The organism is Pseudomonas frederiksbergensis (assembly GCF_001952935.1).
GTDB lineage: Bacteria > Pseudomonadota > Gammaproteobacteria > Pseudomonadales > Pseudomonadaceae > Aquipseudomonas > Aquipseudomonas frederiksbergensis.
Window position 1 is genome coordinate 547,501 of sequence record NZ_CP018319.1, and the last position, 54,518, is coordinate 602,018.

General features: G+C 59.4%; 61 protein-coding genes (1 of these 61 running past the window's edge). 39 read left to right on the forward strand and 22 right to left on the reverse strand.

Translation table 11 applies throughout. The features are described 5' to 3' along the window. The first annotated feature begins 256 nt into the window (after positions 1–256). The gene (gene rhtA, locus PFAS1_RS02740) at positions 257–1,144 is read left to right on the forward strand and encodes a threonine/homoserine exporter RhtA (RefSeq protein WP_076028113.1); all 888 of its coding nucleotides are present in this window, start codon (positions 257–259) and stop codon (positions 1,142–1,144) included. A gap of 168 nt (positions 1,145–1,312) precedes the next feature. Then, entirely contained in the window at positions 1,313–1,594 is a 282-nt protein-coding gene (locus PFAS1_RS02745; protein WP_076028114.1) for a hypothetical protein, read from the forward strand. A gap of 15 nt (positions 1,595–1,609) precedes the next feature. Here PFAS1_RS02745 and PFAS1_RS02750 read toward each other — a convergent pair whose 3' ends face one another. Continuing rightward, entirely contained in the window at positions 1,610–2,170 is a 561-nt protein-coding gene (locus tag PFAS1_RS02750) for a TetR/AcrR family transcriptional regulator (RefSeq protein ID WP_076028115.1), read from the reverse strand. Positions 2,171–2,262: 92 nt separating this feature from the next. Here PFAS1_RS02750 and PFAS1_RS02755 point away from each other — a divergent pair, with 92 nt between their 5' ends. Beyond that, a complete protein-coding gene (locus PFAS1_RS02755; protein WP_076028116.1) occupies positions 2,263–2,991 on the forward strand; it encodes an SDR family oxidoreductase in 729 nt (242 codons plus the stop codon). A 36-nt stretch (positions 2,992–3,027) separates the two neighbouring features. Beyond that, the gene (locus PFAS1_RS02760) at positions 3,028–3,618 is read left to right on the forward strand and encodes a 2-hydroxychromene-2-carboxylate isomerase (RefSeq protein ID WP_076028117.1); all 591 of its coding nucleotides are present in this window, start codon (positions 3,028–3,030) and stop codon (positions 3,616–3,618) included. Here the strand turns inward: PFAS1_RS02760 and PFAS1_RS02765 are convergent. Continuing rightward, positions 3,615–4,613: a zinc-dependent alcohol dehydrogenase family protein gene (locus PFAS1_RS02765; RefSeq protein ID WP_076028118.1), complete on the reverse strand. Its 999-nt coding sequence runs from the start codon at positions 4,611–4,613 to the stop codon at positions 3,615–3,617. The two genes, PFAS1_RS02760 and PFAS1_RS02765, sit on opposite strands and share 4 nt — an antisense overlap. 104 nt (positions 4,614–4,717) lie before the next feature. Here PFAS1_RS02765 and PFAS1_RS02770 point away from each other — a divergent pair, with 104 nt between their 5' ends. Next, the gene (locus PFAS1_RS02770) at positions 4,718–5,638 is read left to right on the forward strand and encodes a LysR family transcriptional regulator (RefSeq protein WP_198044945.1); all 921 of its coding nucleotides are present in this window, start codon (positions 4,718–4,720) and stop codon (positions 5,636–5,638) included. Here PFAS1_RS02770 and PFAS1_RS02775 read toward each other — a convergent pair. The 4 genes from PFAS1_RS02775 to PFAS1_RS02790 form a co-directional block, all read right to left on the reverse strand. Further along, complete coding sequence (locus PFAS1_RS02775; protein WP_076028120.1) at positions 5,631–7,439, reverse strand: aminopeptidase P family protein; 1,809 nt, start codon at positions 7,437–7,439, stop codon at positions 5,631–5,633. The two genes, PFAS1_RS02770 and PFAS1_RS02775, sit on opposite strands and share 8 nt — an antisense overlap. 65 nt (positions 7,440–7,504) lie before the next feature. Further along, on the reverse strand, positions 7,505–8,662 hold the full coding sequence (locus PFAS1_RS02780) for a cysteine desulfurase family protein (protein WP_076028121.1): 1,158 nt from the start codon (positions 8,660–8,662) through the stop codon (positions 7,505–7,507). A gap of 203 nt (positions 8,663–8,865) precedes the next feature. After that, a complete protein-coding gene (locus PFAS1_RS02785) occupies positions 8,866–9,480 on the reverse strand; it encodes a LysE family translocator (RefSeq protein WP_074878704.1) in 615 nt (204 codons plus the stop codon). A gap of 99 nt (positions 9,481–9,579) precedes the next feature. Continuing rightward, positions 9,580–9,849, reverse strand: a complete 270-nt coding sequence (locus PFAS1_RS02790; RefSeq protein ID WP_074878705.1) for a hypothetical protein — start codon at positions 9,847–9,849, stop codon at positions 9,580–9,582. A gap of 280 nt (positions 9,850–10,129) precedes the next feature. Between PFAS1_RS02790 and PFAS1_RS02795 the strand changes: the two genes are divergently transcribed. Next, complete coding sequence (locus PFAS1_RS02795) at positions 10,130–11,233, forward strand: sigma-54 interaction domain-containing protein (RefSeq protein ID WP_076028122.1); 1,104 nt, start codon at positions 10,130–10,132, stop codon at positions 11,231–11,233. Here the strand turns inward: PFAS1_RS02795 and PFAS1_RS02800 are convergent. Beyond that, entirely contained in the window at positions 11,230–11,595 is a 366-nt protein-coding gene (locus PFAS1_RS02800; RefSeq protein WP_074878709.1) for an antibiotic biosynthesis monooxygenase, read from the reverse strand. The genes PFAS1_RS02795 and PFAS1_RS02800 overlap by 4 nt on opposite strands. Before the next feature lie 95 nt (positions 11,596–11,690). Between PFAS1_RS02800 and soxR the strand changes: the two genes are divergently transcribed. The 10 genes from soxR to PFAS1_RS02855 all read left to right on the forward strand — a co-directional run bounded on the left by soxR (position 11,691) and on the right by PFAS1_RS02855 (position 19,353). After that, positions 11,691–12,140, forward strand: coding sequence for a redox-sensitive transcriptional activator SoxR (gene soxR / locus PFAS1_RS02805; RefSeq protein ID WP_076028123.1), 450 nt, complete (start codon positions 11,691–11,693; stop codon positions 12,138–12,140). 172 nt (positions 12,141–12,312) lie between these two features. After that, the gene (locus PFAS1_RS02810) at positions 12,313–12,771 is read left to right on the forward strand and encodes a VOC family protein (RefSeq protein ID WP_056742364.1); all 459 of its coding nucleotides are present in this window, start codon (positions 12,313–12,315) and stop codon (positions 12,769–12,771) included. Positions 12,772–13,080: 309 nt separating this feature from the next. After that, the gene (locus PFAS1_RS02820; RefSeq protein WP_076031486.1) at positions 13,081–14,280 is read left to right on the forward strand and encodes a PepSY-associated TM helix domain-containing protein; all 1,200 of its coding nucleotides are present in this window, start codon (positions 13,081–13,083) and stop codon (positions 14,278–14,280) included. After that, the gene (locus PFAS1_RS02825; RefSeq protein ID WP_076028125.1) at positions 14,277–14,819 is read left to right on the forward strand and encodes a thiamine pyrophosphate-binding protein; all 543 of its coding nucleotides are present in this window, start codon (positions 14,277–14,279) and stop codon (positions 14,817–14,819) included. Before PFAS1_RS02820 ends, PFAS1_RS02825 begins: the two co-directional genes overlap by 4 nt. Continuing rightward, entirely contained in the window at positions 14,816–15,145 is a 330-nt protein-coding gene (locus tag PFAS1_RS02830) for a hypothetical protein (RefSeq protein ID WP_076028126.1), read from the forward strand. The genes PFAS1_RS02825 and PFAS1_RS02830 overlap by 4 nt, the downstream gene beginning before the upstream one ends. Beyond that, positions 15,142–15,714, forward strand: a complete 573-nt coding sequence (locus PFAS1_RS02835) for a DUF6162 family protein (protein WP_076028127.1) — start codon at positions 15,142–15,144, stop codon at positions 15,712–15,714. Before PFAS1_RS02830 ends, PFAS1_RS02835 begins: the two co-directional genes overlap by 4 nt. A 35-nt stretch (positions 15,715–15,749) precedes the next feature. Beyond that, positions 15,750–16,676, forward strand: coding sequence for a metal ABC transporter substrate-binding protein (locus PFAS1_RS02840; RefSeq protein ID WP_076028128.1), 927 nt, complete (start codon positions 15,750–15,752; stop codon positions 16,674–16,676). Next, positions 16,673–17,551, forward strand: a complete 879-nt coding sequence (locus PFAS1_RS02845) for a metal ABC transporter ATP-binding protein (RefSeq protein WP_076028129.1) — start codon at positions 16,673–16,675, stop codon at positions 17,549–17,551. Before PFAS1_RS02840 ends, PFAS1_RS02845 begins: the two co-directional genes overlap by 4 nt. Then, on the forward strand, positions 17,551–18,450 hold the full coding sequence (locus tag PFAS1_RS02850) for a metal ABC transporter permease (RefSeq protein ID WP_003226663.1): 900 nt from the start codon (positions 17,551–17,553) through the stop codon (positions 18,448–18,450). Before PFAS1_RS02845 ends, PFAS1_RS02850 begins: the two co-directional genes overlap by 1 nt. Next, the gene (locus PFAS1_RS02855; RefSeq protein ID WP_076028130.1) at positions 18,451–19,353 is read left to right on the forward strand and encodes a metal ABC transporter substrate-binding protein; all 903 of its coding nucleotides are present in this window, start codon (positions 18,451–18,453) and stop codon (positions 19,351–19,353) included. Positions 19,354–19,412: 59 nt separating this feature from the next. On the opposite strand, the gene PFAS1_RS02860 is transcribed toward PFAS1_RS02855, so the two are convergent. The 3 genes from PFAS1_RS02860 to PFAS1_RS02870 all read right to left on the reverse strand — a co-directional run bounded on the left by PFAS1_RS02860 (position 19,413) and on the right by PFAS1_RS02870 (position 22,159). Then, positions 19,413–19,934 carry a GNAT family N-acetyltransferase gene (locus PFAS1_RS02860; RefSeq protein WP_076028131.1) on the reverse strand — a complete coding sequence of 174 codons (522 nt, stop codon included), beginning with the start codon at positions 19,932–19,934 and terminating at the stop codon, positions 19,413–19,415. A 219-nt stretch (positions 19,935–20,153) separates the two neighbouring features. Beyond that, positions 20,154–21,479, reverse strand: coding sequence for an ATP-binding protein (locus tag PFAS1_RS02865; RefSeq protein WP_076028132.1), 1,326 nt, complete (start codon positions 21,477–21,479; stop codon positions 20,154–20,156). Beyond that, complete coding sequence (locus PFAS1_RS02870; protein WP_074878741.1) at positions 21,476–22,159, reverse strand: response regulator; 684 nt, start codon at positions 22,157–22,159, stop codon at positions 21,476–21,478. The genes PFAS1_RS02865 and PFAS1_RS02870 overlap by 4 nt, the downstream gene beginning before the upstream one ends. 154 nt (positions 22,160–22,313) lie before the next feature. Here PFAS1_RS02870 and dsbD point away from each other — a divergent pair, with 154 nt between their 5' ends. From dsbD to dsbG, 3 genes are read left to right on the forward strand one after another with little or no spacing between them, the layout of a single operon-like run. Next, a complete protein-coding gene (gene dsbD, locus PFAS1_RS02875) occupies positions 22,314–24,050 on the forward strand; it encodes a protein-disulfide reductase DsbD (RefSeq protein ID WP_076028133.1) in 1,737 nt (578 codons plus the stop codon). Continuing rightward, a complete protein-coding gene (locus PFAS1_RS02880) occupies positions 24,050–24,916 on the forward strand; it encodes a TlpA disulfide reductase family protein (RefSeq protein ID WP_076028134.1) in 867 nt (288 codons plus the stop codon). The genes dsbD and PFAS1_RS02880 overlap by 1 nt, the downstream gene beginning before the upstream one ends. Next, complete coding sequence (gene dsbG, locus PFAS1_RS02885; protein ID WP_076028135.1) at positions 24,892–25,662, forward strand: thiol:disulfide interchange protein DsbG; 771 nt, start codon at positions 24,892–24,894, stop codon at positions 25,660–25,662. The genes PFAS1_RS02880 and dsbG overlap by 25 nt, the downstream gene beginning before the upstream one ends. Positions 25,663–25,784: 122 nt before the next feature. On the opposite strand, the gene PFAS1_RS02890 is transcribed toward dsbG, so the two are convergent. Next, positions 25,785–26,597 (reverse strand): alpha/beta fold hydrolase, encoded by an 813-nt coding sequence (locus tag PFAS1_RS02890; protein ID WP_076028136.1) that lies wholly within the window; start codon positions 26,595–26,597, stop codon positions 25,785–25,787. A 383-nt stretch (positions 26,598–26,980) separates the two neighbouring features. On the opposite strand from PFAS1_RS02890, the gene PFAS1_RS02895 reads away from it, so the two are divergent. After that, positions 26,981–27,529 carry an RNA polymerase factor sigma-70 gene (locus PFAS1_RS02895; protein ID WP_076028137.1) on the forward strand — a complete coding sequence of 183 codons (549 nt, stop codon included), beginning with the start codon at positions 26,981–26,983 and terminating at the stop codon, positions 27,527–27,529. Between the two features lie 96 nt (positions 27,530–27,625). Here the strand turns inward: PFAS1_RS02895 and PFAS1_RS02900 are convergent, their stop codons facing one another. Beyond that, complete coding sequence (locus PFAS1_RS02900) at positions 27,626–28,432, reverse strand: substrate-binding periplasmic protein (RefSeq protein ID WP_076028138.1); 807 nt, start codon at positions 28,430–28,432, stop codon at positions 27,626–27,628. A gap of 94 nt (positions 28,433–28,526) precedes the next feature. After that, positions 28,527–29,153: a TetR/AcrR family transcriptional regulator gene (locus PFAS1_RS02905; RefSeq protein WP_074878758.1), complete on the reverse strand. Its 627-nt coding sequence runs from the start codon at positions 29,151–29,153 to the stop codon at positions 28,527–28,529. A gap of 191 nt (positions 29,154–29,344) precedes the next feature. On the opposite strand from PFAS1_RS02905, the gene PFAS1_RS02910 reads away from it, so the two are divergent. The 8 genes from PFAS1_RS02910 to ppnP all read left to right on the forward strand — a co-directional run bounded on the left by PFAS1_RS02910 (position 29,345) and on the right by ppnP (position 38,756). Further along, on the forward strand, positions 29,345–31,135 hold the full coding sequence (locus tag PFAS1_RS02910) for an acyclic terpene utilization AtuA family protein (protein ID WP_198044946.1): 1,791 nt from the start codon (positions 29,345–29,347) through the stop codon (positions 31,133–31,135). Between the two features lie 12 nt (positions 31,136–31,147). Further along, positions 31,148–32,017, forward strand: a complete 870-nt coding sequence (locus PFAS1_RS02915) for an SDR family oxidoreductase (protein ID WP_076028140.1) — start codon at positions 31,148–31,150, stop codon at positions 32,015–32,017. 3 nt (positions 32,018–32,020) lie between these two features. Then, entirely contained in the window at positions 32,021–33,637 is a 1,617-nt protein-coding gene (gene atuC, locus PFAS1_RS02920; RefSeq protein WP_076028141.1) for a geranyl-CoA carboxylase subunit beta, read from the forward strand. A gap of 129 nt (positions 33,638–33,766) precedes the next feature. Then, complete coding sequence (atuD, locus tag PFAS1_RS02930; protein ID WP_074878766.1) at positions 33,767–34,924, forward strand: citronellyl-CoA dehydrogenase; 1,158 nt, start codon at positions 33,767–33,769, stop codon at positions 34,922–34,924. Next, the gene (locus PFAS1_RS02935; protein ID WP_076028143.1) at positions 34,921–35,718 is read left to right on the forward strand and encodes an enoyl-CoA hydratase/isomerase family protein; all 798 of its coding nucleotides are present in this window, start codon (positions 34,921–34,923) and stop codon (positions 35,716–35,718) included. The genes atuD and PFAS1_RS02935 overlap by 4 nt, the downstream gene beginning before the upstream one ends. Before the next feature lie 108 nt (positions 35,719–35,826). Beyond that, on the forward strand, positions 35,827–37,788 hold the full coding sequence (locus PFAS1_RS02940) for an acetyl/propionyl/methylcrotonyl-CoA carboxylase subunit alpha (protein ID WP_076028144.1): 1,962 nt from the start codon (positions 35,827–35,829) through the stop codon (positions 37,786–37,788). Positions 37,789–37,859: 71 nt separating this feature from the next. Continuing rightward, positions 37,860–38,402 carry a 3'-5' exonuclease gene (locus tag PFAS1_RS02945; RefSeq protein WP_076028145.1) on the forward strand — a complete coding sequence of 181 codons (543 nt, stop codon included), beginning with the start codon at positions 37,860–37,862 and terminating at the stop codon, positions 38,400–38,402. Positions 38,403–38,471: 69 nt separating this feature from the next. Next, positions 38,472–38,756, forward strand: coding sequence for a pyrimidine/purine nucleoside phosphorylase (gene ppnP, locus PFAS1_RS02950; protein WP_007940055.1), 285 nt, complete (start codon positions 38,472–38,474; stop codon positions 38,754–38,756). Between the two features lie 84 nt (positions 38,757–38,840). Here ppnP and PFAS1_RS02955 read toward each other — a convergent pair whose 3' ends face one another. Next, positions 38,841–39,647 carry an MOSC domain-containing protein gene (locus PFAS1_RS02955; RefSeq protein WP_076028146.1) on the reverse strand — a complete coding sequence of 269 codons (807 nt, stop codon included), beginning with the start codon at positions 39,645–39,647 and terminating at the stop codon, positions 38,841–38,843. A gap of 85 nt (positions 39,648–39,732) precedes the next feature. Continuing rightward, entirely contained in the window at positions 39,733–40,668 is a 936-nt protein-coding gene (locus tag PFAS1_RS02960; RefSeq protein ID WP_076028147.1) for a chemotaxis protein CheV, read from the reverse strand. A gap of 458 nt (positions 40,669–41,126) precedes the next feature. On the opposite strand from PFAS1_RS02960, the gene PFAS1_RS02965 reads away from it, so the two are divergent. The 3 genes from PFAS1_RS02965 (at position 41,127) to PFAS1_RS02975 (ending at position 43,466) form a co-directional block, all read left to right on the forward strand. Further along, complete coding sequence (locus PFAS1_RS02965) at positions 41,127–41,597, forward strand: hypothetical protein (protein WP_076028148.1); 471 nt, start codon at positions 41,127–41,129, stop codon at positions 41,595–41,597. Positions 41,598–41,919: 322 nt separating this feature from the next. After that, positions 41,920–42,813: a sensor histidine kinase gene (locus PFAS1_RS02970; protein ID WP_076028149.1), complete on the forward strand. Its 894-nt coding sequence runs from the start codon at positions 41,920–41,922 to the stop codon at positions 42,811–42,813. Next, positions 42,810–43,466, forward strand: a complete 657-nt coding sequence (locus tag PFAS1_RS02975; RefSeq protein ID WP_074878783.1) for a response regulator — start codon at positions 42,810–42,812, stop codon at positions 43,464–43,466. Before PFAS1_RS02970 ends, PFAS1_RS02975 begins: the two co-directional genes overlap by 4 nt. Here the strand turns inward: PFAS1_RS02975 and yegS are convergent. Continuing rightward, the gene (gene yegS / locus PFAS1_RS02980) at positions 43,450–44,367 is read right to left on the reverse strand and encodes a lipid kinase YegS (protein ID WP_076028150.1); all 918 of its coding nucleotides are present in this window, start codon (positions 44,365–44,367) and stop codon (positions 43,450–43,452) included. The two genes, PFAS1_RS02975 and yegS, sit on opposite strands and share 17 nt — an antisense overlap. A gap of 229 nt (positions 44,368–44,596) precedes the next feature. On the opposite strand from yegS, the gene PFAS1_RS02985 reads away from it, so the two are divergent. Next, a complete protein-coding gene (locus PFAS1_RS02985) occupies positions 44,597–44,911 on the forward strand; it encodes a hypothetical protein (protein ID WP_076028151.1) in 315 nt (104 codons plus the stop codon). Between the two features lie 61 nt (positions 44,912–44,972). On the opposite strand, the gene PFAS1_RS02990 is transcribed toward PFAS1_RS02985, so the two are convergent. Together PFAS1_RS02990 and moaB are read right to left on the reverse strand one after the other, a co-directional pair. Next, complete coding sequence (locus tag PFAS1_RS02990) at positions 44,973–46,199, reverse strand: molybdopterin molybdotransferase MoeA (RefSeq protein ID WP_076028152.1); 1,227 nt, start codon at positions 46,197–46,199, stop codon at positions 44,973–44,975. Then, the gene (gene moaB, locus PFAS1_RS02995; RefSeq protein ID WP_076028153.1) at positions 46,183–46,722 is read right to left on the reverse strand and encodes a molybdenum cofactor biosynthesis protein B; all 540 of its coding nucleotides are present in this window, start codon (positions 46,720–46,722) and stop codon (positions 46,183–46,185) included. The genes PFAS1_RS02990 and moaB overlap by 17 nt, the downstream gene beginning before the upstream one ends. Before the next feature lie 81 nt (positions 46,723–46,803). On the opposite strand from moaB, the gene mobA reads away from it, so the two are divergent. Both mobA and PFAS1_RS03005 read left to right on the forward strand, forming a co-directional pair. Next, on the forward strand, positions 46,804–47,406 hold the full coding sequence (mobA, locus tag PFAS1_RS03000) for a molybdenum cofactor guanylyltransferase MobA (protein ID WP_076028154.1): 603 nt from the start codon (positions 46,804–46,806) through the stop codon (positions 47,404–47,406). Between the two features lie 76 nt (positions 47,407–47,482). Continuing rightward, positions 47,483–47,704 carry a YgdI/YgdR family lipoprotein gene (locus tag PFAS1_RS03005; RefSeq protein WP_074878794.1) on the forward strand — a complete coding sequence of 74 codons (222 nt, stop codon included), beginning with the start codon at positions 47,483–47,485 and terminating at the stop codon, positions 47,702–47,704. A gap of 89 nt (positions 47,705–47,793) precedes the next feature. On the opposite strand, the gene PFAS1_RS03010 is transcribed toward PFAS1_RS03005, so the two are convergent. The 3 genes from PFAS1_RS03010 to PFAS1_RS03020 form a co-directional block, all read right to left on the reverse strand. After that, positions 47,794–48,684: a pseudouridine synthase gene (locus PFAS1_RS03010; protein ID WP_076028155.1), complete on the reverse strand. Its 891-nt coding sequence runs from the start codon at positions 48,682–48,684 to the stop codon at positions 47,794–47,796. Positions 48,685–48,755: 71 nt separating this feature from the next. Beyond that, positions 48,756–49,073: a hypothetical protein gene (locus tag PFAS1_RS03015; protein ID WP_008145883.1), complete on the reverse strand. Its 318-nt coding sequence runs from the start codon at positions 49,071–49,073 to the stop codon at positions 48,756–48,758. Positions 49,074–49,230: 157 nt separating this feature from the next. Continuing rightward, positions 49,231–49,467 (reverse strand): glutaredoxin family protein, encoded by a 237-nt coding sequence (locus PFAS1_RS03020; protein ID WP_076028156.1) that lies wholly within the window; start codon positions 49,465–49,467, stop codon positions 49,231–49,233. Between the two features lie 204 nt (positions 49,468–49,671). Here PFAS1_RS03020 and PFAS1_RS03025 point away from each other — a divergent pair, with 204 nt between their 5' ends. Then, the gene (locus tag PFAS1_RS03025; RefSeq protein WP_076028157.1) at positions 49,672–51,384 is read left to right on the forward strand and encodes a cation:proton antiporter; all 1,713 of its coding nucleotides are present in this window, start codon (positions 49,672–49,674) and stop codon (positions 51,382–51,384) included. Here the strand turns inward: PFAS1_RS03025 and PFAS1_RS03030 are convergent. Next, positions 51,381–52,589, reverse strand: coding sequence for an ammonium transporter (locus PFAS1_RS03030; RefSeq protein WP_074878800.1), 1,209 nt, complete (start codon positions 52,587–52,589; stop codon positions 51,381–51,383). The genes PFAS1_RS03025 and PFAS1_RS03030 overlap by 4 nt on opposite strands. A gap of 306 nt (positions 52,590–52,895) precedes the next feature. On the opposite strand from PFAS1_RS03030, the gene PFAS1_RS03035 reads away from it, so the two are divergent. The 4 genes from PFAS1_RS03035 to PFAS1_RS03050 all read left to right on the forward strand — a co-directional run. After that, positions 52,896–53,210, forward strand: a complete 315-nt coding sequence (locus tag PFAS1_RS03035; RefSeq protein WP_076028158.1) for an ElaB/YgaM/YqjD family protein — start codon at positions 52,896–52,898, stop codon at positions 53,208–53,210. A 1-nt stretch (position 53,211) separates the two neighbouring features. After that, positions 53,212–53,601, forward strand: a complete 390-nt coding sequence (locus tag PFAS1_RS03040; protein ID WP_008145878.1) for a phage holin family protein — start codon at positions 53,212–53,214, stop codon at positions 53,599–53,601. After that, on the forward strand, positions 53,598–53,939 hold the full coding sequence (locus PFAS1_RS03045; protein WP_074878804.1) for a hypothetical protein: 342 nt from the start codon (positions 53,598–53,600) through the stop codon (positions 53,937–53,939). Before PFAS1_RS03040 ends, PFAS1_RS03045 begins: the two co-directional genes overlap by 4 nt. Before the next feature lie 179 nt (positions 53,940–54,118). Continuing rightward, positions 54,119–54,518 carry the start of a deoxyguanosinetriphosphate triphosphohydrolase gene (locus tag PFAS1_RS03050; protein ID WP_074878806.1) on the forward strand. Its footprint extends 929 nt past the window's final position, so 400 of the gene's 1,329 nt are visible here — the first part of the coding sequence; its start codon is at positions 54,119–54,121; its stop codon lies off the right edge, out of view.

Consider the following 54,518-nt stretch of genomic DNA (forward strand, 5'->3'; position numbering starts at 1 on the left):
CTCCTTCTGGGCTTCGATGACCTGAAGCAACTCGCTGTCGAAAACTGCATAACTCATTGTTTACCAAGGAGTTTTCCGTTTCGACTGCGCCGGAAGTGGGGCGAATTATAGACCTCCAGAATCTGCCGTCAATCCTTAATTACGCTTTTCTATAAGGACGGCCAAAATCACAGCTTATATATAGACGCGCCCGCCATGAATGCGCAGTATATTGCCCAATACCACTCTCGTTTCCTACTTCGGACAATGCCACGCCATGAATGACCAACCTCGCAGCCTTGCCTCGACTCTGTTTTCGGTTGGCCTGCTATTGATAGCCATGGCATCAATCCAGTCAGGAGCCTCCCTGGCTAAAAGCATGTTCCCCATTATCGGCGCGCAAGGAACCACCACACTGAGGCTGATCTTCGCCAGCGTAATCATGATGCTGATACTGCGCCCCTGGCGAGCGAAGTTCACCGCGAAATCCTTGCGCACCGTCATCGTCTACGGAATGGCGTTGGGCGGCATGAACTTCCTCTTCTATATGTCATTGCAAACCGTCCCCCTCGGTATCGCGGTTGCGCTGGAATTCACCGGTCCACTGGCGGTAGCCATCTACGCCTCACGTCGCGCGATCGACTTTTTGTGGATCGCCCTGGCAGCCGTCGGCTTGCTACTGTTAATACCTATGGGAGAAACAACCGCGGGGATTGATCTGGTAGGCGCCGGTTATGCATTGGGCGCAGGTGTCTGCTGGGCGCTGTACATTCTGTTCGGCCAAAAGGCCGGTGCCGACAATGGCGTGCAGACCGCGGCACTGGGGGTGATGATTGCGGCACTTTTTGTAGCCCCTATCGGCATCGTCCATGCTGGTGCCGCACTACTCACTCCCTCACTGATCCCAGTGGCCATCGCTGTCGCCATTCTATCTACCGCAGTGCCCTACACGCTGGAGATGGTCGCCCTCACCCGCATCCCTACCCGGACATTCGGTACATTGATGAGCATTGAACCTGCGATCGGCGCGCTGTCAGGCCTGTTGTTTCTCCAAGAGTACCTTTCATTGTCACAATGGATGGCCATCATGTGCATCATCCTGGCTTCCATAGGCGCGACCATGACGATGGGGAGTGCAGCCAAGCCTGCTGTCGCTGCAGATTGAGCCAGGATTTGACGAGGGTCTGGTATTTGCCGCGCAATTAGGCCATGTTTAGGCCTGTAACCCAGTGTCAGACATGGATTTTTCAGATAGGGATATCAGAACGCTTCAAGCGAAAGCGAATGCAGCCAGACCCGGGCGCAAAGATCCGGGGACGCTATAAGGACAGTAATGAAACGAATTTTGGTACTGATCGCCATACTTGCGGTTGCGGGCTGCGCGGCGACATCGAAAACCCAGGTAAAACACGGCAAGAGAGGGCTGCATATCAACTGTTCCGGGCTGTCGTCATCCTGGGACAAGTGCTACACCAGCGCTGCCAACTCGTGCGCTCCTAAAGGTTACAAGGTCATCGCCAAGTCAGGGGACGCAGTGGAAGAACCAGGCGATTACCCGTTCGGACTCAACCCTGCCGGCTATACCAGCCGCAGCATGATCGTCATCTGCAAATAGATCGATGCCGCCTTGTCAGGTTCGTGGACCTGCGATCTGGCGGCCAATCTCATCGTAACTGGACTTCAGTACCGCGCGCTGGATGTCTGGCGTGGCCAGCATTCGCGCAATGACCAACGCACCGATACATTGCGACAGAATCGCCCAGGCCAGGCTCTCGCTTTCCAGAACTTTCGCCCAACTCTTCTGAAGCCGACAAATCCAGTTCTCCGCCTGCTGACGAATCATCACGTCTGAACGTGCAATCTCCGCCCCCAATGCCGGCAAAGCACAACCGGATTCCGGGTGTTCGACATGAGCCATGCTCAGGTAGTGTTTCAGGCAGAGCTGGAACTTCTCAGGATTCAGGTCTGCCCCTAACCGCTCCAGGCTTTGAGACAGTTCACGCTCGACGATTGAAGCGAACAGCTCATCCTTCGACGAAAAGTGACTGTAGAAAGCCCCGCCACTCAAGCCGATCGCCTTCATCAAGCCATCGACACCTACTGTTGAAAAACCAGACTTCTTGGCCGACACCGCGCTGCTTTCAAGTAATTTCTCTTTGGTTTCCAGTTTGTGATTGGCCGAGTAACGCATTGCCTTGCCCTCAGGATTGATCGCCTTGACGCTTGCCGAATCGTAGCATAACGTTCGTTTAGTTAACGATCGTTTAGCAAAGGGATCTACCCATGAATAACAAGAAGGTCGTACTGGTTGTCGGTGCCGGGGATGCCACTGGCGGCGCAATTGCAAAGCGCTTTGCACAGGAAGGATTTGTGGCGTGTGTCACCCGCCGCAGCGCGGACAAACTCCAGCCGCTGGTGGACGCCATCAAGGCCGATGGCGGTGAAGCCCACGGGTTTGCCTGCGATGCGCGCAAGGAAGAGGACGTGATTGCGTTGGTTGAGCAGATCGAAAGCCAGATCGGCCCAATCGAAGCGTTCGTCTTCAACATCGGCGCCAATGTGCCTTGCAGCATTCTCGAAGAAACCGCGCGCAAATATTTCAAGATCTGGGAAATGGCCTGCTTCTCAGGATTTCTCAACGCTCGTGAAGTGGCCAAGCGCATGGCCAAGCGTCATCGTGGGACTATCCTGTTCACCGGTGCTACCGCCGGCCTGCGTGGAGCCTCAGGGTTTGCGGCGTTCGCCGGCGCCAAGCACGGGATTCGTGCCCTGGCGCAAAGCATGGCGCGCGAACTGGGGCCGATGAACATTCACGTCGCCCATGTTGTAGTCGACGGTGCCATCGATACCGTTTTTATCCGCGAGAGCTTCCCCGAAAAGTACGCGACCAAGGACCAGGACGGCATTCTCAATCCAGAGCACATCGCCGAGAACTACTGGTACCTCCATAGCCAGCCCCGTGACGCATGGACCTTCGAGTTGGACCTGCGCCCCTGGAGCGAACGCTGGTAAGCCCTCCCCCACAATAATAAACAGAGCGCATCGACCATGAGCAAAACCGTGGAGTTCTACTTCGACCTCGGCAGCCCCGCCACCTACCTGGCCTATACCCAGCTACCGAAGATCTGTGAGCAGACCGACAGCCAGTTGATCTACATACCCATCTTGCTGGGCGGCGTCTTCAAAGCCACAGGTAACGCCTCCCCCGCGGCTATCCCCGCCAAGGGCCGCTACATGTTTCAAGACCTGGACCGCTACGCCAAGCGCTATGGTGTGCCACTGAAGTTCAATCCCCACTTTCCTATCAACACCCTGATGCTGATGCGCGCTGTCACCGGCATGCAGTTGCGCCATCCTGAACGCTTTCAGGCATTAATCGATTGCCTGTTTCACGCCCTCTGGGTTGAAGGCCGCAGCCTCGATGACCTGGCGACCGTCGCGTCAGTACTGACACAGAACGGTTTCGATCCAAATGAAATCCTGGCCCTGACCGCCGACGAGGAAGTCAAAGCCACTCTCAAGGACAACACAGAGAAAGCGGTGCAGCGGGGCGTATTCGGTGCCCCAAGCATGTTTGTCGATCATCAGCTGTTCTTCGGCCAGGATCGCCTGGACTTCGTCGTTGAAGCCCTGAGTTAAATCTCGACAACCAACCGCCCCTGCGCAGCTCCCGAAACGAGCAGTTCATGGGCGGCCTCGGCGGTTTGCAGCGTGAACTGCCGAGGATCGAGCAAAGGTCTCAACTGCCCCGCCTCGATCAACCGCGCAGCCTCCCGAAGTATCTCCCCATGGTGCTCACGCCCTTTGCCAGTCAGCAACGGCAACAAGGTAAACACTCCAGAATAAGTCGCCCCACGAAACGAGAGCGGCGCAAGACTGTGCTGCCCCCATCCGAGACAACTCACGACATGCCCCTCGTAAACCCGAGCAGCCTTGAATGAAGCGTCCAGCGTCTCACCACCCACTGTATCGTAGACAATGTCGAAGCCCTCCCCCGCCGTGTGCTCAGCCACATACTCCTCAACCGAAGATTTACGATAATCAATAAACGTCGCACCGAACCCTTCGATGATCGCCTGCTGCCCGGCCGACCCGGTGGCAAACACGTCAGCACCGAAAGCCCGGGCAATTTGTATAGCCACATGCCCGACACCACCTGCACCGCCGTGAATCAGCACTTTCTGCCCAGCCCGTACCCGCGCACGATCCACCAATCCTTCCCACGCCGTGATCAGTATCAACGGCAACCCTGCCGCCTCGCGCATACTCAGATTGCCTGGCTTGCGCGCCAGCAATCGTGCATCGACGGCGGCGTATTCAGCCAGTGAACCCTGCGCACCGCCAATACCGGTGGCCATTGCATAGACCTCATCCCCCGGCAGCCATCCACTGACACCTTCCCCCAATGCCTCCACTGTTCCCGCGAGATCAATACCCAATACCGCCGGCAATGACTGACGCGCATGAGCAGCCTGACCCGAGCGAATCTTTCCATCCAGAGGGTTCACCCCACTGGCCTTGATCCTGACCAATACTTGACCGGCCTCAGGCACGGGCCGTGGAACGGAAGCCAAGCGTAAAGGCCCGTTGGCCGAGTCAACAATCAGAGCGCGCATTTCAAGTGAGTCAGTCATTTCGCAATTTCTCGTCAGAGGTGGTTGTGGGATAAATCCTCCTCCCGTTCACTCATGCCGATAAGACGCTATATAGCTATAGTGACCATGCCCATTTGGCATCAATGAGAAACCCCGTGGACAAACTCAATGCAATGGCGATCTTCGTTCGCGTTGTCGAACGTGGCAGCTTTTCTGCCGTCGCCCGGGAATTGCAGACCAGCCAGCCGACAATCAGCAAAGTGCTGCGAGCCCTGGAAACTGAACTGGGTGGAAAGCTGATTTCCCGCAGCACACGACAACTATCCCTGACCGACGAAGGTCAGCGGTACTACAGCGAATGTCGACAAATCCTGGCGGCCGTAGACGCCGCAGAACACAGCTTTCACTCCGGCCGCGAAGCTGTCGCCGGCAACCTGAAAGTCGGATCGTCCGTGAGTTTCGGGCGCTTGCAGATTGCTCCGCGATTGCCGGCATTCCTCAAAAAACATCCTCAAGTGCAGATTGATCTGCAACTGAGCGATCAAAATCAGGACCTGGTCAGTGAAGGACTGGACGTCACGTTCAGGATCGGCGAGTTGAACGACAGCGGATTGATTGCCCGCCGCATTGGCACCACCCACCGAGTGACTGTCGCAGCGCCCGAGTACCTTGCGCAACACGGCCAGCCGCAAACGCCCGAAGAATTACGCGGACACAACTGTCTGCAGTTCAACCTGCTGAACAGTCAAAACCTGTGGGTTTACGAGAGAGAGACGCAACGTCACGAAGTGCGAATCAAGGGCAACGCACAAAGCAACAACTCCGAGGCGATTCGCGAGATGGTACTGGGGGGATTGGGGATTTCGCTGTCGCCGGTCTGGCTGTTCAGCGAGGACTTGAAGGCAGGACGCGTGACCGCGATTTTGCTGGAATACAGCGCCCAGTCGCTGCCGATTCATGCCGTGTCCCCGGCGAATCGTCGCCAATCCGCCAGGGTCAAAGCCTTTGTCGACTACATGAGTCAGGCGCTCGAAGAAGCGCCTGAACTCCAACCGATCAAATAGCCGCAGTCCGGGTGTTCAACCACTCAAGGGCTGCGTCGTCGAGCAACGGGCTCAAGCGCTGGCGCACCTCGGCGTGGTAGGCGTTGAACCATTGTTTTTCGTCGTCAGTCAGCAGCGACGGTTCCAGGCAGCGAGTATCGATCGGGCACAAGGTCAGGGTTTCGAATTTCAGGAACTCCCCGAATTCGCTTTTGCCCGCCTCGCGGTTCAGCACCAGGTTCTCGATCCGCACACCCCAGCGGCCCGGACGGTAAGTGCCCGGTTCGATGGACGTAATCATGCCAGGCTGCATAGCCGTTTGCGGTGCCGCAGCGGCCTGATAGGCGATGACCTGCGGGCCTTCATGCACGTTGAGGAAGTAGCCAACGCCGTGACCGGTGCCGTGACCGTAATCAACGCTTTCAGCCCAGATCGGCGCGCGGGCAATCGAATCGAGCAACGGCGAGAGAATGCCACGAGGAAATTGCGCACGGGACAGTGCAATTACGCCTTTGAGCACCCGCGTGCAATCGCGCTTCTGCTCATCGGTCGGCGTACCGACCGGCACCATCCGTGTGATGTCAGTCGTGCCGCCCAGGTACTGGCCGCCGGAATCGATCAACAACAGACCGTCACCTTCGATCACCGCGTGTTCTTCTTCGGTGGCGTGGTAGTGCGGCATCGCGCCATTGGCGTTGAACGCGGCAATGGTGTTGAAACTCAGCGATACATAGCCCGGACGTCGGGTACGCGCCGCCGTCAGGTGTTCGTCGATGGTCAGTTCGGTGATGCGCTCACGACCCAACGCAGTGTCCAGCCAGGTGAAGAATTCGCACAGCGCCGCGCCGTCCTGCTCCATGGCCTGACGAATGTGTTCGGCATCGGCCAGGCTTTTCTGCGATTTGGCCAACGTCGTCGGGTTCAGGCCTTCGATCAGCTTCACGCCACTATCCAGGTTATCCAGCAAGCCGGCGGTAACGCGCGCCGGGTCGACTTGCAGGCTCGCCCCGCTCGGTACGGCGCGCAAGGCGGCGGCCACTTCGCTGTAATCGCGCAGGGTCACGCCGTCCTGTTCGAGGACCGCACGTAGCTCGGCATCGACCTTGCTCGGGGCCACGAACAGGGTGGCCTGCTCTTGGCTGATCAACGCGAAAGAAACGAACACCGGGTTGAACGACACGTCACCGCCGCGCAAGTTGAACAGCCAGGCGATGTCATCAAGGGTGGCGATGAAGTGCCAGTCGGCACCGCGATCTTTCAAAACCTCACGCAGCCTGGCCAGTTTCTCGCCGCGGCTGACCGTCGCCTGAGGCGGCAGGTGTTGATAGATCGGCTCATTCGGCAGCGTCGGACGGTCGCTCCAGACTTCGCTCAGAACATCGATATCAGTGCGCAAACGTGCGCCGCGCTCTTCGAGCTTGCTACCCAACGTACGCGCCGAAGCCACGGCCATCACCGCACCATCTACCGCGACGACACCGCCTTCAGGGGTTTGCTCGGCCAGCCAGTCCAGCGGGCCGGGCTGACCCGGTTGCAGCTTGACCAGTTCGATGCCGCTGCCCTTGAGTTCCTTGGTCGCTTGCTCCCAATAACGACTGTCGGCCCAGACGCCTGCAAAGTCTGGCGTAACGATCAACGTACCGACCGAGCCATGGAAGCCCGACAGCCATTGCCGTCCTTGCCAGTAACCCGGCAGATATTCCGACAGGTGCGGGTCGGCCGACGGCACCAACAGAGCGTGAATGCCCTCCCGGCTCATCAGTTCGCGGGTTTGCGCCAGGCGCTGGGGCACCGATCCATTGATCGAAGGCTGCGTATTCATCATGTCTCCTGCTAATCACTTCATCATTATTGTTGAGTGTCGATCAACGCCGACACTTTCAGACCTTATTGCCAAAATGCCGGAGCACTGGCGCAGGCCGCTTTAATCAGGTGTACCGCTTGATCGATGTCCTGCTCGGTGGTGAACCGGCCGAGACTCAAGCGAATGGTGCGACTCGCCGAGCGGGCGTCATGCCCCAGGGCCAGCAGCACATGGGAAGGCGCATTACTGGCGGAGTTGCAGGCCGAGGTCGCGGAAAACGCGATCGAGGTGCTCAACGCCGCAGAATTGAACTCGCCTTCGCTGAAGGTCAGGCTCAAGGTATGAGGGATGCGCTGGGTCGGACTGCCATTGAGGCGTACCCCGGGAATGCTCAGCAATTGCTCAAGCAAGCGTTCACGCAACCGCACGATCGTGGCTTTCTCTTCATCGAACGAAGCGGCCGCCAAGGCGAACGCCACACCCATGGCCGCGATCTGATGAGTCGCCAGGGTGCCGGAACGCAAACCGCCCTCGTGACCACCGCCATGAATCTGCGCCTGCAAACGCTGCTGCGCGCGTGGCCCGACGTACAACGCGCCGATGCCTTTTGGGCCGTAAATCTTGTGGGCGGAAAACGACATCAGATCCACCGGCAACCGGGCCAGGTCGATCAGCACTTTGCCTGCACCTTGAGCCGCGTCGACATGGAACAACGCATCGCGAGCACGCACGACTTCACCGATGGCCGAGATGTCGTTGACCGTGCCCAGCTCGTTGTTGACCAGCATCAACGACACCAGAAAGGTGTCTTCGCGCATCGCTTCGCTGACCGCTTGCGGGGTAATCAGACCCTCGGCGTCAGGCACCAGATAAGTCACCGCGACGCCGGCGTCCTGCAACTGCTTTGCCGTGTCGAGAATCGCTTTGTGTTCGATCTGGCTGGTGATGATGTGGCCGCCAGAAACACCGCGGGCCTGGGCCACGCCCTTGAGGGCAAGGTTGTTCGATTCGGTGGCGCCGGAGGTCCAGACGATCTGGTCCGGCTGGGCGCCGACCAGTTCGGCGACCTGCTGCCGCGCCTGCTCGACCGATTGCCGGGCCTTTTGACCGAACGCATGGGAGCTGGACGCCGGATTGCCGAAGTTGCCAGTAAAACCCAGACACTCGACCATGACCTTGATGACTCGCTCATCCACCGGCGTGGTGGCGGCGTAGTCGAAATACAGAGGACGCTTATTCATAGAAGACTCGCAGAGCATGTTCCGGGATCAGGAGGCTCGTCACTGAAACGCCAAACGCAGCCTCGTGAGCTGCGCCGTTCGTTCAGAGCGTTAGAAATACCTGATCGGAGGCCGTTAAAGAAGAACAACTTCATTTAAAAGTGCGTAGGAACGCTCCTGAAGTCGAGCTTAACAGGCATCGGGCAAGCGGTTGAAGCAATGCGTCAGCTAAAGCTTTCGACCAACAACGGATACAGCGAAGCTACCAGCAGCAAGGCCATGCCCCAGTTGAACAGCCGCAACCAGCGGCGATCCTTCAGCACGTTGCGCAACAACGTGCCGCAGCCGGCCCAGACACTGACGCTCGGCAGGTTGATCAAGGCGAACACCGCTGCAATCACGATCACGTTGGTGAAATAACCCTGCATGGGCGTGTAGGTGCTGATTGCGCCGATAGCCATGATCCAGGCCTTGGGATTGACCCACTGGAACGCTGCGGCGCCCAAATAGCTGATCGGTTTGCTCTCGCCCTTTTCATTCTCGGAAACCGGTCCCGAATGGGCGATTTTCCACGCCAGATACAGCAAATACGCCGCGCCGACGTAACGCAGGACGCTGTAGAGCAAAGGATAGGTTTGAAACACTGCGCCCAAGCCGAAACCCACCGCCACGACGAGCACGAAGAAGCCGCAGGTGATGCCAAGCATGTGAGGGATGGTGCGGTTAAAACCGAAGTTCACACCCGATGCCAGCAACATGGTGTTGTTGGGGCCGGGAGTGATCGAGGTGACAAGCGCAAACAGGGCAAAGCCCAGCAGCAGATCGAGCGAGAGCGTCATGGTGGCAGTCCATTGGGTCAGTCAGGTACTGACCCTATCGCAGGCCTTCAGGGAAACCCATGGACAGTTGCGTAAAACTTCAAGCGGTACAGTTTTCGCTCAACTAGGACGACCGTGAAGCTGTACAGCACGTTCGGCGTTCATCTCGCCTTGTTTGTCGAAACTGAACGACTTTTGCGGTTGGCCGAGCAGCTCGGCTTTTTTCGCGTGGTATTCGTCGAACGACAAACCGCGACGATTCAACGCCTCAAGTGCCAACTCTCTGGTTTCTTCTGCGGTGTACGGCCGTAATTCCGGGGAAACATGGCTGGCACATCCAGTGAGCACGGAGACCGCAAGCAGCAAGAAAGCAGCGATTGGAGGTTTCATTGTGAGTGTCCTGACATCTGGGTTCGAGGCAATGAACACAGGCTACGCCGGGCATCCGATCTGCAGAAATCAACGCTCTCGATAGTGGCTATCGACTTTGGCTAACGCCGCTGAGGCAGAACGTTTTATATCTCCAAATGATCTATTAATATTAATTTAATGTCTTTTACGGAATAAAGCTGGGCCTTTATAAACCTGTCATCGCTTCAGACACTCCATGAACCATGTCCCTGCCGATCCCGACTTTCTATTCATAGCCTTCTATTCATGGAGCCTGCCCATGCAACTGCTGACCTTACCGCCCTCGCCCGCCCTGGCCACCTCGATCCGCGCCACGGCGCAGGTGTTTGAAGACCCCAGATCCCAGGCTTTGCTCGCCCATATTCGACAAGTCGCGCCCAGTGAAGCCAGCGTGCTGATCATCGGTGAAACCGGCACCGGCAAGGAGCTGGTGGCACGGCATGTCCACAACCTTAGCGCCCGGCGCAACCGGCCATTTGTGGCGGTGAACTGCGGCGCGTTTTCCGAATCCCTGGTGGAGGCCGAGCTGTTCGGCCATGAAAAAGGTGCCTTCACCGGTGCGCTGAGCGCCAAGGCCGGCTGGTTCGAGGAGGCCGATGGCGGCACATTGTTCCTGGATGAAATCGGCGATTTGCCGATGGCGATCCAGGTCAAGTTATTGCGGGTCTTGCAGGAGCGCGAAGTGGTGCGCCTGGGTTCGCGCAAGAGCATTCCCATCAATGTGCGTGTGCTGGCGGCGACCAACGTGCAACTGGAGAAAGCCATCAACGCCGGGCATTTCCGTGAGGATTTGTACTACCGCCTCGACGTCGTCAGCCTGGAATTAAGCCCTCTGCGCGACCGCCCCGGCGACATCCTGCCGCTGACCCGGCATTTCATCGAAGCCTACAGCCAGCGCCTCGGCTACGGCACCATCACCCTCAGCAAAGAGGCCGAACTGAAACTGCGCGGCTACAGCTGGCCGGGCAATATTCGCGAACTGGAAAACGTCATTCATCACACACTGTTGATCTGCCGTAACGGTGTGATCGAACGCGACGACCTGCGCCTGTCGAACCTACGCATCGAGCGTCAGGACGATTACCACAGCACCATCGATGACTCACCGGAAGCCCTGCTCGACCGGGCCTTTCAAAAGCTCTTCGAAGAACAGGCCGGAGCGCTGCACGAGAAAGTCGAAGACGCGTTGCTGCGAGCCGCCTATCGCTTCAGCCATTACAACCAGGTACACACCGCCGCGCTGCTGGGCTTGAGCCGCAACGTAACCCGCACGCGACTGATCAGGATCGGCGAACTGGCGGTGAACAAGCGCCGGCCCACGGAAAATCTCCAGGGAGAGCGTGTCATGCAGCTGTCGATCTAACCCACCAGATTGCAGTGCAGCGCGTTGTCGTGGCTGCGTTCCAGGCTGTGCAGAACCTGGAACGAGCCAAAGGTCACGGTTTTCGCCTGATGGGTGCGAATCAGTTGCCAGAAATCCTGCTCGCCGCTTTCAAAGCTCTGGAACGCGGCCTCTCCCGCCTCGCGTGTTTGCCATTGCAGGTAGTTGAGCACCCGTCGGCCATCATCGCTGGCCTGGATGCTGGCACTCAGAAATCCTGTGAAGTCCTGGGCCAGACGTTCGGTCTGTTTCGACAGTGCCGATACCAACGCGGGCTGTTGATGGGGTTCGATCTCGAATTCGATCAATTGGGTGAAGCTGCGATTTTTCTCTGACGCTTGCATGAAGAGTCCCCACTGACGTGTAAGCCGGATCTTGCGATCCGAAGGCCTGCAGGGTAAAACCTCGAGTTAACTTGAGGTCAAGGAGCATTTTTTAAATGATCACCTCGGAAAATCTGCACAAGGAACTCACCGTCGGCCAAGTGGCTGCGCGCAGCGGCGTCGCGGTCACGGCGCTGCACTTTTATGAGTCCAAGGGTTTGATCAAAAGCAATCGCAACCAGGGCAACCAGCGACGTTATCCACGGGAAGTGCTGCGGCGGGTGGCATTGATCAAAGTAGCCCAGCGATTGGGGATTCCGCTGGCGGAGATTGGCGAGGCGCTCAAGTCCCTGCCGGATAACCGAGCACCGACGGCGGCGGACTGGAAGGTGTTGTCGGCGCAGTGGAGTCGGGATCTGGATGAGCGGATCAAGCAGTTGACCTTGCTGCGGGACAAGCTCAATGGCTGCATTGGTTGTGGTTGTCTGTCGATGGAGGCATGTCCGCTGCGCAACTTTGGCGATGTGCTGGGGGAACGCGGGCCAGGGGCGCAGCTCCTTGGTTGATGGCTGAACAGTGCTGATGCAGCCGCGGGCGGTGATCTTTTTTGTGAACTTGGTAAATGCTGGGGATCAAAATCAAGACATCGCCATTTTTGGCAGCGCCTACACTTGATGATCCTGCTGAAAAGCGGCGAAGTGAAATCTTCCATCTACAAAAAAATCAGGGAGAACGATCATGAGTGTCAAACCTATTCCCGAGGGTTATCACAGCATTACCCCCTATCTGGGCATTCAAAAAGCGGCGGAAGCCATCGAGTTCTACAAGAAAGCCTTTGGCGCCACCGAAGTCATGCGCCTGTCCATGCCCGATGGCGGCATCGGCCACGCCGAACTGCGCATCGGCGATTGCCCGATCATGCTTGGCACGCCGTGCGATCAGGGGCCACTGAGCAATCCGGACAAGTCGCCGTCCGTGGGGCTGCATCTGTATGTGAACGATGTGGACAAGTCTTATAAGCAGGCGATTGCGGCTGGCGGCACCGTGGTGTCCGAGGTCAAGGATCAGTTTTATGGCGACCGCTCGGGGACCTTGAAGGATCCCTATGGGCATCTGTGGTTTCTGGCCACGCGCAAGGAAGATCTGACTCAGGAGCAGATTGAGCAGCGGGCTCAGGAGATGTTCAAGCAGGGTTGACCCAATGATCGTTCCCACGCTCTGCGTGGTAATGCCTCAATGGACGCTCCGTGTCCGCTTCTGGGACGCGGAGCGTCCCGGGCTGCATTCCCACGCAGAGCGTGGGAACGATCGTGGATCACTCGCCTACAGCCAAACGATATCGCGAAACATTTTCTTTCATCTCCCCTTTCAGGATTTCCGACGCTCATCCGTCTTATCTAGATGCAGTCGGCCCGCGTAGGCAAAAGCCACAGCCCGGCCTTTCATGGACCTCATCGCTGGGAAGCCCTCAGCGACGGCCCGCTCATCGAAACAAGACCTTTAATCATGTCGAAGAAATCCCGTTCAAAACTCTGGTTTCTGGTCCATAGCTGGCTGGCATTGCCGATCTGGTTTTTCGTACTGATCGTGTGCGTGACCGGCACCCTGGCGGTGGTTAGCCAGGAAATCGTCTGGCTGGCCAACCCGCAGATGCGCGCCAGCCAACCCTCGGACAATGCGCCTCTGCTCAGCTATGACCAGATCATTGCTGCGATCAAAAAGGCTGAGCCCAATACTCTGGTTGAGGCCATCAGCCGACCCGATGAATCGCACTTCGCCCTCGACGTGGACGTCAGCTACCCCGACGGTCGCTCGGTGACGGTTTACGTCAATCCCTATAGCGGCGTCATTCAGGGCGCGGCGCCGCAGTTCAATTTCAAGGCGTTTACCCGTGCGCTGCATGGCTGGTGGCTGGTGCCGTTCACCAACGGTTACAGCTGGGGCTGGTACCTGGTGTCATTTCTCAGCCTGCCATTGCTGGCTTCGTTGGTCACCGGGCTGGTGGTCTACAAGCGCTTCTGGAAAGGCTTCTTGCGACCGACGTTGCGCATTCGTCACGGTGCACGGATTTTCTGGGGCGACTTTCACCGCCTCAGCGGCATCTGGTCGATCTGGTTCATCGCGGTGATTTCCATCACCAGCACCTGGTTCCTGATTCAGGCGTTCATGTTCGATAACCAGATCTCGATCAGCACCGCGCCGGTGACGGCTGTGGTCCCGCGTGAAAGTGTCCCGCTGACGGCCGACGGTTCACCAGCGCCGATGATCAGCCTGGAAACAGCAATCCGCGAAGCCAAGGAACGTATTCCCGGCCTGGACGACAGCTTCGTCAGCCTGCCCGCCAATGCCTATAGCTACCTCTCGGTGGGCGGGCGCAGTTGGTACCCGCTGATGTTTCAGACCGCCGACATCAACCCGTACACCGGCGACATCGCCGCCACCCGCCTGTTGTCGGACCGTTCCGGCCTGGAGCTGGTAACCGAGTCCATGCGTCCGCTGCACACCGGGGATTTCGGCGGCATCTGGATCAAGCTGATCTGGTTCTTCTTCGGCCTGATCCTGAGCATGATGGTCCTCAGCGGCCTGTTGATCTGGACCAAACGCACCGCCCTGGCCACGGCCAATGCCCTCAAGCGCAGCCATAAACGCCCGCGCAGCCAGGCCGCTGCGGTTGCGAGCCATGAAGCCACGGAGGTCAGCCAATGAGTCTGTTCATCGCTGATAAACCGGGTTCGAAACTGAGCCGTTTCTGGCACAAATGGCGCTTCCACATCAACATCCTGCTGTTGCTGGTGCCGCTGGGGTTCATGCCCAAGTACTTCGCCGATGCTGCGCTGTTTCGCGGTGACACCGGCCTAGGCGAGCGGGAAATCGGCGAGGTTCAGGTGGGGCCCTGGAGCCTGCGCCTGGCCGAGTTGCGCAACGACGCCCCGACCCTCGATGGTCCGGCCGGCTACATGAAGAGCTTCAACGCGGCGTTGTGTGACAGCTGCCGCTATCAGGTCAAGGCGACGTACCTGCGCATTGGTAAACCGCGCAGCCTGCGCGCCGCCGGGGTGATTTTCTTCGGCACGCCGTACCGCATGGGCGCGATGTTGCCGATCCCCGAGAAGACCAAAACCGACGCCGAACTGTGGATCACCATGGAAGGCTGGGATGGCGCCATGCATCAGGCCTCCATCCCCCTGAGCCAGGCATCCCCGGCCACCCTCGCCTGGCTGAACCAACAAGGAGGCAAGCCATGATTAACGTTATACGTCCTCTGAGCGCCGCGCTGCTGTTGCTCTGCGCCGGTTTCAGCGCCAGCGCCCTGGCCCACAACCCGATGTGCGAATGCAAAGCCATCGACGCCGAGCAGATCAAATGCACCGGCGGCTTCTCCGACGGCAGCGGCGCACCGGGGGTGACCCTGGACGTGATCGGCTACGACGAAACCATCCTGGTGCCGGGCAAGCTCGGCGCCGATTCGACCCTGACTTTCAAGAAGCCCGGCGCCGAGTTCTACGTGCTGTTCGATGCCGGCCCCGGCCACGTCGTCGAGATCGACCAAGCGGACATCGAAGCCCCATGAGTACGCCAACCACGCAAGTCGTCCGCCCGGCCGGTGCCGGCCATGAAACCCTCTTTGTGTTGCTGTTGTGCCTGATGATCCTCGCGGTTGCCGGCTCGGTGGTCGCGTGGCGCGGTGAGTCTCAGGAAGTCAGCAGCGTTGGCAGCCATCAACTGGATGCCCGCCGTGACTTGAGCGCGTCCGAGCAAGGCATCTACGCCGATCTGCGGGTGACGCTCGACGAAATTCATCTGTTGCGGCAGGAGCAACAGGCACTACCCGCCCCCGCAGCCCTCGCCGATGAGGGTTTTGCGCCGTTCGCCCAGGACGCCAGTTCCGTCAGCCGCGGCGGTCATGCCTGGCAATTGCTCGGCGCCAAGGCTTACTTCGGCCAGAGCCAGACGCCCACCGTGGCGGGTTCGTTTCTGATGCGCTTAAGCGCTGACGACGATGCGCCAGACGTCTGGCTCAACCGCGGCAACGCCCTCGCGGCCCCGACCGATCTCACCGACGCCGCGCTGGAAAGCGCCGGCTGGCAGCAGATCGTCGCGCAATTCGATGCCGGCGTGACACGCCAGCACCGGCACTGAACCCTCGCCTTCACCCGAGAGAAGACCGCTTTCCCATGCCTATTTCATCTCAACGTTGTTTCTTGCGCCTGATCTTGGTCGGTTTACTGGCTTGTCTGCTGCCCCACCTGGCCAGTGCCGACGAGGCCAAGCGCCTGCGCATCGGCATCACCCTGCACCCTTATTACAGCTACGTGGCGAACATCGTCGGTGACAAGGCCGAGGTGGTGCCGCTGATTCCGGCCGGTTTCAACCCGCATGCCTACGAGCCTCGCGCCGAAGACATCAAGCGCATCAGCGGGCTGGACGTGGTCGTGCTCAACGGTGTCGGTCATGACGACTTCGCCGACCGCATGATCGCCGCCAGCGAAACCCCGAAAATCCCGGTGATCGAAGCCAACGAAAACGTGCCGTTGCTGGCCGCCACCGGCACCGCCGCTCGCGGTGCCGGCAAGGTCGTAAACCCGCACACCTTCCTGTCGATCAGTGCCTCGATTGCCCAGGTCAACAACATCGCCCGGGAACTGGGCAAGCTCGACCCGGCCAACGCCAAGACCTACACCCAGAACGCCCGCGCCTACGGCAAGCGCCTGCGTCAGATGCGCGCCGATGCCCTGGCGAAACTGACCCAGGCACCGAACGCCGAACTGCGAGTGGCCACGGTTCACGCGGCTTACGATTATTTGCTGCGTGAGTTCGGCCTGGAAGTGACGGCTGTGGTCGAACCGGCGCATGGGATCGAACCGAGCCCGAGCCAGCTGAAAAAAACCATCGATCAACTTCGGGAACTGGACGTGAAAGTGATCTTCTCGGAGATGGATTTCCCGTCCAGCTACGTCGACACCATCCAGCGAGAGTCCGGGGTGAAGCTGTACCCGCTGTCGCACATTTCGTATGGCGAATACACCGCCGACAAGTACGAAAAGGAAATGACCGGCAACCTCGACACGGTGGTTAGGGCGATTCAGGAGTCTGGTAAATGACTGCGAAAGAAACCATCACCGCACAAACCCCCTCCCTGACTGATCCCGAATCCCCTGTGGGAGCGGCGGTGCGACGATTCGACTTGCTCGCGAAGGCGTCCAGTCAGTCGCCATCATCCTTGAATGACACACCGCAATCGCGAGCAGGCTCACTCCTACAGGGTTCGGGGCCGACGCTGGATTTTGCGGAGATCAGTTTGACGCTGGGTCGCACGACGATCCTCGACAACGTGACCTTCCAGGTTCAGCCCGGCAGCGTGCATGCGCTGGTCGGCCCCAACGGTGGCGGCAAGAGTTCGCTGATCAAGACATTGCTCGGGCAGATGCCGCATCAGGGTCGCTTGAGTCTGCAATGGCCCGGCACACCGGGAACCATCGGTTACGTGCCTCAAGCACTGGAATTCGATCGGGGGTTGCCGATGACCGTCGATGATTTCATGGCTGCGATGTGCCAGCGGCGTCCAGCGTTCCTCGGCTTGAGCAAACACTACGCCACCGCGATTGGCGAAGCCCTGGAACGGGTCGGCATGCAGGACAAACGCAAGCGGCGCATGGGTGCGTTGTCGGGTGGTGAACGGCAACGGGTATTGCTGGCTCAAGGATTGATTCCGGTGCCGCAATTGTTGGTTTTGGATGAACCGATGTCGGCGCTCGACGAGGCCGGCATTCAGGTGTTCGAACGGCTGCTCGGTGACTGGCGCCAGAGCGGCATCACCGTGCTGTGGATCGAGCATGATCTGGAAGCTGTGGGTCGTCTGGCGGATCGCGTCACCGGGCTCAATCGCCGGGTGCTGTTCGATGCCACGCCGAAACAGGCGCTGACCCCGGAACGCCTGCTGACGCTGTTCTCCACTCATCCACGGAGCGCGGCCTGATGAGTTATGAAGCCTTTCGTTTGATGGTCCAGGGCTGGGCCTCGTCAGGTTATCTGCCTGAGGCGCTGGCCTATGGATTCGTGGTCAACGCATTGCTCGCCGGTTTGCTGATCGGCCCGGTGCTGGGCGGTTTGGGGACGCTGGTGGTGGTCAAGCGCTTCGCGTTTTTCTCCGAAGCGGTGGGCCACGCGGCGCTGACCGGCGTGGCCATCGGCATTTTGCTGGGCGAACCGTACACCGGGCCTTACGGCAGCCTGTTCGGCTACTGCTTGTTGTTCGGCATCCTGCTGAACTACCTGCGCAACCGCACGGGTTTGGCGCCGGATACCTTGATCGGCGTGTTCCTTTCCGTGTCGTTGGCGCTGGGTGCCAGTCTGCTGCTGATTCTGGCGGGCAAGATCAACGTGCACATCCTCGAAAACGTGTTGTTCGGTTCGGTGCTGACCGTCAACGGCAATGACCTGCTGGTGTTGGCCATCGTCGGTTCGCTGGTCATGGCCCTGGCCTTGCCGCTGTATAACCGCATCATGCTGGCCAGTTTCAATCCGCAACTGGCGGCGGTCCGTGGCGTGGCGGTGAAGACCCTGGATTACCTGTTTGTGATTCTGGTGACCCTGATCACCGTGGCGGCGGTGAAAGTCATCGGCGCGATTCTGGTCGGTGCCCTGCTGGTGATTCCGGCGGCAGCGGCGCGATTGCTGAGTCAGTCGCTGAAGGGCTTCTTCTGGTGTTCGGTGCTGATCGCTACGGTCAGCACGCTGTGCGGGATTCTCGCGCCGATTGTCTTCGACCTGCCTATCCCGTCCGGCGCCGCGATCATTCTGGTGGCTGGTATCGCCTTCGCTCTCGCCGCCATTGCCCGTGGCGTTGTCCCCAGTCTGAAAGGGAATCTCGGATAAATGTCTTTCTCTGTGCGTCATCTGACCCTGGCCGTAGCCCTGTGCGGGCTGGTCAACACCAGCTTTGCAACTGACAGCGCCAAACCGTTGCGCGTGCTGGCGTCCTTGCCGATCACTTATGGTCTGGGCGAAGTCTTGCTCAAGGGCACCGACGTCAACCTCGAACGTGCCGCGCCGGCGAACCTGCCCGGCAGCCGTCAGACCGCGTACTTCACGGGACGTGGCGCTCCGGCGCTGGCCAAACTGGCGATCGACGCCGATGCGGTGATTGGCCTGCGTTCGCTGTGGGCGGATGATCCGCTTTACCCGATCTCCCGGCGTAGCAACATCCGCATCGTCGAGGTCGACGCCGCGCGCCCGGTGGACGGCGCCCTGCCCGGCATCGCCGTGCAGCCTGGCAACAAGGTCGATGGGTTGAACAGTCAGCCGTGGTTTTCCAGCAACAACATGGGACGGATGGCGGACGTGATGGCGGCGGACCTGGTGCGCCTGGCGCCCGAGGCCAAGCCGAAGATCGAGGCCAACCTGGCGGCGCTCAAACAGCGTTTGCTCAAGTTCAGCGCCGACAGCGAAGCGCGGCTGGCCAGTACCGACAACCTCAGCGTGATGAGCCTGAGCGATCACTTTGGCTATCTGATTGGCGGCCTCAACCTGGAGCTGATCGGCCTCGATGCGCGGCCGGATACCGAGTGGACACCTGAAGCGCTCAAGCAATTGGGCGCGACACTCAAGGACAATGAGGTGGCGGTGGTGCTGCACCATCGCCAGCCGTCGGAGGCGGTGAAAGCGGTGATTGCCGAGGCAGGGAGTCGGTTGGTGGTATTGAGTGTGGATGCGGAGGATCCGGTGGCCGAGCTGGAAGGGAATGTGGATTTGCTGATCAAGGGGTTGAGCGGGGCGTAGGTGCTAGCGACTGACATCTATCTCGCCCCTCAATAAGGTTTTCCTGTTCTGGAAACGCATCAGGGCGCCGAGGATTTAGACCCTCGATCAGCTTTCCATGAAGGTGCTGTCAGTGCTTTGTGCATGGGAATGGCGTGGAGCCCGGCTACGGCGAAGGTTTCAGCGCAAGGCTGGTAACCCAGATGACGGTAAAAGGCTTCGCTGGTGCGGGTGCTGTTGAGTCGTGCCTGATGCAAACCGTGATCGGTCAACCAGCGCTCAAGGTCGCGCACCAGCGCTTGCCCGGCCCCGCGACGAAACCATTCCGGTTGCACGTAACAAAACGCCACTTTGCCGCTGATCGCAGCCATCGCGACGCCGACCGGTTTGTCCTGCAACAGGGCGATGTTCAGGTACAACCGCTCGTCGGTGAGCCAGGGCTGCACGTGTTCGATGGTCTTGTTGTGGGTCCAGGTGGCGACGGTGAGCGGATCGTTGCGATGGTCGAGCGCGCAACCTACGCGGATGGAGCGCTCGACGATCCGGCTGATGATGCCGGCGTCGGCGGGGGTTGCCTTGCAAATGTGAAGGGATGCATCCATGGCGCTGTTACCTCAATCCATTGAGTCAAAGCTGCTGCCGGGGACGATAGCGCCGTTCGAACCGCCCGACTAATAGAGAGAAGTTACATTTGATGTGCAACACAAAACCATTGTGGGAGCGGGCTTGCTCGCGAAAGCGGCTTAACATTCAACAATGATGTTGACTGTGAGTCCGCCTTCGCGAGCAAGCCCGCTCCCACATTGGCTCTGTGGTGGTTGTTAGACCGGTTGCAACGGCATGGTCAGTTCGACTCGCAACCCGTCCGGCCGACTGTCGAAATGCAACGTACAGCCGCAACGCTGGACAATCGCCTGGACAATCGCCAGCCCCAGGCCGCAGCCGGTGCTCTGGCCGTTACGCCAGAAACGTTGGGTCAAATGTTGCAGATCGTCTTCGGCAATCCCCGGCCCATGATCGCGAACCAGGAACTGCACGCGATTGCCGGTGGTTTCCAGGCTCAGTTCCACCGCGCCGTCGCCCGGGGTATGCCGCAGCGCGTTGTCCAGCAGGTTGCGCAGCGCGGCAATCGACAGCACCGCGGGCATTTGCACCGGGGCGTGGGAGATTTTCGGCGGCAGCTGAAATTTGATCCGCTGACGATCACCGCTGGCGGCGTCCTGAATTGCCAGTTTCGCCACCTGCTCGGCGCTGCATTGCACGCCGTCATCAAACGACAGACTGCCTTCGACCCGCGCCAGCAACAGCAATTGCTCAAGGGTCCGGTGCAGGCGATCGGCGCCCTCTTCGGCCCGGGCCAGGGATTGATCGCGGGCCGCGCCGTCGGTCATGCGCGCCACTTGCAGGTGGGTCTTGATCGCTGTCAGCGGGCTGCGCAATTCATGGGCGGCGTCACCGGTCAGGCGGCGCTCCCGTTCGATGGTCTTGCCGATCCGTTGGAACAGCTGATTCTGGGTGTCCAGCAACGGTTGCAGTTCGCTGGGCAGCGGCTGGATTTGCAAAGGTTCGAGAGAATCGGCGCTGCGGCGCATCAATGCGTCACGCATACGATTGAGCGGCGCCAGGCCCTGGCCGATTCCCAGCCAGAGCAGGCATAGGCAGCCCAGCAACGCCACGCCCACCGGCACCGAAGCGGCCAGCAGGATCGACATGTTCAGCGCCTCACGTTCGATCTGCCGATCAGCGGTGGTGATGCGCACGTCGCCGCGGGCCAGGGTGAAACTGCGCCACGGCGCACCGTCGATCATTTGGTCATGGAAGCCCATTTTCTCGGCTTCGAGGGTTTGTTGCGGATCGGTGTGACTGCGGGCGAGGATTTCGCCACGCAATGAACTGACCTGGCAGGCCATGCCACCGGGGAGGTTCAGTTGTTCAGCGCTGAAATGGGTGCCCTCGCCCTTGCTCGGCAATGGCGGCAATTGTTCCATCAGGCCGGCGACCATCCGTGCCGAGGCCACCAACCGTTGGTCGAGGGAAAACATCATCTGATTGCGCAGGTCGCTGAGCATCCAGGCTGCCGCCAAGGCCCAGATCAGCGCAAAAGCGGCGCCGAGTGTCAGGCTCAGGCGCAAACGCAGGCTCATCACTTTTTCAATTCCTCTGCACCATCAGCCGGCCCCAGGCGATAGCCCAGGCCGCGCACTGTCTCGACAATGCCATTGCCGAGTTTGCGTCGCAGGTGATGGATATGCACGTTGAGGGCGTTGCTTTCCAGTTCATCGTTGAAACCGTAGACGCTGTCTTTGAGTTGCTCGGTGGACAGCACCCGGCCCCGGTTATGCAGCAAGGCCTGCAACAGCGACTGCTCACGACGGGAAAGGTCCACCGGCTGGCCGCCGAGCATGGTTTCGCGGCTGCTCGGGTCGTAAGTCAGGCGACCGTGTTCGATCAGGTTGACGCTGCGTCCGGCCACTCGTCGCAGCAAGGTGTGCAGGCGCGCGGCGAGTTCGCGCAGGTCGAAAGGCTTGAGCAAGTAATCGTCGGCACCGGCCTGCAAGCCGTCGACGCGGTCGGTGACTGAGTCCCGTGCGGTGAGGATCAGCACCGGGATTTCCAGCCCGCTGTGACGCAATTGCTGCAACAGCTTCAGGCCATCTTCATCGGGCAGGCCGAGGTCGAGCACCATCACATCGAACTCGGCGACCTTGAGCATCGCCCGGGCCGACGAGGCGGTGGCGACATGCTCTACCGTCAGGCCCTGTGCGGTGAGGCCGGCGACAATGCCGCTGGCGATCAACTCATCGTCTTCGCAAACCAGTACGTGCATGGTGAGACCTGTTGAAAAAAAGGTGAGTAGGCCGGAGGCCGATTAAGCGGACATTATGCCGCAAGCGCCATTGCCACAAGGCCACTGTGGTTAATCATCGGTTAATCGCCGCCTCCCATTGTGCACCTCACTTGCACAGGGATAAGGCTTACCCATGCGTCGACTGTTTTTGTTTTTTGCTCTCTTGATCTCGGGCGTGGCCCAGGCAGGGACCAATCCGTTCGAGACCAAACCTGATTTTTTGCCGGTGGAAAAAGCGTTCGTCTTCACGTCCGAGCGTCTTGAGTCGGGCGAAACCCAGCTCTATTGGCAGATCGCCGACGGCTATTACCTGTATCAGAAACGCCTGAAGTTCGATGGCTTGCCCGCTGAGCAGCATCCCGCGTTACCTGAAGGCGAAGCGCACAGCGATGAGTTCTTCGGCGAACAGCAGGTCTATCGCCAGGGTCTGGAGCTGAAGATTGCGGCCGGCGCCACCGGTCAAATCAAAGTGGGCTTCCAGGGCTGTGCCGACGCTGGCTTGTGTTATCCGCCGCACACTCAGGTCGTGGATCTGGGCGGTACCTCCGCTATCGCTGCGACAGACGAAGCACCGGACCAAACCCTGGCCAGCGGCCTGCAACAACGGGCGCTGGGCTGGAGCTTGCTGGTGTTCTTTGGCCTGGGATTGTTGCTGGCCTTCACGCCTTGCTCGTTGCCGATGCTGCCGATTCTGGCGGGTTTGATCGTCGGCAGTGGCGCCACACCCAAACGCGGTTTCGCCTTGGCCACCAGCTACGTCGTGAGCATGGCGCTGGTGTATGCGGCGATGGGCGTACTGGCGGCAATGCTCGGGGCAAATTTGCAGGCGTTGTTGCAAAACCCTTGGTTGCTGGGCAGTTTCGCTGCGGTGTTTGTGTTGCTGGCATTGCCGATGTTCGGTTTCTTCGAGTTGCAACTGCCGGTGGCCCTGCGTGATCGACTGGAAAATGTCTCGCGCAATCAGCGCGGCGGCAGCCTGTTCGGGGCCGGGGTGTTGGGCGCCTTGTCCGGTTTGCTGGTGGGGCCGTGCATGACCGCCCCGCTGGCGGGCGCCTTGCTCTACATCGCGCAAAGCGGCAATGCGCTGCATGGCGGGCTGATTCTGTTCGCCATGGGCATCGGCATCGGTGTGCCGCTGCTGCTGTTGGTCACCGTCGGCAATCGTTTCCTGCCCAAACCTGGTGCGTGGATGAACCTGCTCAAGGGTGTGTTCGGTTTCCTGTTCCTCGCCACCGCGTTGCTGATGCTGCGCGCGGTGCTGGACGAATCACTGTGGATTGGTTTGTGCGGTGGGTTGCTGCTGATTGCCGCGTACAGCGCCTGGAAGCAATCGGAGGGTTTCGGTCGCGTCGCCCATGTGTTCGGCGCCAGCTCACTCTTGTTGGGTGTGTGGGGCAGCCTGTTGATGATCGGTGCCGCCGGTGGCAGCGACGACTTGATGAAGCCTTTGCAGGTCTACAGCGCTTCAAACTCGAGCAGCGCCGCCAACCCGGTCGGCCATGACGCATTCACCACGATCAAGGACCCGACAGCTCTGCAACGGGAGCTCGATGAAGCACAGGCTCAAGGCCAGTGGGTGCTGCTGGACTACTACGCCGACTGGTGCGTGTCGTGCAAGGTCATGGAAAAACAGGTGTTCGGCAAAGCCCACGTAATGGAGGCCTTGAGCGACGTGCGCTTGCTACGGCTGGACGTCACCGCCGACAATGCCGCCAGCCGCGAACTGCTCGGCCGTTATAAAGTGCCGGGGCCACCGAGCCTGCTGTGGATCGGTGCCGACGGCATCGAGCGTCGCAGCCAGCGCATCACCGGTGAAGTCGATGCCGGCACCTTCCTGCAACGCTGGACCACAACCCGAGACGCCCGTTAATGCTGACCTTTACCCTCGGCACTTTTGCCATCGCGCTTAATCACCTGCTGCTGATCAGCGCCCTGGCGCTGGCGACTTTCGTCGGCTGGCGGGTGGCAAAGCGCGGCGGCGAGAATCCGGAGTCGGTGCTGTTCAGCCTGTTCCTGCTGGGCTTGCTGGCTGCCCGGGTCGGTTTCGTGGCCGTGTACTGGGCCCATTATCGTGATGATCCGTGGCAGATTATCGACCTGCGCGACGGCGGTTTCCTCGCCTGGCCCGGTGTGATCGTGCTACTGCTGGCCGCGTTGTATCGAGGCTGGCGTCGCCCGGGCTTGCGCCGGCCGTTGGGCTTTGGCGTGGCCAGTGGCCTGGCGTTCTGGTTGCTGGCGACCTTCTCCCTGACTATTTACGAACAAGGCACGCGCCTGCCGGAAATCACCCTGCGCAATGCCGCCGGTGAAACCGTGCAACTGGCCGATTACAAGGGCGGCCCGTTGGTGATTAATCTCTGGGCCACCTGGTGTCCGCCGTGCCGCCGGGAAATGCCGGTACTGGAAAACGCCCAGCAACACCGCCCGGACCTGACGTTCCTGTTCGTCAATCAGGCTGAAAGCATGCAAAGTGTCAGTACGTTTCTGGAAACCCAGGGCCTGAGCCTGTCCAACGTGCTGTTCGATGGCAGCGGCCGATTGGGTCAGGCCGTCGGCTCCATGGCGTTGCCGACTACGCTGTTCTATAGCCCCGAAGGTCGCCTGCTGGGCAGCCATCTGGGTGAGCTGTCGGAAGCGAGCCTGGCCCGCGCCCTGGAAAACTTCGACACCCCGAATCCTGCCGTACCGGCCACCTCTTCAAGGAAACTGCCATGCCCCGCCTCCGCCACCTGCTGACGTTGACCCTGGGCGCCGCCCTGCTGCATTTACCCTCAGTGCAGGCCGCCGAAGAATTGCCTGAGGCGATCAAGAAAATCGAAGCCAAGGGCGCGAAAATCGTCGGCCAATTCGACGCGCCCGATGGCCTGCGCGGTTATGCGGCGCAGTACCAGAACCGGGGCATGGCGTTGTACCTGACCCCGGATGGCAAGCACGTGCTGCTCGGCAATCTGTACGATGCCGACGGCAACGACCTGAGCAGCGCACCGTTGCAGAAGCTGGTTTATGCACCGATGGCCAAGGAAATCTGGGGCAAGATGGAAGCCAGCAACTGGATCGCCGACGGGAAGGACGATGCACCGCGGATCGTGTACCTGTTCAGCGATCCGAACTGCCCTTATTGCAACGTGTTCTGGGAGCAGGCGCGGCCATGGGTCAAGGCGGGCAAGGTGCAGCTGCGGCACATCATGGTCGGCATCATTCGCGAAGACAGTCCGGGGAAATCGGCTGCACTGCTGGCCGCCAAAGATCCGCAGAAAGCACTGGAAGACCATGAGAAGTCAGGCAAGAAGAGCTCGCTGAAAGCCCTGAAAGACGTGCCCCCGGCGATTCAAGCGAAACTGGCGGCGAACATGCAGTTGATGGAAGACCTGGAGCTGCAGGCCACCCCGGCGATTTTCTACATGGACGGCAAGGGCGAGCTGCAACAACAGCAAGGTGCGCCGTCGCCGGACAAGTTGGTGCAAATTCTCGGGCCTAAGTGACCTCACCGACGATCGTTCCCACGCTCTGCGTGGGAATGCCGCCCGGGACGCTCCGCGTCCCTTCCCGGATGTGACGCAGAGCGTCACTGGATGCATTCCCACACAGAGCGTGGGAACGATCTTCAATGACGGTCGGCCAGGAATGACAGCAGTGCTTCGGTGACAAACTGCGGATTCTCCAGATTGGAGATATGCCCCGCCTCTGGCACCAATACATACGGGCATCCGATCAACCCGGCCATCTCCCTCGTTTCCGATGGCGGCCGCGGTTTGTCTTGATCGCCGCACATCAGCAGCGTGGTATCAGGATTCAACTCGCCCAGTCGCGGCAACAGATCATCGCGTCCGAACGTAATCCGCCCCATCGGCACGATGCTCTCACGCAAACGCTCCGGCGGCAGCGCGGCCAGTTGGGCGCGGAAGTTCTGGTACAGCGCCGACTGCGGATCGATGCCTGGACGGAAGAAGATCGGCACGACGATGTCGAGCAGCTGCGGTGCGATCACGCCGGTGTCTTCGATCTGTTTGAACAGCGAGAAGTAGTACTGGCGAGTCGGTTCCGGCTCGACGCCGACGTAGGTGTCCATCAGCACCAGACCGTTGATCCGCTGCGGCGCCGATAGCGCCAGACGCACGCCCCACATGCCACCGACCGACAGACCGACCAGCGTGACACGATCAATGTCCAGATGATCGAGCAGCGTCAGTGCCTGGCGCGCAATGTCATCCAGCGATTGCGTGCCCTGGGGTAGCGGCCCGGATTGACCGTGGCCCCAGAGGTCCAGAGCAATCACCCGATGTTGCTGGGACAGGGCGGCGATCTGCGGCGCCCACATGGCCTTGTCCCACAGGTAACTGCCAGCCAGCAGAACGGCAGGGCCGGTGCCTTGATCAAGGTAGTGAAGGGGTTGTCCATCAACCGTAACGAAGGGCATTGACTGTCTCCTTTGTGAATTGCGATCCACCCAAAAAAGCACAGGCAGCCTGAGCCGGTCCGAAGCGACAGTCAACGCGCAAATCCGCGCAAATTTCGGTAAAGCCATCGCGGGCAAGCCTTGCTCCTACAGGTTCGATGTTGTTCTCAATTCCGTAGGAGCAATGCTTGCCCGCGATGGGGCCTTCATAAACCAGTTCAGTGCGCAGGCGCTGCTTGATTAACCCGGCGTGTCGCAGTTCTCACTCTGCACCCTAAAGGGGCATTAGTTCTATTTCTCATTTGACAATAATTATCATTAAGAATAATTTGTTGCTCGACGTGTTGGGCGGCTCAGCCCCCGCTTGCCGTCCCGCCAACCTATTTGGAGCAAGGTGATTTCCAATGACGGAACAAGTGTCCACAAGCAAGTGCGATTCACCGCTACTTCAAGTATTCGTCGACAATCGACTGATTCTGGTCAAGATTGCCGCCCGCATTACCGGCTGCCGATCGCGTGCTGAAGACGTGGTGCAGGATGCGTTCTTCCGACTGCAATCAGCGCCGCAGATCACGTCCTCGTTCAAGGCTCAGCTGAGCTACCTGTTCCAGATCGTGCGCAACCTGGCAATCGATCACTACCGCAAACAGGCGCTGGAGCAGAAGTATTCAGGACCTGAGGAGGAAGGCCTGAACGTGGTGATTCAAGGTGCTTCACCGGAAACCTCGCACATCAACTTCTCGACGCTGGAACACATCGCCGACGCGCTGACCGAGCTGCCCAGCCGTACCCGCTACGCCTTCGAGATGTACCGCCTGCACGGCGTGCCGCAAAAAGACATCGCCAAGGAGCTTGGCGTCTCGCCGACCCTGGTGAACTTCATGATTCGCGATGCATTGGGGCACTGCCGCAAGGTGTCGGGGAGTCGTGTGGATACCTTTGCCCGTCGCTAAGACCTGTAATCTGTCTTCTACTTGAACTTGCAGCGCGGGGTCTCGAGTCAGGCACAACTGAATCAACGGCTACCCTTCAAGGCCGAGACACAGATCTCAGGTACCCGGGACCGGCACCACGGCGATCTTGTAGGGATCGAAAATCTTCAGCAACTGGCCATTGCTCCGCAACTCTTGCATCAACTTGCCAAATGCCTCGCCAGTAATCGGTGCGGCCGGCCGGAGGATGGCGTAGTGGTGATAGATCTGGTCGATACGCTGGGACACCAGCAACTGATCGGCGACTTTCTCGTTGCGCAGCAGGTAATCGCTCAGATAGGAGCGCGTCACCAGGGCAACGTCGGCACGCCCGCGCAGCACCATCAGCAGGTTGCTGTCGTGGGAGTACGTCAACGTTGCATCGTAGTTTTGCGCGAGGAATTTTGGATCGGCATTGAAGTTGGCGAATTCGTAGTGATAGCCGCTGAACAGCGCCAGGCGCTTGCCGGCGAGGTCGGCAAAATAATTCTGCTGGCGAACCGGCTGGCCATCGGGCTGGCGTTGCGCGACAAAAATCTCGGCGTCTTCCAGCCCCATGTCGACGGTGGTGTGCGGGATGTCCTTCCAGCCCCAGTCCGGGTTCTCGAAAATAGCCATGTCCACCCGGCCTTGCTTGAAATCGCCGAAACGTCGGGGAATCGAAGTCGGCACCAACACAAACTGATAGTCGTTCTGCGAGGCATTGAGTGCCTCGACCAGCTGCGGCAGCAAACCGGTGTCGGCACCGGATTCCGGGCGCACGGTATAAGGGGGAAAATGGGCGGCACCGACCCGAACCAGCTGTGCAGCCTGGGACGGAACCATGCATAACAGCGCAAGCGTCGCCAGCAAAAGCCGCGAAACAGTCCGAATTGGCGAAGACATCAAAACAACCCACTCCCCAAAAAAATACGCCTCAATGCATTCAAGCTAGGCGGTTTCGGCTACTTAGCCAGTTTCCTTCTGTTTCAAAACAAACTTACTGCTTTTCTTCCAGCACCAGAATCAATGCCTCATCGGCCAATTGATCGAGGCTCATGCTGCCGCCTGCGCGAAACCAGGTGGTGGTCCAGGACAACGCCCCGGTCAGAAAACGGCGGGTAATGAACACATCGCCGCGAATAAAACCGGCTTGCTTGGCTTCGCCCAGCACCTGGAGCCAGAGTTCTTCATAAATGTCGCGCAGCGCCAGCACTTGCGCCTGCCCGTCTGCGGACAGCGAGCGCCATTCATACACCAACACTGCCATGGCCTCGCCGCTGCCGCCCATGATCGACTGCAATTCACAACGAATCAGCGCCAGTACCCGCTCGCGCACACTGCCGGCTTCGGCCAGGGCTGCACGCATCAACGCAGTGTTATAGCGAATGGTCTCTTCCATCACTGCCCGCAGGATCTCGTCCTTGCTTTTGAAGTGATGGAAAATGCTGCCGGACTGAATCCCCACGGCGCCGGCCAGATCGCGCACGGTGGTGCGTTCGTAACCTTTGTTGCGGAACAGGTGAGCCGCCACTTGCAGCAGTTTGCCACGGGCGCTGTCCGGGTCGGTCAATTGGCCGCTGTCGACCAATTCGCGCATCACCCTCAGGGCTTTTTGCTCGTCCACCCGTTCTCTCCTACAGTCGAATCAATCAAATACGCCGCACGCCGCTAAAACCGCGGGCTTGCGCGGGCAATTTAAGCTGGTCGGCGCAACCAAGCAAGCGCTCGGGCAGAAGATATTTATGCCGTTTACAAACCAAGCGCTTGCTTGGTAGTCTCGACACACTTCTATCGCAGGTGACTATGGAGTTGACTGTGCCCAAGACAATCCGCATCGGTTGCGCCAGTGCCTTCTGGGGCGACACCTCGACCGCCGCCGCGCAACTGGTGGAAGGTGGGCGCCTGGATTATCTGGTGTTCGATTATCTGGCCGAAATCACGATGTCGATCATGGCCGGTGCGCGGATGAAAGATCCCCAGGCCGGTTACGCCAGCGACTTCATCGAAGTCCTCAGCCCGCTGCTGGGTCAACTGGCCGAACAGAAAATCCGTGTCATCAGCAACGCCGGCGGGGTCAATCCGCAAGCCTGCGCCGCCGCCCTGCAAGCGGCTTGCGACCAGGCCGGAGTGACGCTGAAAATCGCCGTGTTGCTGGGCGATGACCTGCAGCCGCAGTTCAAACAGCTGAGCAGCAGCGGTATCCATGAAATGTTCAGCGGCGTGCCCCTGCCGCCGATGTGTGTCTCGACCAACGCCTACCTCGGCGCACCGGGCATCGTCGAGGCCCTGCGTCTGGGCGCCGACATCGTCATCACCGGGCGCGTGGTCGACAGCGCCGTGGTCAGCGCCGCGCTGGTGCATGAATTCGGCTGGTCCTGGCACGACTACGACAAACTCGCCCAGGCCGCATTGGCCGGGCACCTCATCGAATGTGGCGCTCAGTGTACCGGCGGCAATTTCACCGATTGGCGCGAGGTGCCCGACTACGAACACATCGGCTTTCCCATCGTCGAAGTCAGCGCCGACAGCCAGTTCATCGTCAGCAAACCCGACGGCTCCGGCGGGCTGGTCACACCCCTGACGGTCGGCGAGCAGATGCTGTATGAAATCGGCAACCCGCAGGCGTATCTGCTGCCGGACGTGGTCTGCGATTTCACGGCGGTCAAACTCGTGCAACAAGGTAAAAACGCGGTTCAGGTGCACGGCGCAAAAGGCCTGGCGCCGACCGATCAGTACAAGGTCAGCGCGACGTACCCGGACGGTTTCCGCTGCACCGCCAGTTGCCTGATCGCCGGGATCGATGCGGTCGACAAGGCGCGTCGAGTCAGCGAAGCCATCATCAACAAGACCTCGGAAATCTTCAGTCAGCGCGGTTGGCCACCCTACAGCGAAGTGAACATCGAACTGCTCGGCAGCGAGGCCACTTACGGGCCCCACGGTCAGCGTCAGGACAGCCGCGAAGTGGTGATCAAACTCGCGGTGCGCCATCCGGGCAAACAGGCGTTGATTGTGTTTTCCCGGGAGATCGCCCAAGCCGCCACCGGCATGGCGCCGGGGTTGACCGGGATTGTCGGTGGACGGCCGACGGTGTATCCGCTGATCCGGCTGTTCTCCTTCCTTATCGACAAAACCGCCTGCACGCTGGAAATTGATCTCAAGGGCCAGCGCCACCCCTGTGCCTTGCCCGCCGTTGATGTAATCGACACCGCCGACCTGCCCGTGGCGTGCGCGCCACCGAAACCCTCAGGAAGGGCCGATGCCAGCGTGGCCCTGGTCAAACTCGCCGTGGCGCGCTCCGGTGACAAGGGCAACCACAGCAACATCGGCGTCATGGCCCGCGAGCCGGAGTACCTGCCGTGGATTGCTGAAGCCTTGACGCCGGCAGTGATCGTCGACTGGATGAGTCATGTCCTCGATCCGATCCACGGACGTGTCGAACGCTGGTACCTGCCGGGCACCCACAGCCTTAATTTTCTGCTGGAAAACGCCCTGGGAGGCGGTGGCGTGGCCAGCCTGCGGATCGACCCGCAAGGCAAAGCCTTCGCCCAGCAACTGCTGGAAATCCAGATACCGGTGCCACAGCGCATCGCCGACAAGGTCAACTAGAGGACTGTCGCCATGGCTTACGATTCGATTTTCAAAGCCGACTTGTTTGCAGGCCAAAACATCATCGTCACCGGTGGCGGCAGCGGCATCGGTCGTTGCACCGCTCACGAACTGGCGGCCCTCGGCGCCCATGTGCTGCTGCTCGGGCGCAAGGCTGACAAGCTGAAAAACGTCGCGGCCGAGATTACCGAAGATGGCGGCAAGGCTGACTGGATGGTCTGCGACATTCGTGAGGAAGAAACGGTCAAGCATGTGGTCAGCGAGCTGATCCGCAAGCACGGACCGATTCACGGCCTGGTCAACAATGCTGGCGGCCAGTACCCGTCGCCGCTGGCGTCGATCAATCAGAAAGGCTTCGATACGGTGTTGCGCACCAACCTGATGGGCGGCTTCCTGATGGCCCGGGAAGTGTTCAACCAATCCATGAGCAAACACGGCGGTGCCATCGTCAACATGCTCGCCGACATGTGGGGCGGCATGCCCGGCATGGGCCACTCGGGCGCGGCGCGTTCAGGCATGGACAACCTCACCAAGACCGCCGCGTTCGAATGGGGTTATGCCGGGGTGCGGGTCAACGCCGTGGCGCCGGGCTGGATCGCGTCCAGCGGCATGGACACCTACGAAGGCGCGTTCAAAGCGGTGATTCCGACCTTGCGCGAGCACGTCCCCCTGAAACGCATCGGCACCGAATCGGAAGTCAGCGCGGCGATCGTTTTCCTGCTCAGCCCGGCAGCGGCATTTGTCAGTGGCAGCACCTTGCGCATCGACGGCGCCGCCAGCCTCGGCGGGCGCGCCTGGCCGATACACAAGGCGCAGATCAGCGAATCGTATAACGGTTTTCACCGTGCCTACTTGCCTGACGTGCTCAAGGACAAGGAATAAGTCATGCCGGTGATTCAGTCGCACGTGGACCCATTCAGCGAACAATTCGCGCGCAATCGCGCGGCGATGCTGGTCGGCATCGAGCATGTCCGCCAGCTCGAACAGAACTTGCTGAACAAGGCGGCCGAAGCCAAACCCCGGTTCGACAAACGCGGCCAATTGTTGCCCCGTGAACGCCTCAATCTGCTGCTGGACCCCGGGGCACCGTTCCTCGAACTGGCGAGCCTGGCGGGCTACAAGTTGCATGACGACAAGGATGGCAGCTCCGCTGGCGGCGGGTTGATCGCCGGGATCGGCTACGTGTCCGGCGTGCGCGTGCTGGTGGTGGCAAACAACAGTGCGATCAAGGGCGGGACCATTTCCCCCAGTGGTTTGAAAAAATCCCTGCGACTGCAACAAATCGCCATGGAGAACAAACTGCCGGTCATTACCCTGGCCGAAAGCGGTGGCGCCAACCTCAATTATGCGGCGGAGATTTTCGTCGAAGGTGCCCGCAGCTTTGCCAATCAGGCGCGGATGTCGGCCATGGGCCTGCCGCAAATCACCGTGGTCCATGGTTCGGCCACGGCGGGCGGCGCCTATCAGCCAGGGTTGTCGGATTACGTGGTGGTGGTGCGTGGCAAAGCCAAGCTGTTTCTGGCCGGCCCGCCGTTGCTCAAGGCTGCCACCGGCGAAATCGCCACCGATGAAGCACTCGGCGGCGCCGAGATGCATGCGCAGATCGCCGGCACCGCTGAATACCTGGCCGAGAACGATGCCGACGGCGTGCGCCTGGTGCGTGAGATTGTCGGCCTGCTGCGGTGGAACGATCAGCTGCAATGGCTACCCGAACGTCACTGGGAAGAACCGCTCTACCCCATCGACGAGTTACTGGGCCTGATCCCTGACGACGCGAAAAAACCTTACGACGTGCGCGAAATCATCGCGCGGATAGCCGACGGCTCGAACTTTCTCGAATTCAAGGGCGAGTTCGATCAGCAAACCGTCTGCGGCCATTTGCAGATTCAAGGCCGCGCCTGCGGGTTCATTGGCAACAATGGGCCGATCACGCCCAAGGGTGCGAGCAAGGCAGCGCAGTTCATTCAGCTCTGTGACCAGAGCAAAACCCCGTTGCTGTTCTTCCACAACACCACCGGGTTCATGGTCGGCACCGAGTCGGAGCAGCAAGGCGTGATCAAACACGGCGCGAAAATGATTCAAGCGGTGGCCAACGCCCGGGTGCCTAAGCTGACCATCGTCGTCGGTGGCTCCTACGGCGCCGGCAACTATGCGATGTGCGGCCGAGGCCTGGACCCGCGCTTCATCTTCGCCTGGCCCAACAGCCGCACGGCGGTGATGGGCGGCGCCCAGGCCGGCAAAGTGCTGCGGATCGTCACCGAGGCCAAACAGGCCAAGGACGGCCTGGTACCCGACCCGAAAATGCTCGACATGCTGGAACAGGTCACCGCGCAGAAACTCGACAGCCAGTCCACCGCGCTGTACGGCAGCGCCAGCTTGTGGGACGACGGGTTGATCGATCCTCGCGATACCCGGACCTTGCTCGGGTACTTGCTGGATATCTGTCATGAGGCTGAAGTGCGGCCATTGCAATCCAACAGCTTCGGCGTCGCTAGATTTTGATCGTTCCCATGCTCTGCGTGGGAATGCAGCCAGGGACGCTCCGCGTCCCAAGAGCGGACGCAGCGCGTCCATAGAGGCGTTACCACGCAGAGCGTGGGAACGATCGGGTTCGTCAGGAGAACAATAAGAATGATCTTCACCCAGGAACACGAAGCACTGCGCCGCACTGTCCGCCAATTCGTCGATCACGAGATCAATCCCCACGTCGATGAATGGGAAAAGGCCGGACGCTTTCCGATCCACGAGCTCTTCCGCAAGGCCGGCGAGCTCGGCCTGCTGGGGATTTCCAAACCGGAAAAGTTTGGCGGCATGGGGCTCGACTACAGCTATTCGATCGTCGCGGCTGAAGAGTTCGGCACCATCCATTGCGGCGGCATTCCGATGTCCATTGGCGTGCAGACCGACATGTGCACGCCGGCGCTGGCGCGTTTCGGCTCCGATGAACTGCGTGAAGAATTCCTGCGACCGGCGATCACTGGCGAGCAGGTCGGTTGCATCGGTGTTTCCGAAGTCGGCGCCGGTTCCGATGTGGCCGGTTTGAAAACCACCGCCCGCAAGGACGGCGACGACTACGTGATCAACGGCAGCAAGATGTGGATCACCAACTCGCCGAGCGCGGATTTCATCTGCCTGCTGGCCAACACTTCAGACGACAAACCGCACATCAACAAGTCGCTGATCATGGTGCCGATGAACACCCCCGGCATCAGCCTCAGTTCGCACCTGGACAAGCTCGGCATGCGCAGTTCGGAAACCGCCCAGGTGTTTTTCGACAACGTGCGCGTACCGCAACGCAACCGCATCGGCCACGAAGGCGCGGGGTTCATGATGCAAATGCTGCAGTTCCAGGAGGAGCGGCTGTTCGGCGCGGCGAACATGATCAAGGGCCTGGAGTACTGCGTCGACAGCACCATCGAGTACTGCAAGGAACGTAAAACCTTCGGCAATGCGCTGATCGACAATCAGGTCATCCACTTTCGCCTGGCCGAACTGCAAACCGAAATCGAATGCCTGCGGGCATTGGTCTATCAGGCCACCGAGCAATACATCAAAGGCCAGGACGTCACCCGCCTGGCGTCGATGGCCAAACTCAAGGCCGGGCGCCTGGGCCGGGAAGTCAGCGACAGCTGCCTGCAATATTGGGGCGGCATGGGCTTCATGTGGGACAACCCGGTGGCCCGCGCGTACCGTGACGTGCGGCTGGTGTCGATCGGCGGCGGTGCCGACGAAATCATGCTGGGGATCATCTGCAAACTCATGGGCATCCTGCCGGGGAAAAACAAATGAGCGCCCTGCCGGTTTGCCAGACCTTGTTGCTGGAATCGCACAACGGCGTCCTGCACATCACCCTCAACCGCCCGGAAAGCCGCAATGCCATGAGCCTGTTGATGGTCGCGGAACTGCGTGCCGTGCTGTTGGCCGTGCGCGATGACCGTGGGATTCGTGCCTTGGTGATCAGTGGTGCCGGCGGGCATTTTTGCGCCGGTGGCGACATCAAGGACATGGCCAACGCACGCGCTCAAGGCCCGAGCGCCTATCGCGATTTGAATCGCGCGTTCGGTGCGCTGCTGCAAGAGGTACAACACGCACCACAAGTGGTGATCACGGTGCTGCAAGGCGCGGTGCTCGGCGGTGGTTTGGGGCTGGCCTGCGTCAGCGATGTCGCCTTGGCCGATCACCAGGCGCAATTCGGTCTGCCGGAAACCAGCCTCGGCCTTCTGCCTGCGCAGATCGCACCGTTCGTGGTGCAGCGAATCGGCCTGACCCAGACACGTCGACTGGCGCTGACCGCGGCACGTTTCGATGGCACACACGCACGGCGCATGGGGCTGGTGCATTTTGTCGAGCATGACGCGCAAGCGTTGGCCGAGCGTCTCGATGAAATTCTGGCCCATGTGTTGTGCTGCGCGCCGGAGGCGAATGCGACGACCAAAAAGCTGTTGCTGGCGCGTGCCGGACAGCCCTCGAATGCGTTGCTGGATGAAGCGGCCGACTGGTTCAGCGAGGCGGTGACCGGGGCTGAAGGTATTGAGGGGACCATGGCTTTCGTGCAAAAGCGTAAACCGGGCTGGGCGCCTTAAAAGCTTCGCGAGCAAGCCCGCTCCCACAGGGGAACGCATTTCAAATGTGGGAGCGGGCTTGCTCGCGAAGAGGCCATCACATCCACCGCAATGCAATGGGAACAACCTATGCCCGGACTCAGAAAAATCCTGATCGCCAACCGCGGTGAAATCGCCTGCCGCATCCAGCGCACCGCCCAGGCCCTGGGCTATCGCACGGTCGCGGTGTTCAGCGATGCCGACGCCAATGCGCTGCATGTGCAGCTGGCCGACGAAGCCGTAAACATCGGCCCGGCACCGGTGCAGCAGTCCTATCTGAATATCCCGGCCATTCTCGACGCCGCCCGGCGCACCGGCGCTGACGCGATCCATCCGGGCTACGGCTTCCTCTCGGAAAACGCCGGTTTCGCCCGCGCTTGTCAGAATGCCGGCATCACCTTCATCGGCCCCAGTCCCGATGCCATCGAACTGATGGGCAGCAAACGCCTGTCGAAACTCGCCATGCTCGATGCCGGTGTGCCGTGCATCAAGGGTTATCAGGGCGAAGAACAGGACGACGCCACCCTCAGCCGCGAAGCCGCACGCATCGGTTATCCGCTGATGATCAAGGCCAGTGCCGGCGGTGGCGGGCGTGGCATGCGCCTGGTGCGCGAGGCCAAAGATTTGCTCGAACAGCTGCGCACCGCTCGCTCCGAAGCGCTGCATGGGTTTGGCAGTGACGAACTGATTCTCGAGCAAGCGCTGATCGACCCTCGTCATGTCGAAGTTCAACTGTTCGGCGACCAGCACGGCAACCTGATCTACCTTGGCGAGCGCGACTGCTCGATCCAGCGTCGCCATCAAAAAGTCATCGAGGAAGCGCCCTGCCCGGTGATGACCGCCGAGTTGCGTCAGGCCATGGGTGAAGCGGCGCTAAAAGCAGGTCGCGCAGTGAATTACGTCGGCGCTGGCACCGTCGAGTTCCTGCTGGATGCGCATGGGCAATTTTACTTTCTGGAGATGAACACCCGACTCCAGGTGGAGCACCCGGTGACCGAATTGATCACCGGCCTCGATCTGGTGGCCTGGCAGTTGCACGTCGCCGAAGGACTACCGCTGCCGTTGCGCCAGGAGCAGGTCCACCTCAACGGCCATGCCATGGAAGTCCGTTTGTACGCCGAAGATCCGGCGCACGGTTTTATGCCACAGACCGGTCGAATCACCGCCTGGGAGTCTGCGTTGCAGAGCGGCGTGCGGATCGATCATGGCTTGATCGAAGGCCAGACCATCAGCCCGTTTTATGACCCGATGCTGGGCAAGATCATTGCCCACGGCGCCACCCGCGAAGAAGTCCGGCGCAAATTGCTGCGGGCGGTTGAGGACAGCGTGCTGCTCGGCGTGCAGAGCAATCAGCGCTTGCTCGCCAGCCTGCTTGAACACCCGCAGTTCATCAGTGGCGAGTTCAGTACCGGCTTCATCCCGACTCACTTTGCCGAGCATCCTTGCCTGCATGCGCATGTGCCGAGCGCCGAAGAACTGGCCATCGCTGCGGCATTGTTCTATCAGGCTTCGGCGCAGGTTCATCACGCGCCACTGGCCGGTTGGCGCAACAACGCCAGCGTACCGTTGCACTATCGAATCGGCCTTGAGGATCAGGATTGGCCGGTGGAGTTGAACGCTGTACCGGGTGAGCCGTATCGGATTCAAGTCGCAACAGTGCCCTTTGAATTGAAGATCATCCAGTGCGACGGACGCTGGGCCAGCCTGGACATCAACGGTGTCCGCCAACGCCATGCCTACCGTCTTGAGGCCGGGCAACTCTGGCTATTCACCCGTCCCGGCAGTGTGCGGCTGATGGACCGCACGCAGGCCTTGGTCAGCAGCCAGGCCAGCGTCAGCTCCGGCACCCTCAAGGCCCCGATGGACGGGGCGATCGTCGACGTGCTGGTGACCGAGGGCAGCCCGGTCAGTAAAGGCCAGTTATTGGTGGTGCTGGAGGCGATGAAAATGGAGCATCCGCTCAAGTCGGGCATCGACGGTGTGCTCAAACGCTTGCAGGTCAGGGTCGGTGACCAGGTGAAAAATCGTCAGATTTTGTTGGAGGTCGAATAAGCCGCTAGGCGGATCCGCCGGGTTTGGCTACGCTCAAGCCCTATCAGGACGCGGATACCAGGAACCCTGCGATGCCTCACTGGCTGGTCATTGATCTGGAAGCCACCACCGATGAGGGTGGTTGGCCAGTAACAGAAATGGAAATCATCGAAATCGGCGCCACCCTGGTGGACCGAAAAGGCCGAGAACTGGATAGCTTTCAGCGCTTCGTACGCCCGACGCGTCGACCTTTGCTGACGCCGTTTTGCCGGCAACTGACCCACATCACCCAGGCCAACATCGACACCGCGCAGCCTCTGAACGAGGTCTGGGCGTCGTTCGAACACTGGCTCGGCCAGCATCACTCGCGCCTTGAAGGCTGGGCCAGTTGGGGCGATTACGATCGCAAACAGCTGGTCCAGGAGTGGGAGCGCCTGCAACTCGACAGCGCCCTGAGCCGGGTTCCGCACATGAACCTCAAACAGCGCTTTGCCAAGTCTCGACGTCTGGAGCGCCCGTTGGGGCTTAACGGCGCGCTGCAACTGGCGGGCATGCAGTTCAGTGGCCAACAACATCGGGCGCTGGAAGATGCGCGCAATACCGCACGATTATTACCATTGGTTCTTCCGTCTTAGAGAGGTGACGCCGGCATGGGCCTTGTGCATACTGGCCGGCCCTTTTCAGCCCTTTTCGAGGAATCGCCCATGTTTAAAGTCAACGAGTACTTCGACGGCACCGTCAAGTCGATCGCCTTTGGCACCGCTGAAGGTCCTGCGACCATCGGCGTCATGGCACCGGGCGAATACGAATTCGGCACCAGCCAGCGTGAAATCATGCACGTGGTGTCCGGCGCCCTGACCGTCAAACTGCCGGACAGCAGCGACTGGGAAACCTTCGCCGCCGGCAGCCAGTTCAACGTGCCCGCCAACAGCAAGTTCCAGCTGAAAGTGGCCGTCGACACCGCTTACCTGTGCGAATACCGCGGCTAAAACCCCGGGTTTTCACAGCGACAAAAAAATGCCCGCGTCCTTGGACACGGGCATTTTTTTTCAAAGGCAGTTATTCAGATGGTGTTATTCAAGGATCGTCACCGGCATACCGACTTCAAGTTGGCCATTGCTGTCGTTGACCAGGTTCTGTCCGAACATCGCGCCGTCGGCTTCGCTACGGTATTTCTGCAATGTAGCCAGAGGTTCACGATCTTCGCTGCGCTCACCGGTTTGCGGGTCGATGGTGGTCAGAATGCAACGTGAACACGATTTGACCACGCGGTACTCGACATCGCCGATGCGGATACGCTTCCAGCCATCTTCGGCATACGCCTCGCTACCCTCGATCACCAGGTTGGGCCGAAAGCGCAGCATTTCCAGCGGGCGGCCGACTTTTTGCGACAAGTCATCCAGTGAGGCCTGTCCGATCAGCAACAGCGGAAAGCCATCGGCGAAGGCCACCTGATCATCGTCCTTGCCGTAGCCGGCCTGGGTGGTCCGTGCGCGATCAAGAGGGACTTGTACCAGGCGAGTCGGTTTGCCAATGAATTCGCTGACCCAGGCACTCGCCTCGTCACCGGCATCCGGCACACGCAACGTATCGCGCCAAATGGTCACGCCACGCAGTTCCGCATTGCTGGCAGGCAGGGCGACATCGATCGGTAAGCGGCCCGGCGCACTGAGGGTCAAGCCACCGTCGGCATTCCACAACGCCGACAGCTGACTCATCCGCGCCACGGCACGCTGGGTCAGAAAGCGCCCGCTGGCCTCGTCCACCAGCATCCAGCGTCGATCACCGTCCAGGCCCAGCTTGTCGAGGCTGACCTGCTGCAGGATCTCGCCTTTGCCGGATTTCAACGGATATCGATACAGCGCGCTCAGACGCAACATGGCCAGCTCCCTGGTGAATAAAAACGCCACCCTATACGAGCTTGATCACCGAATCAAAGGCCAAAACTGTGGGAGCGTGTTGGGGTCAGGCAGGCACTTCGTCGAGCATCAAGCGCTGGCGCACCACATCGACGAGTTTGTCCGGCTGGAATTTGGAGAGGAAGTTGTCGCAGCCAACCTTCTTCACCATCGAGTCGTTGAAGCTGCCGGACAACGAGGTATGCAGAACCACATAAAGGCCACGCAGACGCGGGTCGTTGCGGATTTCCGTGGTCAGGCGATAGCCGTCCATTTCGGGCATTTCCGCGTCGGTAAAAATCATCAGCAGTTTGTCGGTCATGTTCACACCGGTATCGGCCCAGGCCTTGAGCATGTTCAGTGCCTTCAAGCCGTCGCTGGCGATGTGCATCTTCACGCCCAGTTGACCCAGGGTGTCGCGCAATTGCGACAGGGCCACGTTCGAGTCGTCCACTAGCAGCACTTCGCGGCCACGGGCACGTTCCAGAACCGGATCGTCGAGTTTTTCGCGCGAGACCTTGGCGTTGTACGGGACTATTTCCGCGAGGACTTTTTCGACGTCGATGATTTCCACCAACTGGTCCTCGACCTTGCTGATAGCCGTCAAATAATGCTGGCGACCGGCGCTGGCCGGCGGCGGCAGAATGGCTTCCCAGTTCATATTGACGATACGGTCCACACCACCGACCAGGAACGCCTGCACCGAACGGTTGTACTCGGTGACGATGATCGTACTGGTCGGGCCTGGCACCAACGGGCGCATGCCGATGGCCTGGGACAGGTCGATCACTGGCAAGGTCTGGCCACGCAAATTCACCACGCCGCAAACAAACGGATGACGCTGGGGCATCAGGGTCAGCTTCGGCAGTTGCAGCACTTCCTGCACTTTGAACACGTTGATCGCGAACAATTGACGTCCGGCCAGCCGGAACATGAGAATTTCCAGGCGATTCTCACCCACCAGTTGCGTGCGTTGGTCTACCGTGTCGAGAATGCCGGCCATCAATGACTCCTGGGCTTGTTCTGATGAATTCACTAAAGGGGGTTATCGGCTGTTTTTGCCGGACCTTGACCCCCGTGTAAAATGCCACGAACAAACATTGATGTCACATTAACATCATGCTTTACTGGCCGGGCGATTCAGCCCCATTGCCTGCCGCGAGACCTCGTTTCGTTCGGTTGGTTCCCCTGTGTAAGGGATTCCCCTAGTAACAATCAGGCCCAACCTGATATTCGCAATATCCAATAGCCATTAATGTGACGCCATTCTCATTGCATGAACGGAGTCAGGCTTTTGTGTGCGATCGCAGGTAAGTGGCCATCCACCCTATCGAGTTCCCCGGCCTGCAGCCAGACAGGCCGGCGCGCGATTTCACGACGGCATGGCAATGCGGGGACTCTGATCGTCCCCGTCAACACATACGACATTCCCGCATTTGACATGACGTTGTGGAGATAGACATGCCGAACGATCGTAACGAATGGGCTAACCGGCTCCCTGAATTTCTCGTCGAAGCAGAAACACTGCTGGTTAAAACCGAGGAGTGCCTGAGCCATTTGCAGCTGATCAGCAATGACAAGGACGCCATCGACTGCATGCTGAGCACCCTGCTCAAACTGGCCAACAAGGCCGATGCTCTCGCCCTGGCTGCCGTTTCGGAATTTTCGTTGCACATCCATGGCTTGCTCAGCCATGCGCAGAGTCACATGGATTTACACGACCAGGCCCTGAGTGCGCTGAAAGACTGCCTGACGTTGATTGCCTGGCAACTCGAGCTTATCGATCAGAAGACCGGCCAACTCAGCCTTGATGACAGCGAACAGACCTCCCTGATCGAAGCCTTCGCCTTTCAGGTCGGACACAGCCAGTTTCACCCCCCCGCTCATTCCAAACCGCTCACACTCGTTTCCTTTGCAGGTCGGCAAGCCTGAATTATTGGGCTTCCATGCCGTGATGAAATTTTATTGCCATGAAGCCCCTTTAGCGGGCTCATGTCGCATTTGAATATTCCATACCTGCTTACGACAACTCGAAACCAAATAAACCACTTTTCCAGCCAACTTTTTCCATTATGGAACTGCTGTCCATAGATGCTTGTTTCCTGACTCGACTGGCATATAGACCAAACGCGACCAACGGTATCTTAGGTGGTAGTATGCCGCCCATTAGTTGACGTCAATTAATGGCAGACAGAGACCGTCATCCTCGATGCCCCGGTCTTCCCGCAGCGAACATCCATTGGCTCCATCCGTTATGTACGCCAGCCTCAAGTCAATCATACGAAGGCTACCCTCCTCAAAGTACGCGCACCTGGTCACGCTTGTGTTGTGTACCTGCTCGGCGCTTGGCAGCGCGCTGATTTATAGCCTGTCCACTCGCCTGCCGCTGAGTCTTCTTGCCCTCAATATCGCCGCGTTGGCCTGCGTCTGGGTGCAGCATTGTTTTTCGCGCAAGTCGATAAAATTTCAACCCCAGGAATTGGCTGACCGGCTGTTGGAGGTTCAGGAAAACGAACGTCACCGGCTCAGTCGGGAGTTGCATGACGACATCGGCCAATTGCTGACCGCGGCAAAACTTCAAAGCGACTGGCTCAAACGCCGAATGCCCGAAGAACTCCAGGGCCAGTGTTCAGTACTCTGCGACACGCTGGAAGAAACCCTGGCCAAGGTAAGAGACGTGTCTGCCATTCTCAATCCAAGGCAGCTGACCAGCCTCGGCCTGGAAGCCAGTCTGCGCGCGCATTTACTCAAGACACTGGCCAACACACCGGTGCACTGGAGCCTGGAATGCCATCAGCGCCTGTCCGGTATACCGGAGGAAATGAGCCTGGCCGCCTTTCGTATCACCCAGGAAGCGGTGACCAATATATTGCGCCATGCCAAAGCGAAAAATCTGTTGGTCCGCCTGCAACGCCTGCCGCAGGGCCTGACGTTATTGATCAGCGATGATGGCCAGGGTTTCGCACCAGCGACCGATCCAGGCCGAGAAGGGCAACGCGGTATGGCAGGGATGTCGGAGCGGATCAATCAGTTGGGCGGCACACTGAGCATTTCCAGCGAGCCGGGCAAAGGCACTCAAATCGAAGCCCTCTTCCCCTGGGCGCCCCGTGCGCTCGAACGGGCCAGTACGAATAAGGTTATGCATTGACTTGTAACTTACTTCTGGTGGATGACCACTCACTTATCAGGGCAGGCGTGCGCGCCCTGGTGCTGGATATTCCCGGTTACGCGGTAATCGGCGAGGCCAATGACGGTTCGCAGTTGCTCGAGTTGGTCGAGCAGTTGTCCCCCGACATCATCCTGCTGGATATTTCCATGAAGGAAACCAGTGGCCTTGACGCATTGCAGCGACTCAAGCGCGTACGCCCGCAGAGCAAGGTGCTGATCCTGTCGATGCACACCGATCCCGCACTCATCATGCAGGCATTGGAAACAGGTGCGCATGGCTACTTGCTCAAGGACACCACGGCCACCGAGCTCGAACATGCCCTGGATGCCTTGCGTAACAATGAGCGCTACCTGAGCCCGGCCATCGCCCATACCGTCATCAGCCAGGCGCTGACCCGAACTCAGAAACACCAGCCGGAACCTGATTCGCACAACCTGACAGCGCGTCAGCTGGAAATCCTCCGGCTGATCGTTCGCGGAAAATCCACCCGGGAAATCGCCAATGGCTTGGGCCTCAGCATCAAGACCGTTGAAACCCACCGCTCGCAACTCATGAAGCGCTTGCAGATCTACGATGTAGCGGGCCTGGTACTGTTCGCCGTGCGCGAGCAGATCATCAGCCTGGATGATTGATCAATGGCGATGCCCCCAGCAGCGGCGAGTTTTCAGGTAAATGCATGCGCAGTGCCGCCGGACGTGTCGAGAAACGCAAGTTGTCACCTTCCAGAGGTTCGCCGTCGAGGTTGATGCAGAGGCCTTCCGAGACCTTGATTTCGACCCATGGCAAGCGGACTCGCACAAACATGTTGTCGATGCCGAAGCCATCCGCCAGCAGAGTCTTCAAGGTGCCGACGATTTCCTGCGGCGCAGGCAGAATACTGATGTCCAGCAGACCGTCGTCAGCCAGCGCTTCTGGACACAGCACGTGCCCACCGCCAGCCTGCCGGCCATTGCCTATGCCCAATGCCAACAGCTCGCCGCTCCAATGGAAATCAGGCCCCTGCAACTCGCCATAGGCTGCGTGCAACTCACTGAACCGCGATAAACCGGTGAACAGGTAAGCTGCGCCGCCGAGGATTTTTTTCAAGTCCTCCGAGGTGTTTGCCGTGACCTGGCTGCCAAAACCGCCCGTGGCCATATTCAGGAACACCTGCCCGCCGACCTCCCCCAGATCAATGGCGCTCGGTGCAATGTCGAGAAGTTCCAGCGCCTGCTCGGGCTCCAGAGGCACGCCGGCGGCACGCGCAAAATCATTGGCGGTCCCCAACGGCATCAGTACCAGGCTGGCCTGTGTCGAATGCGCTGCCATGGCTTCGGCAATATCGCGCAAGGTGCCGTCACCGCCACCGGCGATGATCTGCGTGTAGCCTGCCGCGAGTGCTTCATCTACCAGCCGCTGTGCGTCGCCCGCTTCCCAAGTCACCCGAACAGCCAGCTCCCAACCCTGTTCGCGCTTGTCCGCAACGGCAGAACGAACCGCCTCGTTGAGCGCTTGCTTGCCATGCAGAATCAACAGCGCCTTGCGTTCGCTCATTAGTTGTCACTCCCATGATTGAATTCCGTACAGGAAATGTTGACCTCATCTCGCCCCATAAAAGTCGCAAGGATTTGAATTTTTTGAAGTCGAGCCGTATGGCGTCCTACAAGGCGGGATTTTTTCTTACAACATGTGAGGAATCGGCTCAATTGACCGAGTAATGCGTTTGGTACACCTTGGCACCAGCAGTTATCAAACATCAGCTGGAACTACACAGGGACGTGCCATGCAAAGCCAAGAAATCAGGTCACCGGTCATTCCGGTTACACCGTTCGCAGAAAAACGCGCCAATCATCAAGCTGAATTCAAAACCAGCGCAAAGCCCAGTGGAGAGGCTGCCATGGAATCTCGCGTCGTTGAACTGGAGACACACCTCAAATACATCCGACGAGACATCGATGAAGTCCGCAGTGACGTCAAATCCATAAAACACCGGCTTGCCTATTCGGCTATCGGAACAGCCGTCGTCATCGGGGTTCTGGCCTGGATCGCCAATAGCCGTTTCGACCAGCTCGTGACACTCCTGGCTCACCAAGGGTAAGCCATGAACGCAAAACCCGGTTCGATCAACCGGGTTTGCGCGGTAAGCCAAGCGGCGGGAGTCAGCTCAAGACTTCGCTCAACGGGATGAAGCCCACGTAGTCACCTTCGATCAGCGTGCGATTCTCCAGCACCTCAACCAGGCCATCAGCCCAGGCAGCGCTACGCAGTACACCAGAACTCTGATTCCTGTAGATGATTGCCCGGCCATTCTCCAGACGCCCGCGCAAGTACTCGCGTCGAGTGCCTGCTTTTGGCCATGCAAACCCTGCAGGCACCTGAAACTTAAGGGGCTCAACCTCTTTTACACCCTGGCGGCGCAAGAGATAGGGCCTTGCCAACAAAGCAAAGGTCACCAGCGTTGAAGCTGGATTGCCAGGCAACCCAATCACCGGCACGCCGCGAAAATGCCCGAATGTCAGCGGTTTGCCGGGTTTGATGGCAAGTTTCCACAACGTCAACTCGCCCTCTTCACGCAAGGCAATGCCCAGAAAATCCGCCTCGCCCACCGAGACACCACCGGTGGAAAGGATCAGATCGACATCTTTCAATTCACCAAGACAAGTGCGTGTAGTCGCTAAATCATCCGGGAGAATTCCGGCGTCGATCACTTCACAGCCCTGACGCTGCAACCAACTGCACAGCAACACTCGATTGCTGTTGTAAATCTGTCCCGGTCCCAGCGCCTGACCCGGTTCAATCAGTTCGTCCCCGGTGGACAGAACAGCAACGCGAACCTTGCGAATCACGTCAAGCTCTGCACATCCCAGCGATGCAACCAACCCCTGCTCGATCGGCCCGAGGCGCGTGCCGGTTGGCAGAATCAATTCACCAACAGTAGCTTCCTGGCCTTGGGGACGAATGTTTTGTCCTGGGGCCATGGTTTGGGTGAAACGCACTCGCTCATCCACCAGAATCTCGGTGTTTTCCTGCATCTCGACGCAATCTGCACCAGCGGGCACTGGCGCACCGGTGAAGATTCGTGCACAGGTGCCAGGCTTCAAGGGCTGCGGAGCCTGACCGGCAAAAATCTTCTGGCTGACTACCAGAGGTTCTCCAGTCCAGTCGGCCACGCGCAAGGCATAACCGTCCATGGCACTGTTGGGCCAAGGTGGCAGATCCAGCGTCGAGACCAGGTCATCAGCCAGCACCCGGCCCTGAACCTGCGCCAACGGCAAGCGTTCACGCTCAAGAATCGGTGAGGCTTCGGCCATTGCCAGCAAGCGTGCCAGTGCCACCTCAACAGCCATCAGGCTGCCAGTCTTGCCTGGCTTACCCGCGGGATTCACAGGGTGCCGCCTGTTTGAGATGAGTGACGAAGTTGCACGGGCGGTGCCGCGAATCCAGCTGCTCGGCAAGAATGCCATCCCAACCGGTGCGCACGGCATTGGTCGAACCCGGCAAACAGCAGACCAGCGTGCTATTGGACAAACCGGCCAAGGCACGGGACTGAACAGTAGAGGAGCCAATATCCGCCACCGATATCTGCCTGAACAGCTCACCAAATCCGTCGACCTGTTTATCCAGCAGGCAACTCACCGCTTCCGGAGTGCTGTCGCGGCCTGTAAAACCGGTACCGCCAGTGATCAGCACCACCTGCACGACATCGTCGGCAATCCAGTTGGCGACTTGCGCGCGAATTTTGTAGAGATCATCTTTGAGCAGTACCCGGGCCGCCAGGTTATGGCCGGCAGCACTCAAGCGGTCGACGAAGAGCTGGCCTGAGGTATCGGTTTCCAGGGTACGGGTATCGCTGACCGTCAGCACCGCGATGTTGAGCGGTGCGAAAGGTACATCAGCCTTGGCTTTCATAGGCTCATCCAGTTGTAGGAGAAACAGCCCGGTGTTATATCACAGCGCTTCATTTTTTCGCCGCCCCCATGGAGACCGGCCATGACCTCGAATACACATTTGCCGCCCTGTTCCATTCTGCTCCTGGCAGGTGGTCGCGGCCAACGCATGGGCGGTCAGGACAAAGGGCTACTGGATTGGCACGGCGAGCCATTGATTGCCCACTTGCACCGCAAGACCCGTTCACTGAGCGATGACCTGATCATCTCCTGCAACAGAAACCTGGAAAAGTACGCACCCTACGCCGACCAATTGGTTCATGACGATGAAGGCGACTTCCCTGGCCCCCTGGCCGGTATTCGCGCAGGCCTGAAGGCCGCCCGCCATGCGCATTTGCTGGTGCTGCCTTGTGATGTACCGCGCGTAGACACCGCACTGCTCAATAGCATGCGCGATTCCGCCAGCCGGCACCCGGACCAGCCACTGATGCTTCGCCATGGCGAACACTGGGAGCCTCTGCTGTGCATCATTCCAGTGGCACTCTCGGCCGAATTCGAAAGCGCCTGGAGCGACGGTGAACGCAGCCCGGGTCGCCTCATGCGAAAACTGGGCGCTACGGCCCTGCAATGCCCCGACAATGACCCACGTCTGGCCAACCTCAACACACCAGAACTGTTAAGTGCCCACAACTCTGTGTCAGACTGACACGAGAAGGAACTTGCACGCGCTCTACACGTCTCAAGCTCAGTAACCAAAAGAATTCATATTCGGAGACACACTCATGACTCAACGGACCCTCGCCACTTTCATGCTCGCACTGGGCCTCGCGACCCTCGCCGGTTGCGCATCGCCTACAGTGATTACCTTGAATGACGGTCGAGAAATCCAGGCTGTCGACGCGCCAAAGTTCGATAAGGATTCGGGCTTCTACGAATTCGAACAACTGGATGGCAAGCAGAACCGCATCAACAAGGATCAGGTTCGTACCGTTAAAGAGCTGTAATTTTTGCGGTGAACAACCGGATATGAAAAAGCCCGCTTTATGCGGGCTTTTTCGTGGTTGAAGATCGGCAGATTCGCTGAATTTGGTGATCACCACTGCAGGGTGATGGTGCTTTCGAATGCTCTTTCCTGGCCGCTGACCGGGTCCACAAATCGTAATCCCTGAGCGAGCAGTTTCAAAGGATTGGCATAGTCATCCTCAACACCCTTGAGTACGTGCGGATAAAACGGGTCGTTGCAGATGCTGGCGCCCAAGGCTGTCATGTGCACCCGTAACTGATGCTTTTTGCCTGTCACCGGGTAAAGCGCATAACGCCACAGATCACCGTTCTTCTCCGTAACCTCGACAGCCGTTTCGGTATTGCTGACGCCCGGGCCTTCCTGCATGCGAAAGAAAGGCTCGCCATCGATGAGCCGACTCTTGTGGACCAGCGGAAAAGACAGTTCAGGTAGCGCTCGGGCAATTGCCTCGTAGCGTTTTTCGATCTGCCGTGTAGGAAACAAGGACTGATAGGCGGAACGGCTCTGAGGGTTGGCGGAAAACAGCACCAACCCCGCTGTGTGCCGGTCAATGCGATGCAAAGGCACCAGATGCGGGTTATCGAGTCGACGGATCAACCGTCGCAACAGGGTTTGCTCCACGTATTCACCCGCCGGCGTCACCGGTAGAAAATGCGGCTTGTCCGCCACGACCAGATGCTCATCCGCATACAGAATCGACTCAACCACCGGGATCGGCTTTTCGTCCGGCACCTCACGGAAATAATGAATCCGCAAGCCTTCCTTGTAAGGAAGATCCAGGGCGATCGGCATGCCGTGACCGTCGAGGACACGGCCACGAGCGATTCTGTCCAGCCATTGTTCACGACCGATGGCGCTGAAGTGCTCGCACAGACAATCGAGTACGGTCCGCCACGGACCGGGCGGCAAGTAGAGCGTGCTGGCCTGGTTGTGTGCAGCAGAAAAAGATGAAGTGGACATACGAAAATTCTAACCCTCAATACAGGGCGGCATTATCCAACAGCGACCGGAACGAACCTAGAAGAGAATCCTCACGCCGGAATCTGCGTACGCGCTGCCGCTTCGGTGAACTCCTTGAGCCAGCGCAGCACATCGACTGCCTCCCATCGACCTGGGTCATAAAGTGCATACAACAAACCCTGATAGCCCACGACATCCAGCTGCCGGTGATAGCCCGCGCGCTGGAACAAGGCTTCGATTTCGGCGAAACAGGTATTGAAATGCAGTTTATTGAAAGGAGTTTTTCCTTCTGTCACCAGGCCATCCAGGCGCAATTCGAGGACAGCCTCGCGCACCACGTCCGCCGACATCCGGTTCACGCTGTTCTTCAATTGTTCGACATTGACCACGATTCATCCCTCTCACGCCCGGACCGCCTGCCCAAAACCCGAAAACCAGAGGGCAAGGCAGGCATCACGAATAACTGTATGCGCATACAGTATCCGATCAATGCCGGTAAAGCCAAGGGAACCATCGCAAAGTTCGACAGGCGGGCACACCGACCGCCTAACGCAGGAACGCCACTACCTGATCGGCACTGAACGGCCAGCCCAGCTCCGCGCCGGTATCGACACGTCGTAATACCGGAATTCGCAGACTGTAAGCCTCGAACCATGTTTCGTCATCCGCGATATCCACCAGTTCCACCAGCAGACCGCGCTCGACAAACTCCATCAGCATGGCTTCGGCGACTTCACAAAGATGGCAACCAACGGTGCCGAACAGCTGACATTCAGGAAGCATGACTACAAGACCCGGTAAAGTAGGCGTTCATTCTAGGCCCGCCACGAAAAGCCGTCGAGCCAGGGACATCTTGATCAAAACTGGTTTCATGAGATTTTGGCAACGCCCTGACGCAAATCATTCGACCTGAACATCACTTGCGTCATGCTCGCCGCTTTTTTGCCTCTACGCTTGAATTGCCAGCGCCCATCACCGGAGTTATTCGTGTTCGCCAACCTGTTGATCATCCTCGCGTCCTCCCTGGTGGTGATTGCGCTGTTCCAGCGCCTGCGATTGCCACCCGTGCTGGGCTACCTGTGCGTGGGCCTGGTGATTGGGCCAACCGCATTCAATTGGGTAAATGACAGCGAAGAGCTGCCGGACCTCGCCGAGTTCGGCGTAGTGTTTCTGCTGTTTTCCCTGGGGCTGGAGTTTTCCCTGTCGAAAATCCTCGTGTTGCGCCGAGTGGTATTCGGGCTTGGCAGTCTGCAGGTGCTGTGCTCCGGGATGCTGCTAGGGGGTTTGCTGATGTTGCTCGGCATGCCGATCACGCCTGCGCTGTTACTCGGCGCCGGCCTGTCGCTGTCTTCCACAGCCATTGTCAGTAAGGAGCTGAGCAGTCTCGGCGAGATTTTCAGCAGCCACGGCCAGAATGCCATCGCCGTGTTGTTGTTCCAGGACGTCATGGCGGTATTGCTGTTGACCCTGGTGCCGGTGTTCTCTGGCAGCAGTGACCAGGCCTGGTATTGGGCGTTGCCACTGACGCTTGGTAAAACCGTCGTACTGTTCGTGGGCCTGCTGCTGGTCAGTCGCTGGTTGCTGCCGCGGCTGTTCCATGAAGTGGCAGCTGCCCGCTCCCCGGAACTGTTCGTACTACTGGCGCTAGTCATTGTTCTGCTGACGGCGTGGCTGACGCACCTGCTCGGTCTGTCCCCTGCCCTGGGTGCATTTCTCGCCGGCATGCTGCTGGGAGAAAGCCATTACCGGCACCAGATCGAGGCCGACATCCGCCCGTTCCGCGACATCCTTCTCGGGCTGTTCTTCGTCAGTATCGGCATGCTGATCGACTTGCAGTTGTTCGCCAGCCACGGCCTGCTGATCCTCGGCCTGACCCTCGGGCTGTTGCTGCTCAAGGGCAGCGTCGTTGCGCTGCTGGTCAAATGGCGTGGCAGCGATGGCGAAACCGCCTGGCGCAGCGGCCTGGCATTGGCCCAGGGCGGCGAGTTCTGCTTTGCGCTGATGGCACAGATGCAGCAAAACAAATTGATGCCCGCGGATTTTGGTGGCCTGCTGCTGGCGGCGACCTTTTGTTCGATGCTCGTCACGCCGTTGTTGCTGCGCGCCGCCCCCCACATCGCCACACGCCTGCACCGCAAACCCAACGAAGAAGCAAAACTTGAAGAAATCAACGCGCTCAATGCCGGGTTACACAACCATGTCGTTATATGTGGCTACGGTCGTGTAGGTCAGTCAATCGGCCGCGCGCTACGCAACGCGCAACAACCCTACATCGCACTGGATACTGATCCGGTGCGTGTCCACGAAGCCGCCATGGATGAGACCTGCGTGCATTATGGCGACTCAAGTCGCGGTGAACTCCTGGTTGCGATAGGGCTGTCGCGCGCCAGGCTGCTGGTGATCGCCGTGGATCAGACCGACATTGCGTTGTTGATTCTCAAGGAAGCGCGGCAACTCAATGCGAGCGTGCCGATTCTGGTGCGCACACGCGACGACAGCCAACTGGCCGAGCTGAAGGCAGCCGGCGCCAGCGAAGTCGTGCCCGAACTGCTGGAGTCGAGCCTGATGCTCGCCTCCCACGCGCTGATCATGCTGGGATTACCCGCACATCAGGTACAGGAGCGGGCCGACCAGATACGGCACGACCGCTATCGCCTGCTGCACGGTTTCTATCCGGGTACTGATGACGAAGAAACCTAGTCCTGGCTCACAGCGCCAATCTTATGCACCGACAAGTCAGCGCCGTAATACTCTTCTTCCTGACTCAGACGCAGACCATGCAACGCTTTGATCACGCCATACACGGTAAAGCCGCCGGCCAGCGCCACGATCACCCCCAACGCGGTGCCGATCAACTGGCTGATCAGACTCACGCCGCCCAGCCCACCCAACGCGCTCTGGCCGAAAATGCCGCAGGCGATTCCGCCCCAGACGCCACACAAACCATGCAACGGCCAAACGCCCAGCACATCGTCGATGCGCCATTTGACTTGAGCCGCAGTGAAGCACCAGACAAACAATGCGCCAGCGATGACGCCAGTGACCAGCGCGCCCACCGGGTGCATCAGGTCGGACCCGGCGCAAATCGCCACCAACCCGGCCAACGGGCCGTTATGCAGAAAACCCGGGTCATTGCGCCCGATGATCAGCGCCGCCACGGTACCGCCGACCATGGCCATCAACGAGTTCACCGCCACCAGTCCGCTGACACCTTGCAGGGTTTGCGCGCTCATCACGTTGAAACCGAACCAGCCAACAATCAGGATCCACGACCCCAGCGCCAGAAAGGGAATGCTCGAGGGCGCGAACGCCACCAGTCGCCCTTCACGATAACGACCATTGCGCGGCCCGAGCAACAACACCGCCGCCAGGGCCAGCCAACCACCCATGGCATGAACCACGACCGAGCCGGCGAAATCATGGAAGCTGGCGCCAAAGCGCTCCAGCAACCAGGCTTGCAGGCCAAAGTTGCCGTTCCAGATCATGCCCTCGAAAAATGGATAAATGAACGCCACGATCAGCGCCGTCGCGCACAACTGCGGGACAAACCGGGCACGTTCGGCGATGCCGCCGGAAATGATCGCGGGTATCGCCGCCGCAAAGGTCAGCAGGAAGAAAAACTTCACCAGTCCATAGCCATGATCAGCATTGATCACAGCCGCCGGTTGCATGAAGGTCACCCCGTAGGAAATCCAATAGCCTATAAAGAAGTAGGCTAGGGTCGAAATGGCGAAGTCGCTGAGAATCTTCGACAAGGCATTGACCTGGTTCTTTTGTCGAACCGTGCCGACTTCAAGAAAGGCGAAACCGGCATGCATCGCCAGAACCATGACCGCGCCGATCAGAATGAACAACGTATTGGAGCTATGAACCAGACTGTCCACAGCGCTTTGCAGATTTTCCATGGGGTTGGCAGACCTGAAGGCTAAAAAAGCACCAAAGCAGTTCGCGCAGACAATTCATGCACCAAGTTGCACCCTGAAAGGATCAGCAGATCGATCCCGATGAGCCACTTTGGCGCACAAGGTTGCAACCTTTGCGCGAGTTTTCATTATTTGAGATAAGGTTTTGCTCGCATCCTGCCCAGCAACAGCGCAACGGCGCAGACAGACGCACCACGACATAGCAAAAGTTGTACCAGTCATTTGTACTGAACCTTCGCGCAAGGCTCATACTCGAACGATTCAGAAGCCACTTACGGAGATCCACCCATGGCCAGCATCAAGGCAAAGACTGCTCAAGAAATCCTGATGAATGATTTTCAGACTCTGGTCAGCGACACCGAACGGTTGCTGGAACACACGGCAACATTGGCCGGCAATCAGGCTGATGAGCTGCGCGAGCAAATCCACGACAGTCTGCTTCGTGCGCGCGAAACCTTGAAATTGACCGAAGACTCCATGCGCGAACGCGGCAAGGCTGCTGTTACCGCCACCGAAGACTATGTCCAGGCCAACCCATGGCAATCGGTCGGGATCGCGGCCGGGGTTGGTTTCCTGATTGGCTTGCTGGCCACTCGGCGCTGATATGGCTATCGGCGAATCCGGCTCGTCCGCGACGGGCCCAAGCTCCTCACCGCGGCGCCTGGGTGCTGCGTTTCTTGGACTGCTGCACAGCCATGTCGAACTGTTCGGCATTGAATTGCAGGAACAAAAAGCCCGCACGGTAAGCCTGTTGCTGTTCGCAGGCCTGGCGCTGGTTTTTGCCTTGCTGTTGCTGGTGGGCTTGTCGACGCTGGTGTTGATCCTGTTTTGGGACACCTATCGCCTGGCGGCCATCATCGGCCTGTGCGTTTTCTATACCCTCGCGGCGATTTTCTGTGCGATGCGCTTGAGAGCGGCGATTTTCGATGAATCCTCGCCCTTCCACGGCACCCTGGAAGAATTGGCCAACGATCGGGAGCGCCTGCTGCCATGAGCCTGCCTGAACTGCCTCACAACAGCTCGCGCACTGAAATGCGCAAGGCACTGATCCGCCTGCGCATGGAAATGCATCGTCAGGAAATCCGCCACGAATCCGCGCAACTGTTGCAACCCTTGCAGCGTGTGCGCGGAATGACGCAAAACCTGCAGGACGGCTTTGGCATCAAGCACGCGCCACTCTGGGGCGTGGCAGCCGTCACCTTGCTGGGCTTCCTGACGGGCAAGGGCGCCAAGGGCGGTGGCGTCAGCAGCCTCACTCGGCTGGTTCGTCTGGGCGCCACGCTGGGTCCATTGATCAAGCTGGTCATGCAAGGCTCTTCGCGTCACCACTAAGGCCATTATCTGGCTGCGTTCTTGTAACACCGGGACTGAACCTCTTTATCGAGGGGTTCAGGCCTGCGCGCCTCGTCGGCAAGCCGTGCGCCTACAGATGTGTGGGTGTTTTTCGCTTGCAGGTCCGCACGCGAACCCGGAAGCTTAAGCAATCGCACACCTGACGGAGAGAACCCGCCTTGGATTGGCAAACCCTGCTTACTCGCGAACGCCTCGGAAAGCCTCTGCACAGCCCGGAAGAACTCGGCCGCAGCCCGTTCCACAAAGACCACGACCGGATCATTTTCTCGGGCGCGTTTCGCCGCCTCGGCCGCAAGACCCAGGTCCATCCGGTCAGCAGCAACGATCATATCCACACGCGCCTGACCCACTCGCTGGAAGTCAGCTGCGTCGGTCGTTCGCTGGGCATGCGCGTCGGCGAAACCATCCGCAGCGCCCTGCCTGACTGGTGCGAGCCCAGCGACCTGGGCATGGTGGTGCAATCGGCTTGTCTGGCCCATGACATCGGCAATCCACCCTTCGGCCACTCCGGCGAAGACGCAATTCGCCACTGGTTCCAGCAAGCCGCCGGCCGTGGCT

What these genes read in the sequence shown, in the direction of transcription:
- PFAS1_RS02940 (WP_076028144.1), top strand. Translation starts at nt 35,827, where the DNA reads ATGCCCGGACTCAGAAAAATCCTGATCGCCAACCGCGGTGAAATCGCC.
- PFAS1_RS02845 (WP_076028129.1), top strand. Translation starts at nt 16,673, where the DNA reads ATGACTGCGAAAGAAACCATCACCGCACAAACCCCCTCCCTGACTGAT.
- PFAS1_RS02830 (WP_076028126.1), top strand. Translation starts at nt 14,816, where the DNA reads ATGATTAACGTTATACGTCCTCTGAGCGCCGCGCTGCTGTTGCTCTGC.
- PFAS1_RS02775 (WP_076028120.1), bottom strand. Translation starts at nt 7,439, where the DNA reads ATGAATACGCAGCCTTCGATCAATGGATCGGTGCCCCAGCGCCTGGCG.
- PFAS1_RS02935 (WP_076028143.1), top strand. Translation starts at nt 34,921, where the DNA reads ATGAGCGCCCTGCCGGTTTGCCAGACCTTGTTGCTGGAATCGCACAAC.
- PFAS1_RS02820 (WP_076031486.1), top strand. Translation starts at nt 13,081, where the DNA reads ATGTCGAAGAAATCCCGTTCAAAACTCTGGTTTCTGGTCCATAGCTGG.
- PFAS1_RS02870 (WP_074878741.1), bottom strand. Translation starts at nt 22,159, where the DNA reads ATGCACGTACTGGTTTGCGAAGACGATGAGTTGATCGCCAGCGGCATT.
- moaB (WP_076028153.1), bottom strand. Translation starts at nt 46,722, where the DNA reads ATGAAAGCCAAGGCTGATGTACCTTTCGCACCGCTCAACATCGCGGTG.
- PFAS1_RS02770 (WP_198044945.1), top strand. Translation starts at nt 4,718, where the DNA reads ATGAGAAACCCCGTGGACAAACTCAATGCAATGGCGATCTTCGTTCGC.
- PFAS1_RS02960 (WP_076028147.1), bottom strand. Translation starts at nt 40,668, where the DNA reads ATGGCCGGCATTCTCGACACGGTAGACCAACGCACGCAACTGGTGGGT.
- PFAS1_RS03030 (WP_074878800.1), bottom strand. Translation starts at nt 52,589, where the DNA reads ATGGAAAATCTGCAAAGCGCTGTGGACAGTCTGGTTCATAGCTCCAAT.
- PFAS1_RS02955 (WP_076028146.1), bottom strand. Translation starts at nt 39,647, where the DNA reads ATGTTGCGTCTGAGCGCGCTGTATCGATATCCGTTGAAATCCGGCAAA.
- PFAS1_RS02835 (WP_076028127.1), top strand. Translation starts at nt 15,142, where the DNA reads ATGAGTACGCCAACCACGCAAGTCGTCCGCCCGGCCGGTGCCGGCCAT.
- atuC (WP_076028141.1), top strand. Translation starts at nt 32,021, where the DNA reads ATGCCGGTGATTCAGTCGCACGTGGACCCATTCAGCGAACAATTCGCG.
- PFAS1_RS02945 (WP_076028145.1), top strand. Translation starts at nt 37,860, where the DNA reads ATGCCTCACTGGCTGGTCATTGATCTGGAAGCCACCACCGATGAGGGT.
- soxR (WP_076028123.1), top strand. Translation starts at nt 11,691, where the DNA reads ATGATCACCTCGGAAAATCTGCACAAGGAACTCACCGTCGGCCAAGTG.
- rhtA (WP_076028113.1), top strand. Translation starts at nt 257, where the DNA reads ATGAATGACCAACCTCGCAGCCTTGCCTCGACTCTGTTTTCGGTTGGC.
- PFAS1_RS03010 (WP_076028155.1), bottom strand. Translation starts at nt 48,684, where the DNA reads ATGTCCACTTCATCTTTTTCTGCTGCACACAACCAGGCCAGCACGCTC.
- dsbG (WP_076028135.1), top strand. Translation starts at nt 24,892, where the DNA reads ATGCCCCGCCTCCGCCACCTGCTGACGTTGACCCTGGGCGCCGCCCTG.
- PFAS1_RS02750 (WP_076028115.1), bottom strand. Translation starts at nt 2,170, where the DNA reads ATGCGTTACTCGGCCAATCACAAACTGGAAACCAAAGAGAAATTACTT.
- PFAS1_RS02825 (WP_076028125.1), top strand. Translation starts at nt 14,277, where the DNA reads ATGAGTCTGTTCATCGCTGATAAACCGGGTTCGAAACTGAGCCGTTTC.
- PFAS1_RS02790 (WP_074878705.1), bottom strand. Translation starts at nt 9,849, where the DNA reads ATGAAACCTCCAATCGCTGCTTTCTTGCTGCTTGCGGTCTCCGTGCTC.
- PFAS1_RS02860 (WP_076028131.1), bottom strand. Translation starts at nt 19,934, where the DNA reads ATGGATGCATCCCTTCACATTTGCAAGGCAACCCCCGCCGACGCCGGC.
- PFAS1_RS02965 (WP_076028148.1), top strand. Translation starts at nt 41,127, where the DNA reads ATGCCGAACGATCGTAACGAATGGGCTAACCGGCTCCCTGAATTTCTC.
- PFAS1_RS02880 (WP_076028134.1), top strand. Translation starts at nt 24,050, where the DNA reads ATGCTGACCTTTACCCTCGGCACTTTTGCCATCGCGCTTAATCACCTG.
- ppnP (WP_007940055.1), top strand. Translation starts at nt 38,472, where the DNA reads ATGTTTAAAGTCAACGAGTACTTCGACGGCACCGTCAAGTCGATCGCC.
- PFAS1_RS03045 (WP_074878804.1), top strand. Translation starts at nt 53,598, where the DNA reads ATGAGCCTGCCTGAACTGCCTCACAACAGCTCGCGCACTGAAATGCGC.
- PFAS1_RS02800 (WP_074878709.1), bottom strand. Translation starts at nt 11,595, where the DNA reads ATGCAAGCGTCAGAGAAAAATCGCAGCTTCACCCAATTGATCGAATTC.
- PFAS1_RS02895 (WP_076028137.1), top strand. Translation starts at nt 26,981, where the DNA reads ATGACGGAACAAGTGTCCACAAGCAAGTGCGATTCACCGCTACTTCAA.
- PFAS1_RS02745 (WP_076028114.1), top strand. Translation starts at nt 1,313, where the DNA reads ATGAAACGAATTTTGGTACTGATCGCCATACTTGCGGTTGCGGGCTGC.
- atuD (WP_074878766.1), top strand. Translation starts at nt 33,767, where the DNA reads ATGATCTTCACCCAGGAACACGAAGCACTGCGCCGCACTGTCCGCCAA.
- yegS (WP_076028150.1), bottom strand. Translation starts at nt 44,367, where the DNA reads ATGAGCGAACGCAAGGCGCTGTTGATTCTGCATGGCAAGCAAGCGCTC.
- PFAS1_RS03005 (WP_074878794.1), top strand. Translation starts at nt 47,483, where the DNA reads ATGACTCAACGGACCCTCGCCACTTTCATGCTCGCACTGGGCCTCGCG.
- PFAS1_RS02760 (WP_076028117.1), top strand. Translation starts at nt 3,028, where the DNA reads ATGAGCAAAACCGTGGAGTTCTACTTCGACCTCGGCAGCCCCGCCACC.
- PFAS1_RS02900 (WP_076028138.1), bottom strand. Translation starts at nt 28,432, where the DNA reads ATGTCTTCGCCAATTCGGACTGTTTCGCGGCTTTTGCTGGCGACGCTT.
- PFAS1_RS02795 (WP_076028122.1), top strand. Translation starts at nt 10,130, where the DNA reads ATGCAACTGCTGACCTTACCGCCCTCGCCCGCCCTGGCCACCTCGATC.
- mobA (WP_076028154.1), top strand. Translation starts at nt 46,804, where the DNA reads ATGACCTCGAATACACATTTGCCGCCCTGTTCCATTCTGCTCCTGGCA.
- PFAS1_RS02970 (WP_076028149.1), top strand. Translation starts at nt 41,920, where the DNA reads ATGTACGCCAGCCTCAAGTCAATCATACGAAGGCTACCCTCCTCAAAG.
- PFAS1_RS02765 (WP_076028118.1), bottom strand. Translation starts at nt 4,613, where the DNA reads ATGACTGACTCACTTGAAATGCGCGCTCTGATTGTTGACTCGGCCAAC.
- PFAS1_RS02890 (WP_076028136.1), bottom strand. Translation starts at nt 26,597, where the DNA reads ATGCCCTTCGTTACGGTTGATGGACAACCCCTTCACTACCTTGATCAA.
- PFAS1_RS03040 (WP_008145878.1), top strand. Translation starts at nt 53,212, where the DNA reads ATGGCTATCGGCGAATCCGGCTCGTCCGCGACGGGCCCAAGCTCCTCA.
- PFAS1_RS02780 (WP_076028121.1), bottom strand. Translation starts at nt 8,662, where the DNA reads ATGAATAAGCGTCCTCTGTATTTCGACTACGCCGCCACCACGCCGGTG.
- PFAS1_RS03035 (WP_076028158.1), top strand. Translation starts at nt 52,896, where the DNA reads ATGGCCAGCATCAAGGCAAAGACTGCTCAAGAAATCCTGATGAATGAT.
- dsbD (WP_076028133.1), top strand. Translation starts at nt 22,314, where the DNA reads ATGCGTCGACTGTTTTTGTTTTTTGCTCTCTTGATCTCGGGCGTGGCC.
- PFAS1_RS02810 (WP_056742364.1), top strand. Translation starts at nt 12,313, where the DNA reads ATGAGTGTCAAACCTATTCCCGAGGGTTATCACAGCATTACCCCCTAT.
- PFAS1_RS02985 (WP_076028151.1), top strand. Translation starts at nt 44,597, where the DNA reads ATGCAAAGCCAAGAAATCAGGTCACCGGTCATTCCGGTTACACCGTTC.
- PFAS1_RS02915 (WP_076028140.1), top strand. Translation starts at nt 31,148, where the DNA reads ATGGCTTACGATTCGATTTTCAAAGCCGACTTGTTTGCAGGCCAAAAC.
- PFAS1_RS02755 (WP_076028116.1), top strand. Translation starts at nt 2,263, where the DNA reads ATGAATAACAAGAAGGTCGTACTGGTTGTCGGTGCCGGGGATGCCACT.
- PFAS1_RS02855 (WP_076028130.1), top strand. Translation starts at nt 18,451, where the DNA reads ATGTCTTTCTCTGTGCGTCATCTGACCCTGGCCGTAGCCCTGTGCGGG.
- PFAS1_RS02850 (WP_003226663.1), top strand. Translation starts at nt 17,551, where the DNA reads ATGAGTTATGAAGCCTTTCGTTTGATGGTCCAGGGCTGGGCCTCGTCA.
- PFAS1_RS02840 (WP_076028128.1), top strand. Translation starts at nt 15,750, where the DNA reads ATGCCTATTTCATCTCAACGTTGTTTCTTGCGCCTGATCTTGGTCGGT.
- PFAS1_RS03020 (WP_076028156.1), bottom strand. Translation starts at nt 49,467, where the DNA reads ATGCTTCCTGAATGTCAGCTGTTCGGCACCGTTGGTTGCCATCTTTGT.
- PFAS1_RS02785 (WP_074878704.1), bottom strand. Translation starts at nt 9,480, where the DNA reads ATGACGCTCTCGCTCGATCTGCTGCTGGGCTTTGCCCTGTTTGCGCTT.